The following is a 57,059-nucleotide window of genomic DNA, read 5'->3' as shown; positions in this document are numbered from 1 at the left end:
GCCGGGGCAGGTAGCCGCCCAGGGGAAGGCCCAGCCCGTGGGCCAGGGCGCGGGTGTCGGCACCTGCGGCCAGCTTGCCGGTGAACACCACCGACCAGCCGGCGCCGGCCGCGGCGGGGATGCCGCGGTTCACCGCGCACCGGGTGGGCATGACCAGCAGCCGCTCCCCGCAGGGTGCAAGCACGCCGGGCGGCACCGCGGGCAGCCGGCCGGCGTCGATGACGATGTGGTCGTAGATGCGCCGGGAGGCCGCCAGCACCGCCACCAGAAGCGCTTCGTCCGGCACGAAGCTGCCCGGTTGGCGCACCCAGGACAGCACCGCGCTGCCCTGCGAGAGCGGCAGGATCTCCGCCAGCTGCCCGGGTGCCAGCGCCCCGCGGCTGTGCTCCAGGTCCTCCCAGCCGATTCCGTCAGGTTCCCGGGAACGCAGCATCGGCCAGAGCCCCGTGGACGCACTGTCGGCGTCGATGAGCAGCGTCCGCTGCCCGGCCAGGGTGTGGGTTGCGGCAAGCAGCGCGGCGAGGGTGCTGGTGCCGGCTCCCCCGCAGCCGCCGGCCAGCAGCGTGATCCGGGCGGCCCCGCCGTTCAAGCCAAGTTCACCCAGGTACTCCCCGAGCCAGGCTGCCGCCCGCGGAAGCACGGCGACCCTGGCCCCGGGGTTGCGGGCCGCCGCCCGCCAGAGCACGTCCTGGTGTTCCTCGGCCCCGGTCAGCACCAGCCCGGCCCCGGGAAGGAGGCCCGCAGCCTCACCCACGCAGTCGTGCCCGACCAGGATGGTTTCCCGCGAGTGAGTGCGTGCCTGTTCCGCCGCACGGCACTGGAGAAGCTGCACCCCGGCGCCCAGGGCGATCAGCGCGATCGACTGTGCCAGCGCGGTGTCTCGGGTGAGCAGGATGCAGCGCGCCGCCTGCACCTCCCGGGACACCTGCCGCGGCTCCGGGATTTGGCCGTGCAGTTCTTCCGCCCAAGGTTCCGGGCGCGGTTCAGTCCGGTTTTCCTGCATGTCCGACGGATCCGCCGCTTGCAGCTGCTGCAACGCGGCGCGCAGCGCCGGGTATTCGGTCGTCCCGGAGCCACGCTGCGGTCTCCGGGGCAAACCGGCGACGAACCGTCTCTCCTCTTCCATGCACCCCAGTGTGGGGCGGGCACCGGTCCCGGAGACCGTTCCGCGCACACCCTGTGCACCCGCGCGCAACGCCGGGCGCCCTGTGCGGGGAAGTCGCGGCCGCGCCGCGCCCTCCCCCGTTTCTCCCGCGACGTCCCAAGCCGTGGCAGCCAACTGCGAGAATGTAGCGTGCAACAATTCGCGATCGTGGCAACCCACGCCATCTCCCAGCCGGACCAAGAGGCCGGTGCCGCCACGGCGCTGGTGCAGCTCGTCGACGCCGACGGCACCGCGCTGCTGCCCCCGGTGCAGGTCTACGGCGACGGCCTGGCCCGGGTTGTTGCGGAACTCGAATCACGCTCCCCGCGCTGGGTCTTCGACTCGGTGCATGCCTGGTACCCGGGGCTGCTGGCCGCCGGGGTCCGGGTCAACCGTGCCCACGACCTCACGTTGACCCGCAACATCCTGCGCAACGCCCCGCACGCGGTGCCGAGCGACTACGTGGCCGCGCTGCGCCGGGAACCGGACCCCTCCACGCTGGCCCCGGCCCACCTGCTGCCGCCGGCGCGCGTGGCCGAAAACCAGGGCGAGCTTTTCTCCGAGCCCAAGGACGATTCCGGCGCACTGGAAAACCTGCTTGCCGAGTTCCTGGCCCAGCGCGCCGCCATGGCCGATGACGAGCGCGGCAGGCGGCTGGGCCTGCTCATCGCCGCCGAGTCCGCGGGCGCGCTGATCGGCGCGGAAATGACCCACGCCGGGGTCCCCTGGGACGTCGCGGTGCACCACCAGCTGCTTGAGGAGGCCCTGGGCCCGCGCGTCCCGGCCGGGGTGCGCCCGCCGAACATGGAGCAGCTCGCGGTGCAGATCCGCGAGCTGCTCGGCGCCCCCGCCCTGAACCCAGATTCCCCGCAGGAACTGCTGCGCGCCATGAACCAGGCGGGAATCTCAGTGACCAACACCAGGGCCTGGGAACTGACCGAGCTCAAGCACCCGGTGATCGAACCGCTGCTCGCCTACAAGAAGATCGCTCGGCTGGCCAGCGCCAACGGCTACGCCTGGGTCGACCGCTGGGTCAGGGACGGGCGCTTCCGGCCCGAGTACGTGGTCGGCGGGGTCGTGACCGGCCGCTGGGCCTCGCACGGCGGCGGGGCGCTGCAGATCCCGCACCAGGTGCGCTCGGCCGTGCGGGCGGACCCGGGCATGGTCCTGGTCGTCGCCGATGCCGCCCAGCTGGAGCCGCGCATCCTGGCGGCGCTGTCCCGGGACACCGCGCTGGCGGCCGCGGCCCGCGGCAAGGACCTGTACCGGGGCATTGCCGACGCCGGCTTCGGCGGCGACCGCGCCCACGCCAAGGTCGCGATGCTCGGGGCGATGTACGGGGCCACCACCGGCGAGTCCGGGCGGCTGATGCCCAAGCTGAAGGCCACCTACCCGCGCGCCGTGGGCCTGGTCGAATGGGCAGCCCAGCAGGGCGAAGCCGGGGCGGACGTCTCGTCGTTCCTGGGCCGCGGCACTCCGCCGGCCTCCGAGGCTTGGCTGCGCGCACAGAAACGCGCGGATTCGGAGGAATCGGCACGCGCCGCGCTGTCCGAGGCCCGCAGCCGGGGCCGCTTCACCCGGAACTTCATCGTCCAGTCGACGGCCGCAGAATGGGCGCTGTGCTGGATGGGCGAGCTGCGCCGCCGGCTGCGCGCGGGGGCCGCCGCGGGCACCGACCTGGGCTCGCTCGTCTTTTTCCTGCACGACGAAATCATGCTCCACGTGCCTGCCGAACAGGCAGGGACGGTCGTCGGGCTGGTCCACGAATCGGCGAAGGCCGCCGCGGACCTGCTCTTCGGGCCGATCCCCGTGGACTTCCCGGTCACCGCCGTCGTCGTGGATTCCTACGACCAGGCCAAATAGCGGTTTCCCGCCGGGCCGGCACCGGGGCTAGGAGGACTTTCCCCGGACGGCCTCGACGAACACCTCGCGGGTACCGTCCCACGGCACCGTCCAGCCCAGGTCGTTGAACATGCGGTCCAGCACGATGGCCGTGAAACCCCAAATGAATCCGCCCTCCACGTCGAACGCCGGGGCGCTGAAGCGGGACCCGAAGCGCTCGACCACGGCGGTGACCCGGTTCGCAGGGTCAAGGAGGTCGGCCACCGGGGCGCGGAAGACAGTGGATGACTCGGCGGGGTCGACGGCAAAGACATCCGAGGGCGCGTGCCACCAGCCCACCACGGGGGTGACGATGAAATTCGAGACCGGCAGCTCGGCGTCGGGCAGCACGCCCAGGATCTCCACGCCGTCCGGGTCCAGCCCGGTTTCCTCCTCAGCCTCCCGCACGGCCGCGGCAATCGCGTCCGTGTCCTCGGGGTCGATCTTGCCGCCGGGGAAGGCCACCTGGCCCGCGTGCTTGCGCAGGGTGTCCGCCCGGGTCACGAAAAGCACGTCCAGGTCCTCGTGGACGGACGGGACCTGGCTGGTCGCCGGCACGTCGTCGAGACGGCCGAAGAGGATCAGCACCGCGGCCTGCTTCGCCCTGTCGGCGTCGATCTCCTTGAACACCCAGTTGTTGGGCATCTTGGTGGCGGCCCCGGCCACGGCATGCGCCGGGTTGGCCTTTCGCTCGATCAGCGCCAAAAGTTCTTCGCGTACGCTCATGCTTCCAATCCGTATCCCTGGGCCCGCAGCTCGCGGCGCGTGGCACCGGCGCGCATCTTCTCCAGCAGGACCTCGCGTCCCGGAGCCAGCTCGTACTTCAGCAGCTTCACGGCCTTGGCCTCATCGGTCTCGCCCTCCCCGTAGGACGGGCACAGCGTGGTCAACGGGCAGGCCCCGCAGGCCGGCTTGCGCGAGTGGCAGACCCGGCGCCCGTGGAACACCACCCGGTGGCTGAGCATCGTCCAGTCCTTGGGTTCGAAGAGCGCGCCGACCTCGTGTTCGATCTTCACCGGGTCGCTCTCCTCGGTCCAGCCGAAGCGGCGGGCCAGCCGCATGAAGTGCGTGTCGACGGTGATGCCGGGGACCCCGAAGGCGTTGCCGAGCACCACGTTGGCGGTCTTGCGTCCCACCCCGGCCAGCGTCACCAGGTCCTCGAGCCGGCCGGGCACCACCCCGTCGTACTCGTCGACGATCCGGGTGGACAAGGCCAGCAGCGAGTTCGCCTTGGCGCGGAAGAACCCGGTGGGGCGGATGAGCTCCTGGAGTTCCTCGGGCCGGGCCTGGCTCATCGCCAGCGCGTCCGGGTACCTGGCGAAGAGCGCCGGGGTGATCGCGTTGACCCGCACGTCGGTGGTTTGCGCGGAGAGCACCGTCGCGACGAGCATCTCGAACGCGTTGCCGAAGTCGAGTTCGGCGACCGCGTACGGGTAGGTTTCGGCGAGCACCCGGTTGATCTTCCGGGCCCGGCGCTTGAGGCCCAGGGCGCTCTCGTCACGCATCACAAGGCTACTTTTCCGGGAATTGCAGGTTGTCCAGCTCGCGCAGCACCGCCGGGCGGTCCCCGTCGAGGTTGACCAGGTAGTCCTGCCCGCGGTCCTCAAGGCAGAGGATCCAGACGCCGGGCTGCAGCGTGGTGATCCGTGCGCCGCTCGTCGGGTCGAAGACGGGACGCGGCTGGTTCAGCGCAAACCAGAAGCTGCTGGCTTCGGGCTCTTCGGCAACCGCGTCCGAGCGGGCTCCGAAGGGCTCGTCTTCGCGTGCCTTCTGGCTGGCGGCTGCCTTTTTCATCTGTGCGGCGAGCTCGTCGCGGGACAGTGCCGCAGTGGCGTTGTGCGCCGCCGGGGCAACGGGGTTTGCCGAGGTGGCAGGGGCGGCCAGATCGTCCGTCTTAGGGGCATCTTCCCGCGAGAGGTCCGGGGCCGCCGACGGGATCAAGCCCGTGGCTGCCGGCTCGGCTTCGGCGTCCTGCTGCACCAGGCTGACTTCCGGGAAGGCGGAATCCGCGGGCTCGTTGGTCTCCGGCGCAGCCACCTTGGAAGCGGCCGCCGGTTCATTCGCGGCCTTGTTCACCGCTTTGTTCACTGCCTTGTTCACGACGTCGTCAAACGCCGAGGATGCGGCCTCGTTCTTGGCCGCGGGCTGGTCGAAGGCATTGGCGGCGGCAGCTGGTTCGCCGGCTCCGCTGTTTTCCTGCTTCAGGTCCGACGCGACGGGGGCCTCGGCCGAGGAATCCCCGGGCACCTCGGATGCGCGCGACTCGGCTTCGGGTGCTTCGGCTTCGAGTTCCGCGGCGGACGGCTCGTCGATGACCGGCTTCTCCTGGGCCTCGGAGGTCGTTTCCGCCGGGGCCGCCGTTCCGGCCATGGGTGCCGCTGCGGCAGCGGCAGCGGCACCGACGGCAACGCCGGCGGACGCGGCCGGTGAGGCGGCGGCAGGTTCGTCGTTGGCCGGCTGCGTGTCAACGGACGATACCGGGTTCGAGGCGCGTGCCGTCATCGGAACAACCGGCTTGGACTGCTTCGACCCGGGATCGCTGCTGGCGCCGAATCCCTCGAAGGAGTCCTCGGATGCGGAGGTTGCCGCCGCGGCGGCGGAAGCGGCCTTCGATGCGGCCACGGCCACGGGGCGTATGTCGTTGGAGATCACTGCCTCGTCCCCGGGAACAAAATCCGTGCGGAACGCCCCGAAGTAGCGGGCCAGGGTGGTGCCGCAAAGCATGGCCAACGCACCGACAAAGCCCAGCAGGAAGGCAGGGGCCATCGTCGCAACGTAGGAGTTGAAGAAGTACGCGGCAGAAATCAACGAAATGATCGACCCGAACTGGTCAAGGCTCAGCGATCCAACACGCACCCTGGTGCGCTTGGTGAACCGGCGCCAGGCAAAGCCCGCGCCAACGCCCAACGGCAACAGCAGGGTGACGATCAGGTGGAACGGCAAGCCGGGGAAGATCCACATGTTCACCGAAATCGCCTTGGTCCAGGAAATCGGAAGCAGCGAGCCGGCCAGCACCAGCACCGCGCCGACGACAACGACGGTGTCACGCAGCGTTAACGGCCCAACCAGACCCTTCACCTTCGTCGTAGCACTGCCGTCTTGTGTTCCCAAGTGCACCTGTTCCATCTGAGGACCCCGCTTCTGTTCATCGTTGCTGCCAGTCAACCACCCCGACTCCGGGCCAAACACCAGAGTTGCAATTTGTTTCGGCCGCCGCCGGGTGGTCTTTCTACAGCCTATCCGCGCAGCCTGCGGTTCTTCCGCCGTTGGCCACCGCTCCGCCGGAGGTGTCGGAAAAAAGGCGGGTCCGCGCTCCCGGGCCGGGGCTTCGCCAACTGCGGGAACCCGGCAGCCACTTGGCGCGCAATGCTACCGCTTGGCGCACAAACGCCACCCCCGGCTGTCATAATTGTGACGGGCCACACCCGGCCCTCGTGGGTGGCTGTAACCTGACTCACAAGCAAACCCCTGTTGTTGGAAGGACTCTCCGGTGCCGGAAACCCATATCCCCACGCTCGATAACCTCTCTCACGAGACCCGCTCGTTCGCCCCAAGCGCAGAGTTCGTGGCGAATTCGATTGCCAAGCCGGAACAGTACGAGGCCGCCAAGGTCGACCGTCTGGGCTACTGGGCCGACCAGGCCCGCAACACCCTCACCTGGGACACCGACTTCACCGAAACCCTCGACTGGTCCGAGGCCCCCGTGGCCAAGTGGTTCGTCGGCGGCAAGGTCAACGCCGCCTACAACGCGCTGGACCGCCACGTGGAAAACGGCCTCGGCGACCGCGTGGCCATCCACTTCGAGGGCGAGCCGGGCGACACCCGCTCCTACACCTACGCGCAGCTCACGACGGCGGTCAAGCAGGCCGCCAACGCCTTCGAGTCCCTCGGCGTGGCCAAGGGCGACCGCGTGGCGGTCTACCTGCCGATGATCCCCGAGGCCGTCATCACCATGCTGGCCTGCGCCCGCATCGGCGCCATCCACTCGGTCGTCTTCGGCGGCTTCTCCGCCGACGCCCTGCGCTCCCGCGTCGACGACGCCGAGGCCAAGCTGGTCGTCACGGCCGACGGCACCTGGCGCCGAGGCAAGCCCTCGGCCCTGAAGCCGGCCGTCGACGAGGCGCTGGCCAAGGAGGGCCACACCGTGCAGAACGTCCTGGTGGTCAAGCGCAACGGCGAGGACGTCGCGTGGACTCCCCTGGACAAGTGGTGGCACGAAGTCGTCGAGACCGCACCGGTCGAACACACAGCGGTCGGCCACGACTCGGAGCACCCGCTGTTCGTGCTCTACACCTCCGGCACCACCGGCAAGCCCAAGGGCATCGTCCACACCACCGGCGGCTACCTCACCCAGGCCGCCGTCACCCACCGCGACACCTTCGACCTGCACCCCGAGTCCGACGTGTTCTGGTGCACCGCGGACATCGGCTGGGTCACCGGACACTCCTACGTCACCTACGCGCCGCTCATCAACGGCGCCACCCAGGTCATGTACGAGGGCACCCCGGATTCCCCGCACCAGGGCCGCTGGTGGGAGATCGTCGAGAAGTACGGCGTCACCATCCTCTACACCGCGCCGACCGCCATCCGCACGTTCATGAAGTGGGGCCGGAGCATCCCGGATTCCTTCGACCTGTCCTCGCTGCGCGTGCTCGGTTCGGTGGGCGAATCCATCAACCCCGAGGCCTGGATGTGGTACCGCGACGTCATCGGCACCAACAACGGCAAGAATGGCGAACGCAAGGAACACCCGGCCCCGATCGTCGACACCTGGTGGCAGACCGAGACCGGCGCGCACATGATCGCCCCGCTTCCGGGGATCACCGTGGCCAAGCCGGGCTCGGCCCAGGTCGCGGTCCCCGGCATCACCGTCGACGTGGTCGACGAAATGGGCCGGTCGGTCGCCAACGGCGAGGGCGGCTTCCTGGTCATCCGCGACCCGTGGCCCGCCATGCTGCGCGGCATCTGGGGCGACATGGACCGCTACAAGGAGACCTACTGGTCCCGCTTCGAGAACATGTACTTCGCCGGCGACGGCGCCAAGAAGGACGAGGACGGCGACATCTGGCTGCTGGGCCGCGTCGATGACGTCATGAACGTCTCGGGCCACCGACTCTCCACCACGGAGATCGAGTCCTCGCTCGTCGCCCACCCGTGGGTCGCCGAGGCGGCCGTGGTCGGCGCCAAGGACGAGACCACCGGCGAGGCCGTGGTCGCGTTCGTGATCCTGCAGGTCGAGCCGCCCGTGGGCGAGGACGTCGTGGCCACGCTGCGCAACCACGTCGGCAAGGACATCGGCCCGATCGCCAAGCCGCGCCACATCCTGGTGGTCCCGGAGCTGCCCAAGACCCGCTCGGGCAAGATCATGCGCCGCCTGCTCAAGGACGTCGCCGAGGGCCGCGAGGTCGGGGACGCCACCACGCTGGCGGACAACACCGTGATGACGCAGATCGCCGAGTCGATGCGCAAGTAGTCTGGCCAAGTGGTTCCGCGGCAGGGCGGGGTCGGGGCGGTTTTTCCGCCCCCGGCCCCGCCCTGCCGTTTAACGTCCCGTCATCAAGGCCGCGACGGGCGCCGAAATCGGGGCCCGCGCAGTGGTTGCTGGCTACAGTGGAACCATGAACGAATCCAGCAACCGCAGAATCCTTGTCCTCAACGGGCCCAACCTGAACCTCCTGGGCACCCGGGAACCGGAAGTCTACGGAAGCGAGACGCTGGAGGACGTGAGGGTCCTCTGCGAGAACACCGCCGCCGCCGCCGGGTACGACGTCGAGTTCCTGCAGTCCAACCACGAGGGCGTGCTCGTCGACGCCATCCATGCCGCGCGCGGCAACGTCGCAGGAATCGTCTTCAACCCCGGCGCCTACACCCACACCTCCATCGCGCTGGCCGATGCCATCGCCGGCGTCGAACTGCCCGTCATCGAGGTCCACATCTCCAACGTGCACAAGCGCGAGGCCTTCCGCCACCACTCCTACATTTCGCCCGTTGCTGCCGCCATCATCGTGGGGGCCGGGGTCAACGGCTACGCCCTGGGCGTGCAGCAGCTCATCCACCTCGCTTCCCGGTAGCCGGGCCACGGACCCCTGTGCGGGCGCCGGCCGGCTCGGTAGAGTGTGGCCATGAGCACCGAGGACGACGTCCGCAGGATATGTCTGGGCCTTCCCGGCGTCGCCGAGAGACTGAGCTGGCAACGCCCCGCCTGGTTCGCCAAGACGCTCATGGCCCGCATCTGGGAGGACGGCGTGCTCACCGTGAAGACCGGCGAGCGTGAAGCGCTCGCGGCCATGGAGCCGGAGACCTACTTCTGGACGCCGCACCACGATCGGTCCCCGTTGCTGCTGCTGGTCCGGCTCGAACGCGTCGACCCGGCGGAGCTCGGCGAGCTGCTGGCCGAGTCGCACCGGCTGGCCGGCGGCACCCGCTGATTCGCCCCCGGTGTCGGGGTTGCCCGGTCCGGGCCTGCACCCGGCGTGCCGGACCCTCCCCTTGTGCCGCGGGGTGGTCAGGGGCCAAGCTGGACGCGGATGCGGCAACGCAGACACCCCTTTGATCCGGCGACGTGAGGCAGGAACGTGAGCACCGAGGCAACGGAATCCACCGCATCCCTCTACCGTGACTATGCGCGCCGCTGGTTCCCCGGCCACAGCGAGCTCTACGTCCAGTGGGCAACGGGCGTGGCAGACAGCCCGGAACTGGTGGCCCTGGTTTCCGCATTGCCGGAGCCCAAGCGCCAGCCCAACCTGGTCTTTGCCGCCGCCCGCTACCTGGGCAGCGGGGACACGGACTTCGAGGGCGTCAGGGACTTCATGATCGCCCGATGGCCGGAGGTGGCTGAGATCGTCATGGACCACCGGACCCAGACCAACGAGGCCGGCCGCTGCGCCACGCTGCTGCCGTTGTTCTCCATGATCGCGGCCCAGGAGCGGCGCCCGTTGGCGCTCATCGAGGTCGGCCCCTCCGCGGGCCTGTGCCTGCTTCCGGACCTGTACTCGTACTCGTACGACGGTGCCCCACAGCTGGGGACCGGTTCGCCGCTCCTGCACTGCAGCACCACCGGCAATCCTCCGCTGCCCACCGCACTGCCGGAGATAGCCTGGCGTGCCGGGGTGGACCTGAATCCCCTCGACGGCACCGACCCGGAAACCGTCGAATGGTTGCGCGCACTGGTGTGGCCCGGCCAAACGGGACGGCTCAGGCAGCTCGATGAGGCGCTTGAAACACTCCACACGTTGAAATCCGGCGCCTACGGTTCCACCGCCGGAGCCCCGACCTTGGTGGAGGGCGACCTGAATGACCGCATCGGGGAATTGGTTGCCGCCGCGCCGGAGGGTTCCGTGCCCGTGGTTTTCCACTCGGCGGTCCTGATGTACCTCGACGAGGCCGACAGAAAACGGTTCGCCACGGAGGTTTCGGCCATGGACTGCAGGTGGGTGTCGAACGAGATATTCTTCGTGGATGCCGCCGGCGGTTCCCATGAAGCGGCTGACCAAAACTACTTCACGCTGGCGCTCGACGGGGTGGCGTTGGCACGCACCGGCCAGCACGGCGCCGAGCTCCATTGGCTGGAGAACGGATCCGGCGCGTAGCCGAAGGGGTCGCTAGTGGGACGAGCAGGCGCCGGTTGGCACCGGCTCGCGGAAGGTCTGGGCGTTGATGAAGGCCTTGTCGATTTCTTCCAGTGCCAGCGCATAGCCGACCTGGGCGCCGCCCTTGGCCTTGGCGAAGATCATGCCGACGACACGGCCCTTGGAATCAAGGAGCGGTCCGCCGGAATTCCCCTGCTCGACATCGCCCGCCAACTGGTAGATGCGCAGCGGCGCCGGCTCGGCACCGTAGATGTTCTGGATGGAAATGGTGCTCAACGATTCGACGACTGCACCCATGGCCTTGAAGGAGCCACCGCCGGGGAATCCGAGGAACGCCGCAGTTGCGCCGCGTTCCAGGTCTTGACCGCGTTCGAGGGGTTTCACGTCCAAACCGGGCACCGCCAGGATGGCGATGTCGGAGACCGAATCGAAGTACACGACGCGGGCCGAATGCACCTGGCCGTCCCCGGTTGTCACCGACGGTTCGGTGATTCCGGCGACCACGTGGGCGTTGGTCATGATGCGCTCGGGTGCCACGGCAAAACCGGAACCCGACTGGTTGACACCGCAGGCGTAGGCGGTGCCGATGATCTTGACGACGGAGCCAGCCGCGGCGTTGACCTCTGCGCTCAGCGACGTCTCCTCCGGGACCTCCACCGCAACCTGGGGTGCGAATGGTTCCAGGAGCTCGGGGATGGTTTGTCCCATGACCGCGGAGCGCGCGGTGGTGATGAGGTTGGTGACGGGTTGCGGGGTCAAGGCCTGGATGGTGCTGATGACCCTGGAATCGGCAACCTGCTGGGATACCCCCGGGATGCCCATGGTTGCCGCCGAAAATGCGATGGCGGAAATGACCAATGAGGCCATCACTGTGTTGGCCACGCCTCCCAGAATGCGGTCAAATGACTTCAATACCGGGAAGTTCAGCCATAAGCGGATTCTGGAGCCAATGGCGATTCCGATGCCCTGGCCGATCAAGATGAAGACCACGCCGGAGGCGACGACCCAGAAAATGCGCCACCCGGGGTTCGTCACCCACGTGGAGACCAATGGGATTCCGAAGAACGCGGCAGTGCCGCCGGCCAGGAAGCCAATGATGGCGCCAAGCGTGACAAAGAAGCCTTTACGCAGGCCAGAGGCCAAAAAGCCGATCAAGGAAATGATGAGTATCAGGTCCAACCACGTCATTCCCCACATTGCGTCCGGACTCCCACCCTCATACGTGCCGCATGCCTCGATCTCTTGGCATTCGGCAACTGTCTATCGTCCAGAGTTTAGCTGGCACGACTGACAGTTCCCCGCGATTCTAACCACATTTAGGCCTAAAATGCGTGTGGAAGCTGTCACATGGGCAAACCGTACGGCACAATTAGATGAGCGCTAACGACAGTTGACAGGAGATTTTATGGACATCGAGGTACTGCGCCGAGCACCACTCTTCGCATCATTGGGCGACGAGGTGTTCTCTGCATTGACTGAAGAACTAACTGAAGTGGATCTGTCCCGTGGTGCTTCGGTATTCCGCGAGGGAGATCAGGGCGACCAGCTCTACTTCATTGTTTCGGGCAAGATCAAGCTGGGTCGCACTTCTTCCGATGGTCGTGAAAACCTCATTGCGGTACTCGGCCCGGGCGAGTTGTTCGGCGAGATGGCACTGTTCGATCCGAGCCCACGCAACGCAACCGCAACGGCAGTCTCCGAGACTCGCCTCGCTGGCCTGCGTCACGAAAACCTGCGCAAGGTCATCATGACCAGCCCGGAGGTTTCGGTTCAGTTGCTTCAGGCCCTTGCCTCGCGCCTGCGCCGCACCAACGAGTCGCTTGCCGACCTGGTCTTCTCGGACGTTCCGGGCCGCGTTGCCAAGGCACTGCTGGATTTGGCCGACCGTTTCGGCCGCCCGGCAACCGATGGCATCTTGGTTGCCCACGAGCTGACCCAGGAAGAATTGGCACAGCTGGTTGGCGCCTCGCGCGAAACCGTGAACAAGGCCTTGGCCGAGTTCGTGCAGCGTGGATGGTTGCGTCTAGAGGCACGCGCCGTGGTGATCTTGGACATCCAGCGTTTGCGCCAGCGCTCACGCTAAGTCCCACAGCAGAATAATGAGGCGGTGTTTCCCCGGTTTCCGGGAAACACCGCCTCATTGCTTTAAGCGCTTCTCGCGTACCGGAACCTTGAGTTCTAGCGCCCGCGGCCGCCTCCGCCGCCTTCGGCTGCGGTGGTGGTGGTGACATCCAAGAAGAAATTATCGCCGACCTGCACCAGGTCGGGGTGGTAGCTCTTGAGCTCACGCCGCACCGAAAGATACGCGACGGTTCCCCGCGTTGAAGCGATCTTTTCCAGGATGACTTCAACCGCCGGCGTGGTGATCATGCTCAGTGGCAGCCCGACGGTATCAGGCGCCCCGGCGGTGTCCCCGAGGCTGCTTGAGTTTCGTGAGGCGAGCACGTCCGACGCAACCATCCATGCAGCCCAGCCCCCCTTGCCTTGAAGCAGCGACGGTTCCTGGCGCACCGGCAATGCGGCGGCGAAGTAGCGGGTGTCGAACCGGCGCAAGGCAAAGTTCGGGGAGATCCAGTGCGAGAGCGGACGCAGAAGGTCTGTCCGCAGGCCCAGCCCGCGCTTGGTCAACACGCTGACAAAGGACTTGTCTTGGCCCGCGACGGCCTCCCGGATTTGCATCCAGTCTTCGCTGACGCAGTTCTCGACCACTGACAGCTCATCCGTTCCGGCGAGCAGAACACCGGTTTCCTCGAAGAGCTCGCGGATGGCGCAAACGATTTGTGCCCGCACCAGCCTCTGGTCGAGGATTCCCAGGCGTTTGGACCATTCCGAAAGGCTGGGCCCGTACCAAGGAATCTCTTCCTCGTCGCCGGCTTCGAGGCTTCCACCCGGAAACGCGACACTCCCGAGCGGCGATCCTCCCGGGCGATATCCCAAATAGGTCTCCACGCCGTTTGGTGAGTCGCGAATCAACACCACTGACGAGGCCCTGCGGGTGGCGCGCGGAGTGCGGCTGCCATAGGAAACCCAGTTCGCGGCTGCGTCGTACTGCGTCGGCGGCAGTGGAAAAAGCCTACGCAAGAGCCCCGTGGACGGGACCTGGGATTTCACCACAGGTACACCGTTCACGGGGCCACTCGGATCGTGCGGATTATTCAAACTCAGCAATCAGTTCAACTTCGACCGGCGCGTCCAACGGCAGGGCGGCAACGCCCACTGCCGAACGGGCGTGCACGCCCTTGTCGCCCAGAACAGCACCGAGGAATTCGGAGGCGCCGTTGATGACGACCGGCTGGCCGGTGAAGGAAGGATCGGAAGAAACGAAGCCGACGACCTTGACGATGCGGGTGATGCGGTCAAGGTTGCCGATAACGGCCTTGATCGCAGCCAACGCGTTCAGCGCACAGACCTGGGCCTGTCCCGCTGCAACCTCGGCGGATACGGCTGCGCCGACTTTGCCGGTGGCTGTGAGTTCGCCGTTAATAAACGGCAGCTGGCCGGAGGTGTAAACCAGGTTTCCGGTGACCATGGACGGTACGTAGGCAGCAACGGGTGCGGCGACGGCCGGAAGCTCGTAGCCGAGCTCGGCCAGGCGTGCCTCTACTGCTGAAGTTGTCTGATCTTGCATGGGTTTTTTCTCGTTTCTGTACTTAGGCCTTGGGGCGCTTCAGATAAGCGACCGGTGCATTTCCATTGGGTCCGGGGACAACGGTAACAAGCTCCCAACCGTCTTCTCCCCACTGGTCCAGGATCTGCTTCGTGGCATGAATAATTAGCGGCAAAGTGGCGTACTCCCATTTGGTCATAACCGATACGTTAGCGCGTCCTTGTAAACTAGTGGGTATGGCAGCTAAAAAGTCTCCTTTTTTTGATACAGCTACCACCCTCGGCAAGATCGTTGCCTTCTTTGGGGTGAGCGCATTATGTGGCGTACTTGCGGCAGGACTCATGGTTCCTGTCGCTTCCTTTGCCGGCAGCGGCGCCAAGGCAGGTTCCGAGATTTTCGACGCCCTGCCCGCGAGCTTCAAAGAGGAGCCCATCGCAGAGCCTTCGAAGATTCTTGCAAAAGACGGTTCGGTCATCGCGACGTTCTACTCGGAGAACCGCGAGCCGGTGAAACTGGACGACATTTCTCCGATCATGCGCAAGGCGATCGTCTCGATCGAGGACGAGCGCTTCTACGAGCACAACGGAATCGATGTGCGCGGCATCGCGCGCGCCGCGGTGAACAACTTCACCAGTTCCTCGCAGCAGGGCGCCTCGACGCTGACCCAGCAGTACGTGAACAACCTGCTGATCAACTCCGACTCCATCAACGGCGTGGATCGGTCCGAGATGACGATCTCCGGCACCAAGAACATCGCCGACAAGGCCCGCGAAGCCAAGCTCGCCATTTCCATCGAAAAGGAAATGTCCAAGGACGAGATCCTCGAGGGCTACCTGAACCTCGTGCTGTTCTCCGGACGCAACTACGGCATCCAGGCAGCCGCCCAGCGCTTCTACTCCGTGGACGCCAAGGACCTGAACCTGCAGCAGTCCGCCATGCTCGCCGGCATGGTTCAGCTCCCCAACGCATACAACCCGGAGAGGTACCCCGAGCGCAGCGTCAAGCGCCGCAACACCGTGCTGGCTGCCATGCTGCGCACCGGTGCCATCGACCAGAAGGCCTACGACAAGGCAGTCAAGTCCGCTCTGGGACTGAAGCCAAGCGAAACCAAGTCCGGCTGCATCGCGGCCGAGTCGGCCAACTACTTCTGTGACTACGTCACCAAGCTGATCACCAGCGACGATACCTACGGCAAGACCAAGAAGGAACGCGAGAACCTTCTCTACCGCGGTGGCCTGACCATCAAGACGACGCTTGACCCGCGCCTGCAGAAGTCCGTTGAAAAGCAGACGAAGCTCATGATCCCGGCCAACGACAAGTCCAACATCGGCGCCGCAATCGTCACCGTTGAGCCCGGCACGGGCAACATCCTGGCCATGGGCCAGAACAAGAAGTACTCCCCCGAAAAGGGTCGTAAGTTCACCGAATACAACTTTGCCGTTGAATCGGCAATGGGCGGCGCCGGAGGCTTCCAGGGCGGCTCGACCATGAAGCCCTACACCACCATGGCCTGGCTCGAATCCGGCCGCGGCATGTATGAAACGATCAACGCACCGCGCAACAAGAATTACCCAGCGTCATTCCTTTGGAAGGCGTCCTGCCTGCCCGGTGGTTACACCACCGTCGGCGGGGGCTGGACACCAGGCAACGCTGTTGATGGTTGGGCCTCGTCCGGCACGGTTGACTACGGTCTGTTCAATTCAGTCAACTCCTTCACCGTGTCCGAGGCCTCCAGGCTTGACCTCTGCGACATCGCAGGCGCCACGGAACGACTCGGCCTGATCGACTACGACAACTACGTGGATCTGAAGAGCAACAAGAAGGTCGACAAAGCGCAGCCGATCTCCCCGGCAAACCCGTCGTTCGTCATCGGTTCGGCACGCATCACCCCTCTGGCACAGGCCACCGCGTTCGCGACCTGGGCCAACAACGGCGAGTTCTGCGAAAACCGCGCCTTGACCTCCGTGCGCGACTCGAGCGGAAACAAGTACAAGGTCAAGCCGGTGAAGTGTGAACAGGTCATGAGTCCTCAGGTTGCCGCGGACATGAACGGCACCCTGAAGAAGATCGCCTCGCAGAAGGTGGCCAAGGGCCGGATCGGTTACCAGATTGCCGGCAAGACCGGTACCAACAACGGCGCAAACTCCACCTGGTTCGTTGGCTACACCACCGGCATGGCCTCGGCCGCCTGGGTTGGACGATGGGACAAAGACCAGATGAAGCCCACGCAGGGTGCGGTTGTCAATGGCATCGCCCGCCGCTGGGTCGACTCGGGCACTTGGGCTGCACCGCTGTGGACCAACTACATGCTGGACATCGGACGCCTGTACCCGGCCGGTTCGCTCGGCAAGGCCACCCCGGCCCCGGCACCGAAGCCCGAACCGAAGAAGGCTGAGTCGAACTCCAACGACGATTCCTCCAACGGTGACTCGTCCAACGACGAGTCCTCCAACAACGATGAGTCCTCGAACGACGACTCATCGTCGGATGAAAAACCGGCAAAGGAAAAGCCAGCCAAGGAAAATCCTGGCACGGAAGATCAGTCGGGCAACGATGACTAATCACGTGGCGGACACCCATCGCCTGGCCTCGGCGGTCTCACGCACTGTGCGTGGGGCCGCTTTGGCGGTTGGTGCGGCAGCTGCCGGCGCGGGCGTCCTCGTCGGCTATGGCATGAGCGAGACCACCCGTTTCGGAGTCCGCGAGGAGACGCTGCCCCTCTTGGCACCGGGCGCGACGCCGATCAGGATCCTGCACCTGTCGGACATCCACATGGTGCCGAACCAGGAACTCAAGCGCCGCTGGCTCCACTCGCTGGCCGACTTGAAACCGGACCTGGTCATCAACACGGGCGACAACCTGGGCCACACCGACGGCCTTGATTCCCTGCTTGATGCCCTTGGCCCGCTGATGGCGTTCCCCGGGGCATTCGTTCCGGGATCCAATTGCTACTTTGCCCCGCGCCCAAAGAACCCGTTGCGCTACCTTCAGAAGCGAACCGATGCCCCGCGCAACTCCCCCAAGTTCCAGTTGCCGTGGCAGGCGATGCACAGCGCCTTCGGCGCCGCAGGGTGGGTCAACCTGACCAACCGCAGCTATTCGATGCCAGTGAACGGAACGCGGCTGGATTTCACGGGTGTCGACGACCCGCACCTTGAGCTGGACCGCTTTGCCGGTTGGCCGGCCGGTTCTTCCACCTCCAACCAGGCGCCGCACCTTCAAATTGCACTTGCCCATGCGCCGTACCAACGCGTGCTGGACAAGTTCACAGCGGCCGGAGCCGATCTGATTTTCGCCGGCCACACCCACGGCGGACAGGTCTGCATCCCGGGCTATGGCGCCCTGGTCACCAACTGCGACCTGCCAACCTGGCGCGCCAGCGGCCTGACCTACTGGGAATACATGGGACGCAGCACGCCGATGAACATCTCGGCAGGCATTGGAACCTCGCGCTTCACGCCCGTCCGCATTGCGTGCCCTCCAGAGGCCATTTTGTTCACGCTCACGGCCCGGGCGTAACCACTCCGTTTCCGATTGAACATTCCCAACCGATCACTGTAACGTATTCAGTGGTCAGTGACGCGTAAGGTGGAATGGGGTCGGAAAAGTGGCAGTACCACAAGGGCATGCACCGCATTCGGGGGTGCCCACGCTGCGCCAGACGTTCTCCCGGTTGGCGCCGTTCGTCAAGCCGATCCTGCCCCGGCTGAGTCTGGGCTTCCTCTGCGCCCTGGGCGCTGGACTCATTGCGCTGACCATCCCGCAGGTCCTTGCGTGGCTTGTCAACAACGTTTTGCACCCGGCCGGCGAGGGCGGCAACGTCTGGCTGGCCGTGGCGCTGGTCGGCGGTCTTGGCGTCCTTGAAGCGGTGCTGGTCTTCCTGCGCCGCCAGTTTGTCATCACCCCCGCGGCACGCCTCGAGACCCAGATGCGGGTGCGTTTCTACGAGCACCTGCAGCAGCTGCCCGTGGCGTTCCACGACCGCTGGGGATCGGGCCAATTGCTCTCGCGCTCCATGTCCGACCTCAACCTGCTGCGGCGCTGGCTCGCCTTCGGCGCCTTGATGCTCGTGGTGGCCACCGTCACCGTCACCACCGGTGTCATCCTGATGTTTTCCAGCAGCTGGATCCTTGGAACCATCTACCTGGCAGGCGCCATCCCCATTGCCATCCGGGCCTTCCACTTCCGCAACAGGTTCCGTGCCGCCAGCCGGCTCAGCCAGGACCAGGCCGGCGACCTTGCCACGGCCGTCGAGGAATCCGTGCACGGCATCCGCGTGATCAAGGCCTTCGGCCGCGGCAAACACATGTACGACGGTTTCCAAGACCGCGCCAAGCAGCTGCGCGACACCGAAATCGTCAAGGCCAGGACGCTTGGCAGTTTCCTGTTCCTTGTGGTGTCGATCCCCGAAATCACCCTCGCCGCGGGTCTGGTCGCCGGACTCTGGCTCACCGCCGAGGGACAGCTCAGCGTCGGCGCGCTCGTTGCGTACTTCGCCACGGCCGCGGTGCTGGCCGGACCCGTCGAAGGCATGGGCATGCTTCTGGGCATGACGCTGACAACCAAAACGGCCCTGGACCGCCACTTCGAGGTCATGGACACGCCGAACACCATCGCTTCCCCCGCGAATCCGCTGCTCCCCGACAACCCCCGCGGCCACCTTGAGCTGCGCCAGGTCCAGTTCCGCTTCCCCGACGCCACCGACGACAGCACGCCCATCCTGCAAAGGGTGGACCTCGACGTCGAGCCCGGCGAAACCATGGCACTGGTGGGCATGACGGGCAGCGGAAAATCCACGCTCCTGCACCTGGTCCCGCGCCTCTACGAGGTGACCGGGGGCTCGGTGCTCATCGACGGGATCGACGTGCGCCAGTGGGACCTCACCGCGTTGCGCCGCGAGGTTGCCGTCGCGTTCGAGGACACCATCCTCTTCTCGGCCTCGATCCGCGACAACGTCCTGCTCGGCGCACCGGAGCTCCCGGCCGAGGAGACGGAGGCGCTGCTCAACGAGGCCCTCGACACGGCCCAGGCGGGATTCGCCCGCGCGCTTCCCGAGGGCCTGGACACCGTCATCGGCGAGGAAGGGCTCTCCCTTTCAGGCGGGCAGCGCCAGCGCATCGCCCTGGCCCGCGCCATTGCCGCGAAGCCCCGGGTACTGATCCTCGATGACCCGCTCTCGGCGCTGGACGTGCGCACCGAGGAAGCGGTGACCGAACGCCTGCGCCGCACCCTCGCCGGAACCACCACGCTGATCGTGGCCCACCGCCCCTCCACCGTGGCACTGGCGGACCGCGTGGCGCTGCTGCGCGACGGCGCCATCGACGACGTGGGAACCCACTCCGAATTGCTTGAACGCAACGACCACTACCGATTCGTGATCGCCAGCCTCGAGGAAGAAACCGCCGACAACCTGAACCAGGAAGCGTAAGGGACATGAGCCAAAACACGGGTGTGTCCAACGAAGACGCCATCACCCTTTCGAAGTCCGAGCGGGCACGGGTCCGCGCCAGGTCGTGGAGGCTGCTGGCGGTGCTGGCCGGCAAGCAGAAGCCGATGCTCGCCCTGACCGTCCTGCTGGTCATCGTGTCCAATGCGGCCAGCGCCTCCTTCCCGCTGATCATCGCCTGGGCCATCGACTGGGGCCTGCCGCAGGTCCGAAGCGGAAACCTGGCCGCCCTGGGCATCACCGGCGGCGTCTACCTGCTCAGCGCCATCCTGGCCGGAAGCCTGCTCGGCTGGTACGTCCTGTGCACCGCGAAGATCTCCCAGGCGATGCTCCTTGACCTGCGCCTGCGCGTGTTCCGACATACCCAGCGGCTGAGCCTGGAATTCCACGAAAGCTACACCTCGGGCCGCATCATTTCCCGGCAGACCTCCGACCTGGAAACCCTGCGCGAGCTGCTCGACCAGGGCATCTCCGAGCTCGTCTCCTCCAGCGTGTTCGTGATCTTCACGCTGGTCTCCATCTTCCTGCTGGACTGGCGCAGCGGCCTGGTGGTCGTTGCCGCAATGGTTCCGATCAGCCTGCTCTTCCGCTGGTACCAGCGCCGCTCGGAAACCGTCTACCGCGAATCCCGGGTCGTCTCGGCCAGGCTCATCGGAACCTTCGTGGAAACCATGACGGGCATCCGCGCCGTCAAGGCCTTCCGCAAGGAAGCCTCGAACGACGAAAACTACGCGAACGTCGCGGGCGAATACCGCGACAACTCGATCCGCTCCATCAACCTCTTCGGGGTGCTGCAGCCGGGCCTGGTGCTCGTCGGCGGCCTCAGCATGGCCGCGGTGCTGGCCTGGGGCGGCTTCCGCGTCATCGACGGCACGCTGGCCGTCGGCGTGCTGGTTGCCCTCCTGCTGGCCACCAAGCGCGTCTTCCAGCCGGTCGAGAACATCGCGATGTTCTATTCCTCCCTGCAGGCCGCAACGGCGGCGTTGGAAAAGGTCTCGGGTCTGCTTGAGGAGGAACCGACGGTCGTCGAGCCGACAAAGCCCCGGCCGCTGGGCCGGGTCACCGGCCACTTGGAGTTCAAGGACGCGGTCTTCGGCTACGGCGACGGCCCCGTCGTCATGGACAGGTTCGACCTGGACATCCCGGCCGGGCAGACGATTGCGGTGGTAGGCCAGACCGGTGCCGGCAAGTCGACGCTGGCCAAGCTGATCGCCAGGTTCTACGACCTGCGCTCCGGGTCCCTGACACTGGACGGGGTCCGCATCGACCAGATCGCCAACGACGACCTGCGCCGCCACGTGGTCATGGTGACCCAGGAATCCTTCCTGTTCTCCGGAACCGTCGCCGAAAACATCGCCCTGGGCAAGCCGGGCGCCAGCCGCGCGGAAATCATCCTGGCCGCCCGCGCCGTCGGCGCCCACGAGTTCATCACCGCGCTGCCCGACGGGTACGAGACCGACGTGAACAAGCGCGGCGGCCGCGTCTCGGCCGGCCAGCGCCAGCTGATTTCCTTCGCTCGCGCCTTCCTGGCCGACCCTGCCGTGCTGATCCTCGACGAGGCCACCAGCTCGCTGGACATCCCGAGCGAGCGCGCGGTCCAGCGCGGCCTGCAGACGCTGCTGGGAAACCGCACCGCGCTGATCATCGCGCACCGACTCTCCACGGTCCAGATCGCCGACCGGGTGCTGGTGGTGCACGACGGCATGGTCGTGGAGGACGGCTCCCCCGCCGGGCTGATCAGCGAGGACGGCCGGTTCGCGGCCCTGCACCGGGCCTGGCGCGACTCGATGGTCTAACCGGATCGCTTCCGTGCAGTGTTGCCCGGAACAGCAAACGAAGAGGTCAGGCAATGAAACGTTCGGCGATTCCGGCGGTGGAGATCTTGCTGGGCACCGCCTTGCTGTTGGGTGGCTGTTCCGGGCATACGGGGATCAAGGCGTTTGACCGTGCCGCGACCCCGGATGACACACTGCCTGCCCAGGTTTCCCTCCCCGAGGACGTTGACGCCGGAAGCGTGCGATTGCTGGCCGTCGGCGACGGAACCAAGTACTTCGGCGCAACCGACGCGGACAAGTCCATGGGCTGTGTCGTGGCCTACCATCCGGGCAATGCCGACGATTGGGTTGCGGGCTGCGGAGGAATGGGCGTGCACCGGAAATCGTCGAGGCTTCGGGGGCGAACCCCAAGAGTGCCGTGATTCTGGTCAGGGACGATGCCGACACCCGCGAGCGGGAATCCAACGGGTGGACCAGGCTCGCCGACAACATCCTGGTTCCCGCCTCGTAGAGCCCCGGGAACGACTTTCGAAGACGGAGCACGGAAATCAAGCAACACTACGCGATCGCTTCCAGGGCCGAGGTACGTCCCTGGGTCGTTGCCTGCGTCAATGTGCTGCTGGGAATCCCCGGGACCGTTCCGCTATCCATGGCGTGGTACCTCGCCGCCGCTTGGCCGCTGGATGCACTCGGCCTGACGCAACGCGACCCCACGGAGAACGACGGGATCTTTCCCGTACTGGTTGTGTTCGGACCCGTGATCGCAGCCTCGGCTCTCGCCTGGTGGCTCGTGAACGGCTGGATGAGCCGGCGGGCCGTCACATCAGGCAAGGCGCTTTGGGCCACGGGCGTCATTGCGAACCTGCTGCCATGCTTCGTTCTGGCCGTCGCGTCGTACATCTCCTGAGGGCGCCGGGCCAGCAACGGCTCAACGACGAAGGGGCCCCGGGACCGCATTTGAACTGCGGTCCCGGAGCCCCTCGCGTGCAAGCTTCTAGGCGCTGAAGGTCATGCCCGTCAGGCGCTCGTACGCCTCGATGTAGCGTTCGCGGGTGCGCCCGACGACCTCTGCCGGCAGTGCCGGAGGCTCCTCGCCCGAGTTCTTGTCCCAGCCCGATTCCGCGCCGGTCAGCCAGTCGCGGACGTACTGCTTGTCGAACGACGGCTGGGCCTGGCCCGGCGCGTAGGTTTCGGCGTCCCAGAAACGCGAGGAATCCGGGGTCAGCACCTCGTCGCCCAGGGTGATCTGGCCGTTGGACGGATCGATGCCGAACTCGACCTTGGTGTCGGCCAGGATGATGCCGCGGCCGCGGGCGATCTCCTCGGCGCGGGTGTACAGGGCAAGCGTGGCGTCGCGGAGGTCGGCGGCCTGCTGGCCGCCGATGCGTGCCGCGGTTTCCTCGAACGTGATGTTCTCGTCGTGCTCTCCGACCTCGGCCTTGGCCGAGGGGGTGAAGATCGCCGGGTCCAGCTTGGAGCCGTCGACCATGCCGCCGGGAAGCGGCAGCGCGCACACGGTCTGGCTGACCTCGTATTCGGCCAGGCCGGAACCGGTCAGGTAGCCGCGGGCGATGCACTCGATCGGGAACATGTCCAGCTTCTTGCAGACCATGGCCCGGCCGGCAACGGCCTCGGGGACCTCGGTGGAAATCACGTGGTTCGGGATTTCGCTCAGCTGGTCGAACCACCACAGGCTCAGCTGCGTGAGCACCTTGCCCTTGTCCGGGATCTCGGAGGTGAGCACGTAGTCGAAGGCGCTGATGCGGTCCGAGGCGACAACCAGCACGCGGTCGGTTTCCGCAAAGGAGGATCCGGCCGGAACGTACAGGTCGCGGACCTTGCCCGAATAGAAGTGCGTCCAGCCCGGGAGATCCAGGGTTTCGGTTTGCAGGCCTGACATTTAGTTCGTTCCTTCCGAGACACTGATCTGGCCGTTGGCGGCCTTCAGTGCGATGTCGGTGCGGTGCTGGGCACCGTCCCAAGAGATGGCGGCGACGCCGGCGTAGGCCTTGTCGCGTGCTGCGTGCAGGTCGGCGCCCAGGCCGACGACTGCCAGCACGCGGCCGCCGGAGACGATGACGTCCCCCGCCTCGTTGCTGGTGGTACCCGCGTGCAGCACCGAGACGTTCTCGATGGCCTCGGCGTCGGCCAGGCCGCTGATTGCCGCACCCTTGACCGGGGCATCCGGGTAGTTGGCCGCGGCCATGACCACGCCGACGGCGGTCTCGGGGCGCCAGTGCAGCTGCTCGGCGTCGTCGAGCTCGCCCTTGGCGGCCGCCAGCAGCAGCCCGCCGAGCGGGGTCTTCAGGCGCGCGAGCACGGCCTGGGTTTCCGGGTCGCCGAAGCGTGCGTTGAACTCGATGACGCGGATGCCGCGGGAGGTGATGGCAAGACCGCAGTAGAGCACGCCGGTGAAGGGGGTGCCGCGGGATTCCATGTCGCGCAGCGTCGGGTAGGCGACGCGTTCCATGACCTCGTCGACGAAGCCTGCGGGCAGCCACGGCAGCGGCGAGTAGGCGCCCATGCCGCCGGTGTTCGGGCCTTCGTCGTTGTCGAAGATGCGCTTGAAGTCCTGGGCCGGTGCCAGCGGGACGGCGTGGGTGCCGTCGCAGATGACGAAGAGGGAGACCTCGGGGCCGTCGAGGAACTCCTCGATGACGACGGTTCCGCCCGCCTCGAAGCAGGTCTCGGCGTGGGCCAGGGCCTCGGCGCGGTCGGAGGTGACCACGACGCCCTTGCCGGCGGCAAGTCCGTCGTCCTTGACCACGTAGGGGGCACCGAAGGCGTCGAGCGCGTCGGCGGCTTCCCCGGTGTTGGTGGCGACCCGTGCCATGGCCGTGGGAACGCCGGCCTCTGCCATGACGTTCTTGGCGAAGGCCTTGGAGGCCTCAAGCTGGGCAGCCGCCTTGGTGGGGCCAAAGACCGGGATGCCAGCCGCGATCAACGCGTCGGACACACCTGCGGCCAGTGGTGCTTCGGGGCCGACAACGACCAGATCCGAGCCAAGCTCGCGGGCCAGTGCCACCACTGCCGCGGGGTCCTGGGCGTCGATCTCATGGGTCGAGACATCGCGCGAAATTCCGGCATTACCCGGTGCGCAATGCAGGTCGGTGACGTAGGGATCCGCAGCCAGTGCGCGGATCAGTGCATGTTCGCGGCCGCCGGGGCCAATAACCAGTACCTTCACGAGGCTTAAGCCTACCGGTTCCGGCAGCGCTGTGGCTTCCGGAAGTCTTTGGGCCGACGCATTGGGGGCAGCGGCGTTCTTTTCCCTCCCCGGCATATGCTCGTTGGCATGAGTGAGGAAACCCTGTGGGAAAAGCAGTCGCGCACCAACCCGAGCCAGGCCCGGGACTACATAGAGCGCTTCGCGCAGCTGCGGGCGAACGGTGCCGACCTGCACGGCGAGGCCAGGTTCGTCGACGCGCTCCTGCCTCGCGGGGCCCGCGTCCTTGACGCCGGCTGCGGCACCGGACGCGTCGGCGGCGAGCTTGCCGCACGCTCCCACACGGTCACGGGCGTCGACCTGGACGGCGAACTGCTGGCCCAGGCGCGCAAGGACTTCCCCGGCTCCCGCTGGGAACTCGGCGACCTGGCAACACTGGAGCTGCGCGATGCCGACGGCAGCCCGGAGCTGTTCGACGTGGTCGCCGCCGCGGGCAACGTGCTGGCGTTCGTGTCCCCCGGCAGCACCGGCGCGGTGCTGCGGTCCCTCGCGAACCACCTGGCAGTGAACGGCCGGCTGGTGGTCGGGTTCTCGCTTCTCAAGGGCTATGCACTGGCGGATTTCGAGGCGGATGCGGCTGCCGCCGGACTGGCGTTCACGGCCCGCTTTTCGGGGTGGGACATGCACCGTTTCGACGCGGACTCGGACTTCATCGTTGCGCTGTTACATGGGGTCCGACCCGTAAACTGATCAAATGCCCGAAACCTTACTTTCTTCCCAGGCCGTGGACCTCATCGTCGTCGAACGCAACGGATTCATCGAGTCGCGCCACCGCGGCGCAGCGGTGGTCGTCGATGCCGCCGGGGACATCGTTTCCTCGCTCGGGGATCCACAGGGGCTGATCTACCCGCGCTCGTCGCTCAAGCCTTTCCAGGCCCTGGCCTCGATGCAGAGCGGCGTCCCGCTACGCGGCGCCGAGGTGGCCCTGGCCTGTGCCAGCCACATCGGCAGTGCCGAGCACATGGAGCTGGCCAAGGTCATGCTCCACAAGGCGGGCCTGACGGAAGAAGACCTGGGTTGCCCCCCGTCGTGGCCGGCGCACGAGGGAACCCGGATCGACATGGTGCTCGACGGCGAGGGCAAGTCGAAGGTCGCGTTCAACTGCTCGGGCAAGCACGCAGCGTTCCTGTGGGCCTGCACCGAAAACGGCTGGGACACCAAGACCTACCTCTCCCCCGAACACCCGGTTCAGCAGCGGGTCGTCGAGGTCGTCGAGCAGTACTCCGGGGAAAAGATCTCCCACCTGGGCGTCGACGGCTGCGGCGCACCCGTTCCGGCGATCTCCCTGGCCGGGCTGGCACGCGCGGCCTCAAAGCTCGCCCAGGCGCCCGGCGACAAGCACTCGGAGGCCCGTGCGGCAACGATTGCCACGGCAATGCTCGACTACCCGTGGGCCGTGCAGGGCCACGGCCTGCCCAACACCGTTGTGATGGAAGAGCTGGGTGTCCTTGCAAAGCTGGGCGCCGAGGGCGTGCTGGTGCTTGCTGCCCCCAACGGCACCGCCGTCGCGGTGAAGATGCTCGACGGTTCGGGACGGGGCACCGACATGCTGGGGCTGACCATGCTCGCACGGGCCGGGGCGATCACCGACGAACAGCTGGCCAGCATCCTCCCCAAGATCTCCCGCCCGATCCTCGGCGGGCCAGTGCCCGTGGGATCGGTGCGGCTGGCGGACGGCGTCATGGAATTGCTGGGCTGATCCCCCATGGCCATCAAACGACGCATCGACCCGGCCGAGGGGCGTGCCGCCCTGCAGCGCTGGATCACCGCGAGCGCCGAGGGCGGCGAGGCCGCACTGCCGCGACCGCTCATTGCCATGGCCGTGCGCTACTCCCTGGAGGAACTGGCCAGCCGGGCCGAGGGCAACTCCGTGGAGGTGCGGGTTCCGCCCTTCGGCGTCACCCAGTGCATCCCCGGCCCGCGGCACACCCGCGGCACTCCCCCGAACGTCATCGAGATGCCGGCCGACATGTGGCTGGCACTGGTGAGCGGGCGGATCTCCTGGGAAGCGGCATTGGCGACCGGAAAGGTCACGGCCTCGGGCCTGCGGGCGGATCTGGCCGCCGAGTTGCCGCTGGTTTAGTACCCTTGAGGGTATGGAACCGACGCAGCAACCCGCAGAACCAACGCCCGAACCAACGCCTTCGGCAAACATCGAGGTAGTCGTTCATTCGGCCCCCAAGTTCTGGCCCTTCATGGGTGTCGGCGCAGCGGTCGGCATCATCATCGCCTTCATCTCCGCATACAGCGGTCCCGAGAACCCAGACTTCTCGCGCGGCTCCGTTGCCGGCTTCCTGATGGTGGGTTTCGCCATCGCGGGCGTCCTACTGGCCGGTATTGTTTTTTTGATTGTGGATCGCGTCACACTCAAGCGCGGCCGTCGCGCCACCGCAGTGCCCACTGGTGAGCCAGAACACCGCTAGAAGCGCTTGCCGTGCGACTTTTCTCGCAAACCAAGGCTCCCGGGTCGTGAGAGAATAATTTCTATGGCGCGTGGTGACGGAAACCTAAATCATGATCTTTTGCCCGACGAGAAGGGCCCGCAGGATGAATGCGGTGTCTTCGGTGTTTGGGCTCCCGGCGAAGAAGTAGCGAAGCTGACCTATTACGGTCTCTATGCGCTGCAGCATCGCGGGCAGGAATCGGCCGGCTTGGCCACGAGTGACGGACAGCGAATCAATGTCTACAAGGACATGGGGCTGGTCTCTCAGGTGTTCGACGAGAACACCCTGAACTCGATGCAGGGGCACTTGGCCATCGGCCATTGCCGATACTCGACCACCGGCGCAAGCCACTGGGCAAACGCCCAGCCGACCCTTGGCCCGACCAACTCGGGCACCGTGGCACTGGCCCACAACGGCAACCTGACCAACTCGGCCGAACTCATGGACATGGTCAACGCCCGGCTCGCCGAGTCCGGCGAAAAGGTCCGCGGCGAAATCGCCCAGGGCAACACCACCGACACCGCACTGGTGACGGCGCTGCTCTCCGGCGGCGAAGGCCAGACCCTTGAGGAAACGGCACTTGACCTGTTGCCGAAGCTTGAGGGCGCTTTCTGCTTCGTCTTCATGAACGAAAACACCCTGTACGCGGCACGCGACACCTTTGGCGTGCGCCCGTTGGTGCTCGGCCGTCTGGACCGCGGATGGGTCGTGGCCTCCGAACAGGCCGCACTGGCCACCGTCGGTGCCAGCTTCATCCGTGAGATCGAACCCGGCGAATTCATCGCCATCGACGAGGACGGCATCCGCTCGCAGCGCTTCGGCGAGGCAACCCCGGCCGGCTGCGTCTTCGAATACGTGTACCTGGCCCGCCCGGATGCGTCCATCAACGGCCGCTCGGTCTACGAATCCCGCGTGGAGATGGGCCGCCAGCTGGCCCGCGAAAACGCCGCCGAGGCAGACATCGTCATTCCGGTCCCGGAATCGGGCACCCCGGCAGCCATCGGCTACGCCGAGGAATCGGGCATCCCGTTCGCGCACGGCTTCGTCAAGAACGCCTACGTGGGACGCACCTTCATCCAGCCGTCGCAGACCCTGCGCCAGCTGGGCATCAAGCTCAAGCTCAACGCCCTGGAGCCCGTCATCAAGGGCAAGCGCGTCGTCGTTGTCGATGACTCGATCGTCCGCGGCAACACCCAGCGCGCCGTGGTGCGCATGCTGCGCGAGGCCGGCGCCGCCGAGGTCCACGTGAAGATCTCCTCCCCTCCGGTCAAGTGGCCCTGCTTCTACGGCATCGACTTCGCCACCCGCGCGGAACTGATCGCCAACGGTGCGGCCGTCGAGGAAATCGGCAAGTCCATCGGCGCCGATTCCCTGGCCTACATCTCCGAGGACGGCATGATCGGTGCCACCAAGCAGCCGCGTGAGCGCCTGTGCACCGCCTGCTTCACCGGCGACTACCCGATCGCGTTGCCCGGCTCCAACCTCCGGGGCAAGAACTTGCTGGAACGTAGCAACCAGGCGGGATGTGAACCGGGCCCGGATGCGGAGTTCGAGTCCACGCTCACCGCCGAAGACAAAACACCGCGCAACTAAGTAAAGGACACATCAGAGATGACAAGCGCCACCCCTGAGAATTCCGGAATCACCTACGCTTCGGCCGGTGTCGATGTCGAGGCCGGAGACCGTGCCGTCGAACTCATGAAGGGTGCCATCAAGGCCACCCACAACTCCAACGTCATCGGCGGTGTGGGCGGATTCGCCGGCCTCTACGATGCCTCGAAGTTCCTGACCTACAAGAAGCCGCTGCTGGCCACCTCCACCGACGGCGTCGGCACCAAGGTAGCCATCGCGCAGGCCATGGACATCCACCACACCATCGGCCACGACCTGGTCGGCATGGTCGTCGATGACATCGTTGTCGTCGGCGCCGAGCCGCTGTTCATGACCGACTACATTGCCTGCGGCAAGGTCGTCCCGGAGCGCATCGCGGACATCGTCCGCGGCATCGCCGAGGGCTGCCAGATCGCCGGCACCGCGCTGGTCGGCGGCGAAACCGCCGAGCACCCGGGCCTGCTGGGCGAGCACGAGTACGACGTCGCGGGTGCCGCAACCGGCATCGTCGAGGCCGACGGCCTGCTGGGCCCGGACCGCGTGAAGGACGGCGACGTCATCATCGGCATGTCCGCCTCCGGCATCCACTCCAACGGCTACTCGCTGGTGCGCAGCGTTGTTGCACACGCCGGCTGGGCCCTGGACCGCCAAGTTCCGGAATTCGGCCGCACCCTGGGCGAGGAACTGCTGGAACCGACCCGCATCTACACCATGGACTGCTTGGACCTGATCCGTGCGTTCAACGTGGACGGCACCATCAAGGTGCACGGCTTCAGCCACGTCACCGGCGGCGGCCTCGCGGCCAACCTGGCCCGCGTGCTGCCACAGGGCCTGATGGCCACCGTGGAGCGCAACAGCTGGGAACTGCCGGCCGTCTTCAAGGTCATCGCCGAGCTCGGTTCCGTGCCGCAGCCGGACCTGGAGCGCACGCTGAACCTGGGCGTGGGCATGGTTGCCATCGTGGATGCCTCCATCGCCGATGCAGCCCTCTCCCGCCTGAACGCCCGCGGCATGAACTCGTGGGTCATGGGCACCGTCGGTGCCGTCACCGAGGAAGCAAAGACCTCTGGCCTGGACTACGTCCAGGGCGCCAAGGGCGTTGACGGCGGCGCTGTGCTGATGCGCGGCAACTTCGCCGGCTAACTGCCGCAAGCCTTAAGCAGTGAAGGACCGCATCCCCAGGGGGTGCGGTCCTTCACTGCTTAAGGCCGCCGGTTCGCGACGCCTGCATCCCGGTCGGGGAAGAACAACGCTACAGCGGCCGGCGGCGTTGCTCAGTGGCCGGATCCGCCGGTGCGGGCAGCTCGAGCAGGTCCAAGGCCTCCGCGATGTTGGCGCGCCACCTGAAGTCGGCCTTGGCGTCACCGCGTGTGGGCCCGCCGTTGATCAATCCCACGCGCTTGCCTGCGGCGAGGGCGTCGAGCAGCAGCTTGTAGCCGCTCATCACGGCCAGCGAGGAACCGATGACCAGCAGCGCACTGGAATCGGCCTCGAGCTCCTTGAGCCGCGCCTTGCGTTCGGCTGGCACGTTTTCGCCGAAGTAGACGACGTTGGGTTTCAGCGCCTCGGATCCGCAGACCAGGCAACCGACCATCGTGAATGCCTCGACGTGCTTCTGGTCCAGACTCACGTCCCCGTCCGGGTTTACCAGGCTGGGGTCCAGGTCGATGCTTTCGAGGTAGCCGGGGTTTGCCTCATGCAAACGCACGTCCAGCGACCGGCGGTCCTCGAAGGCGCCGCAGTTCAGGCAGGCGATCCGTTCGAGGTCGCCGTGCAGGGCAATCACGTTTCGCGAGCCGGCAGCAACATGCAGCCCATCGACATTTTGCGTAACGATGCCGCTGATTTTCTCCGTTGTCTCCCACGCAGCCAGGCGATGGTGGATCGGGTTGGGCGATGCCTTGTCCATGTGCCGCCAGCCCACGAAGCTGCGCGCCCAATACCGGTGCCGGGCCGCCGGTTCATGCAGGAATTCCTGGTAGGTCATCGGGCGGTGCCGCAACAGGGAACCGCGGGGTCCGCGATAGTCGGGGATCCCGGAATCGGTGGAAACGCCGGCACCGGTGAGCACCAGTACCCTGCCCTTGTCCAGCATCGTGCGAATGCCCATGCTGGCCACCACCGGATCCTGGAGCGGGGCGTTCTCCCCCACCACGCGCTCGATGGAACGGATGGCGGCCCGGTGGGCCATTTCGATGCCGAGCTTGCCCTCGTGGATCATCGCTGTTCCCTCCTTGCGGGCACGACAAAGACCGCGGTCACCGACACAGATTCTGTGTGGTGGCCACGGTCTTCATGCTCACGTACTGGAAAAACCACGACCGCTGATGCATCAGGGGTCACTTCAGGGAGTCGGCGCATCAACTGATGCGCCGTTGGTCGTCCTCATCGTCGTCGTCTGCGTACGTATCTTCGTAGTCCGAATAATCGGGCTCGTAAGGTACTTCAACAGGGCTTGGTGTCGCGGTGCTAGGACCACGCGTCTTCCCAAGCTCGCGTTCCAAGGCTGACAAATCAGTGGCCGGGGAGAAATACTTAATATCCCTGGCCTGTCGTGTCGCTTTTGCCTTCTGACGGCCGCGCCCCATGGCGTGACCCCCTTTTTTCAGTAGATCTGGAGGTGGTCCTACCGTGTTAGGCGGAGGCCCCAGAATATGTGACTAATTCTTTCGTGTTTCAAGGTTAACATGATTCGGCGACGAGTGCCTGCCCGCAACCCCGGTTCTGCCGGTAGAGTATTAATTTGTCCACCAAGTCGACTACGACCGCCCAGGGAGCTTGCTTGTCCGTACCGCCTCCCGCCGAGGGAAAAGCCGCCCTGCCTGCGCGCAGAGCGAGACCGCAAAAACGCTTGTGGTGGCGCTCGCCTTCGTTGTGGGCGCTGGTCGGAACGCTTGGCATCCTGCTGATTTTTGTCTACGGCACGCAAAAAATTCTCGGCACCGATCCCGCGAAGGGCTCGGCCGCCGTAGTGACGAGAAACCCATCACCGGGCCTCGACGGCATCATCGCCCTTCAGGTTCCTCCGGATCAACTGTCAGTGGGCGACTGCCTCCAGGGATTCAAGAGCGCACTGGAACCTGTCACGATTGTTACGTGCGTGACGGCGCACAATGCCCAGATGATTGGTTCGTTCGAAATCACGGAGGACGTTTTCCCCGGCCCCGAGCAGATGCTCAGCCGCTCGGAAAGCCTGTGCAAATCCATCACCCTCGACCCGGGAAGCTCGCTGGATTCAACCTGGTCCTATCATTTCTCGCGCCCCTCGCTCGGAACGTGGAAAACGGGTGACCGCAAGGTGGCATGCTTCCTCGCCCTGAACGAGGGCACCGTCCAGGATTCGCTGTTGCCCAGCGACGCGGCGGGCATCAGCTCCTAGGAACCAACCCCAGGACCGTGTTCCGGCGCCCTGCCGGGCATGCGAAGGTGCCGGGCTCCGATCGGGGAAATCCCCGCCGGAGCCCGGCGCCAACTTGTCACTGCATGCGTCCCCTACCGGGTGCGGCTTGAGCTGAGGACCAATCCGTCCTTGGACTCGTTGACGCCCACCACCACGGTGTCGCCGTCCTGGACGTTGCCGGCCAACAACTCGCGGGCCAGCCTGTCGCCGATCTCCCGCTGGATCAGGCGACGCAGCGGGCGGGCACCGAAGGCCGGGTCGAACCCGGTGAACGCCAGCCAGTCGCGGGCCTCCGCGTCGACCACCAATTGCAGTCGGCGCGACGCCAAACGCCCGGCCAGGGTATCGACCTGCAGCGAGACGATCGAGCCCAGCTCCTCAAGGGACAGCGGATCGAACATGATCACGTCATCGAGCCGGTTCAGGAACTCGGGCTTGAAGGATGCGTTGACGATGTTCATCACCGCGTCCCTCTTCGTCTGGGAATCCAGCGTCTGGTCTACCAGGAACTGCGAACCGAGGTTCGAGGTCATGATCAGGATGACGTTGCGGAAGTCCACGGTGCGGCCCTGGCCGTCCGTGAGGCGCCCGTCGTCGAGCACCTGGAGCAGGATGTCGAAGACCTCCGGGTGGGCCTTCTCCACCTCGTCCAGCAGCACCACGGAGTAGGGGCGGCGGCGCACCGCCTCGGTGAGCTGCCCGCCTTCCTCGTAGCCGACGTATCCCGGAGGGGCGCCGACCAACCGGGCCACCGCGTGCTTCTCCGAGTACTCGCTCATGTCGATGCGGACCATGGCCCGCTCATCGTCGAACAGGAAGTCGGCAAGCGCCTTGGCCAGCTCGGTCTTGCCCACGCCGGTGGGGCCCAGGAACAGGAAGGAACCCGTGGGGCGGTCGGGGTCCGAGATTCCGGCCCGGGCCCGGCGCACGGCATCGGAAACCGTCGCAACGGCCTTCTGCTGGCCGATCAGCCGGTGTCCCAGGAACGATTCCATCTCCAGCAGCTTCTGGCTCTCGGCCTGCAGCATGCGTCCGGCCGGGATGCCGGTCCACGCGGAAATGACCTCGGCGATGTCGTCGGCGGTGACTTCCTCGGCGACCATCAGGTCCTTGGTTTCGGCCGAGGCCTCGGCCTGGGCGGCGTCGGCTATTTCCTTTTCCAAGGCGGGGATCTCCCCGTAGAGCAGGCGCGAGGCACGCTCCAGGTCGCCCTCGCGTTGCAGCTTCTCAGCCTGCGAGCGAAGTTCGTCAAGGCGCACCTTGAGGTCGCCGACCCGGTTCAGGCCTTCCTTCTCCGCTTCCCAACGCGCGTTGAGCGCGCCGAGAGCTTCCTTTTTGTCGGCCATGTCCGAGCGCAGCGCTTCCAGGCGTTCGATGGACCCCGGATCGGTTTCCTTCTCCAGCGCCAGTTCCTCCATGGTCAGGCGGTCCACGGCGCGGCGCAGCTGGTCGATCTCCTCGGGGGCCGAGTCGATCTCCATGCGCAGGCGGCTGGCAGCCTCGTCCATGAGGTCGATCGCCTTGTCAGGGAGCTGGCGGCCGCTGATGTAGCGGTCGGACAGGGCCGCGGCCGCCACGAGTGCGGAGTCGGCAATCCTGACCTTGTGGTGCGCCTCGTAACGCTCCTTGAGGCCGCGCAGGATGGCGATCGTATCCTCGACGCTCGGCTCCCCCACGTAGACCTGGGCGAAGCGGCGCTCGAGGGCGGGATCCTTCTCGATGTTTTCGCGGTATTCGTCCAGCGTGGTGGCACCGATCAGGCGCAGTTCCCCGCGGGCCAGCATGGGCTTGAGCATGTTGCCGGCGTCCATGGCACCCTCGGAGGCACCCGCGCCCACGACCGTGTGGATCTCGTCGATGAACGTGACGATCTGCCCGTCGGAGGCCTTGATCTCCTCGAGGACGGCTTTCAGGCGTTCCTCGAACTCGCCGCGGTACTTGGCGCCGGCGATCATGGACCCCAGGTCCAGAGAGATCAGGGTCTTGCCGCGCAGGGATTCGGGGACGTCCCCGGCCACCATGCGCTGGGCCAGTCCCTCGACAACGGCCGTCTTGCCGACGCCGGGCTCGCCGATGAGCACCGGGTTGTTCTTGGTGCGGCGCGAGAGCACCTGGACCAGGCGGCGGATTTCGCCGTCGCGGCCGATGACCGGATCAAGCTTGCCCGAGCGGGCAATGGCCGTCATGTCGGTGCCGAACTTCTCCAGGGCCTGGAAGGTGTTTTCCGGATCCGGGTTGTTGACCTTGCGGTCCCCGCGGATTCCGGGGAGCGCAGCCTCGAGGGCCTGGCGGGTGGCATTGAGCCCACGCAGGATGTTGCCCGCGGCACCGGTGTCGTCACTGAGCCCCAGCAGCAGGTGCTCGGTCGAAACGTAGCCGTCGCCGAGCGTCTCGGCCGCTTGCTGTGCGGAGTTGATGGTCTGGAGTATTCCACGGGAGTACTGGGCCTGGGCCACCGAGCTTCCCGAGGAAGACGGCAGTGCCTTGATCGCGGCACTGGCCTGAACGGAGACCTGGTCGGGGTCGACCCCCGCGGCCTTGAGCAGCGCCACGGCCACCGATTCACGCTGGTCGACAAGGGCCTTGAGTAGGTGGACGGGCTCCACCTGAGGATTCCCGGCGGTGGAGGCATTCATGCCCGAACCCGAGAGTGCTTCCTGGCTTTTGGTCGTAAATTTCGTGTCCACGCTATTCCTTTCGTTGTTAGCTATTCACTCAAACTTGAGTCTATCTAACTCAACTTTGGTTTGCATGAACATATTCCCGGCATCCCGGATTTTTCGGTGGCCCCCGCCCCGGGTCAGGAAGCGGCCGCGCGCTCAAGCACCGCAATGTCCAGCTTCCGCATTGGCATGAAGGCTTCCACCACCCTGCGCGCCACCTCGGGATCGCTCTGGCCAAGCATCTCGGGCAGTCTCGTCGGGACCACCTGCCATGAGATCCCGAAACGGTCCTTGAGCCAGCCGCACTGGCTTTCCTCGCCACCCGCGGTCAACGCATCCCAGTAGTAGTCGATCTCAGCCTGGTCCTTGCACATGATCTGGAAGGAGACCGCCTCGCTGAACGAAAACATCGGCCCACCATTCAGCGCCACGAACGGGTTGCCGTTGAGGCTGAATTCAACAGTCATGGGCACACTTGAGGGTTCCCCGTTTTCGTCGATATCGACGTGGGTCCCAATCTCCGAATTGGGGAAGATCGAGGTGTAGAACCGGGCGGCGTCCATACCTTGCTGGTCAAACCACAGGCAGGTAACGATATTGTTCACGGGTGATCCCCCTCGGGACTCGATTGGGTGTTCGGCACATCCACAGACTATGAAGCGCATGAACCACTTTCAAGGGCGAAGCCCAAAGTGGTCCCGGAACACGCGCCGCACATCGGGAACATGGGCCGACGCGAAAATACCGCCTCGGGCCACGGTGGCCGGAGGCGGTATTTCGGGGGTGCAGTGTCGGGCATCGGCGGCTCCGCGGTTTAGCGGGCCCCTGGCATGTACTGGTTCGAGGGAACGATTTCCTTGCCCAGCGGCATGAGGGAAATCGGGATCATCTTGAGGTTTGCAATGCCCAGAGGGATGCCGATGATGCTCACAAACATGGGAATGGCCGTCACCACGTGGCCGATGGCGATCCAGATGCCCGCCACCAGGATCCAGATGACATTTCCAATGGTCGACATTGCTCCCACATGTCCCCGGTCAACCACCGTGCGGCCAAAGGGCCACAGGGCGTAGAGCGCAATGCGGAATGACGCAATGCCAAAGGGAATCGTCACGATGAGCAGGCAACAGATGATGCCGGCCAAGGCATATCCGGCTGCCAGCCATATGCCTCCGAAAACCAGCCAAATGACGTTTAGGACTGCCGAAAGTGAATTGCGCATACCCCTAGCATTGCCCACTCGGAGTACTTCTGCCATGGGGTATGACCCTGATTCACCCCCGAAGCCCCTATAACGCTTTCTAACGATTCGCCCCGCTCCCCCCGCTCAATTCGATTAGTTCCACCTAAAACGGCAAGCTTGATGAATGCGGTTCGTCAACGGTCAAAAATCATCCAAGTTCATTACAGGACTCATCGCCCTCACACTTCTCACCGGATGCGCACCGCTGCCAGGCTCGCCCACGACACCCACAGCAGCTTCCCCCACGTCAGCGGATGGTTCATCACAAAGCGGAGTTAACCAGGCCGATTCCCTGCCGCTGATCCTCGTCCCCGACCTGAACACAATCGACCAATCCGACGAACACCGCCACATCTTCAGCCGGCACTTCGAGGTTCCTTCGGTCCCTTCGGTCGGCGAAGCGCAACGCAGCATCGTCGAGGAGCGCATGGAAGCGTTCAACCGGAACAACATCCCCGATGTCTATGCTGGATCCGCGGCAACGGGGGAACTCAACCTACGGAGCTACCTCACCGCGGTTTCGCAGCACGTTATCGGCATCAGAAGCGCCGCCTACGAATTCGCAGGCGCCTCGGGCGGCACCAGCTTCGTGACACAGTGGTTCGACACGCGCACACCCGGCCTGCTGGACAGCCGCGACCTGTTTGGCAGCGACGAGGACTGGGCGGAATTCCGCGAGTTCGTGGCCCAGGCCGCGACCAACAACCCCGAAGTCATCCCCGAGACCGTGACGGAGCTGGAGGATTCGTGGCTGGATTCGGTCAACTTCGATGCCCAGGGCAACGCCACCATCGAATTCGACGACTACACGATTGCCCCCGGATCGGCCGGATCCATTGTCGTCACGGTTCCGTCAACAAACATCATTCCGCTGCTCTCGCCCTTTGGCCTGATGGCACGAACCGCGGGCATGAACCCCGCGCCGAGGATCCCCCCGGGCTTCCTGGGATCCGCAAGCCCCGGGGATCCGGCCCAAACGCCCGAGGGACCGGGCGCCGAGACTCCGCAGCCGCGAAACATCGACTGCAGGAAAACCAAGTGCGTGGCGCTGACCTTCGACGACGGCCCCGGCCCCAAGACCGGCAAGCTGCTCGACGAACTCAAGAAGAAGGACGCCGCGGCAACCTTTTTTGTAGTCGGCCCCAACGCCAAGACCCGCCCCGAACTCGTCGAACGCATGATCACCGAGGGCCACGAGGTGGGCAACCACACCTGGAGCCACCGTTCGCTGCCGGCATTGTCCCCGGCCCAGGTTCGAAGTGAGATTGACCGCACCAACGACGCCATTTCCGCAGCCATAGACCAGCCGGCCACGCTCCTGCGTCCCCCCTACGGAGCGCGCAACCCAAAGACCGACCGGCTGGCGCAGGCGCCGGTGATCCTGTGGGATGTTGACACCCTGGATTGGAAGTACCGGAACACCGAGAGGGTTGTCGACGCCGCGGTTTCGCAGACCAAACCGGGTTCCATCGTTCTCATGCATGACATCCACAGCAGCACCGTGGCGGCAGTGCCGGAGATCCTTTCGCGGCTCAAGGCCAAGGGCTACACCTTTGTCACCGTCACGGAGTTGCTGGGCAAGAACAAGTTGAAGTCGGGGGAAACCTATTCCCGTGCCCCGCTGCCGGCCCCCGTCCGTTCGAAGGCGGGCGAGAAAAAGTAGTCGGCGAGTTCGATAACCTTAAGTACATGAGCATTCCCACAGATCGCAAGATGCCGTCCTCCGGCCGCGCCGTCGAAGACCTCAGCTTCTACCGAGCCGAACCGGTGTCCTTTGTCCGCCGTGGCAGCCGCCTCCATGGCCGCCGTGCGGACGCCTGGGAGCGCATCGCGGACAAGTACGTCATCGAGCCCGAGCGCGAACGTACCGACACCTCGGTGGCCGAGGGCTTCGTCCTGGACCTGGAGACCGTCTACGGCCGCAAGGCACCGCTGATCGTCGAGATCGGTTCGGGCCTCGGCGAGGCCATGGCCCACGCCGCCGGCGAGAACCCTGACAAGGACTTCCTCGCCGTGGAGGTCTACCGTCCCGGAGTTGCCGCGCTCATGGTGCGGGTCGAGAACCGCGAGCTCACCAATGTGCGCGCCGTCCAGGCCAATGCCCCGGAAGCGCTCGACATCATGCTTCCCGAGGGCTCGGCCCAGGAAGTCTGGATCTTCTTCTCCGATCCGTGGCACAAGATCCGCCACCACAAGCGCCGCCTGATCAAGGAATCGTTCCTTCCCAAGATCGAGCGTGTATTGGTTCCCGGCGGCATCCTCCGCCTTGCCACAGACTGGTCGAACTACGCTGAACAGATGCGCGAAATCTTCGATGCGTCCGAAAGCTTCGAGAACCTGCATCCCGGCAACTTGGTCGGCGAGGACAGCAACCTGACGAAGGTCCGCCGGTTGGGACTTGAGGGTGAGGAGCAGGACGCGGCGTTCACCGACGAGCTTGGAGGCTGGGCCCCTCGCTTCGAGGGCCGCACGCTCACCAGTTTCGAGGGCAAGGCGCTGAAGGCCGGTCGCTTGGTCTTCGACCTGGCCTACCGCAAGAACTAACCATGCACGAAATTCCCCCTGCGGCGCCAATGCGCCACAGGGGGAATTTCCGTTTTCGGGGAAAGCGCGTTCGCACTATCCCAGCGGTTTTTGGCCGGTGGTGATCAATGCCAGGTTGCGCAGGGACGTGGTGCCCGGGTCTCTGTATCCGCGGGGTGCACCGGGGTTCCCCGGGGTCATTTGCGAGGTGTTGTGCCCGCTCACCCCCAGCAAGCCGAGATCGGTCCTGCCGGCAACGCTGAAGGTGCGGCCGGCAATGAGTTTCCGGCCCGAAAGCAGCCGTCCCCACCAGGCGAGGCGGTCACGGTCGGCGATCGCCTCAAAGATGTGGTCCTCAGGGATGTTGAGACGGCCGGGGTCGCGGGACAGTTGCTTCGGGATTCCCGCCGAGCCGATGGTCGCGAGGGCATGGACAAGCGCCGTGGATCCGGACCGCGAGTCGAGCGCCTGCGCGGCGAGGGTTGCCGCGTAGGAATGCGCTTCGAGTGCCAGGTGCGGTTCCCCGTGGCGCAGTGCGGCAAAGATTTCAAGGTCACGTTCGAGGATCTCCACGCCGCGGCGTGCCGAACGGTTCAAGAGTGCGCTGGCCATGTTGGGGCTGCGGTATCCCAGCCAGGCGACAACCGCCGGCGCCTCGATTCCCACCTTGCGCTGTTCGAGGTACAGCTGACCGGCTTCGCGCACGCTCCCCCACAGTGCGTTGCGGGCCCTGATTCCGGTGCCTGAAAGCTGCCAGGTGACATGCGTTGCCGAGTCCAGGTCGCCCACGGCGATGGCTGCCAGCGGTTCGCGCGCCGAAAGGTCGAGATAGAGCAGGTGGCGTGCGGGGATGGCGGGGTCCATGGAGCCTGCGCGCAGGGCGTGTGCGGTTCCGTCGAGTGCTTGGCGGTGGGTTCCGCGCAATCTGCCCCGGACTGCGCACAGGGCCTCAAAGCGGGCTTCGGCGACGGCACTGAGTCGGGAGTATCCCCCGTGGTTCGACATTCGATTCCCCCATCCCCTTGGCAGGCCACGACCATACTCTTCTATTTGGTGCGCGGTTTCCAGATCACCAGGGCCTGGCTGCGGCCTCGGGGACGCTGGCCCCGTGTCAGGGACACTACATCGCCGCTGCTGCCGGCGGCAAAGACGCGGCCCAAGCCGGCGCTCTGGCTGGCGCTTCGCAGGGCGAAGACCTCGTTGCTCAGTTCGCTGATCCGTGATTGGAGCGCTGCAACTTGGTTCTCCAGTGCGAGCACCCGCTTGATGCCCTCGAGGGAGACGCCGTCCTTGGACAGGCGCTGGATTTCGCGCAGCAACTCCACGTCGTGTTCGGAATATCGGCGTTGCTTGCCGCCCTGTCGGGAAGGAGACACCAGGCCCATGCGGTCATACTGGCGCAAGGTTTGTGGGTGCATCTCCGCCAATTCGGCTGCAACGGAAATGACAAAAACCGGTCGCAGTCTGTCATTGTTCACGATTCTGTCCCTCCATGCATTTCCGTATGTGGCAACCGACAACGAGCCGATCGAATGATCCGTTTTGGGTTGCCTTCCGCGCATTCGCGGAAGGCAACCATGTCGTACCTAGAGTACTGCGTGGGCCAACAGGCCGTGACGCGGATCCTCGCCCTTGGTGGCCTCCGCAAACGCCTCGACCGCGGCCTTGGCTTCCTTGGACAGGTTTTGCGGAACCAGGACATCCAGCGTGACAAGCATGTCGCCGGTGGCCTTGGCGGTATGCACGCCGCGGCCCTTCAGGCGCAGCGTTCGGCCCGACGAGGAGCCGGCCGGAACCTTCATCTTGACGGTGTCCCCGGTGATCGTGGGTACCTCGATTTGTCCGCCGAGTGCGGCCTCGGCGAAGGTGACGGGAACATGGATGCGGATGTTGTTCTCTTCGCGGGTAAACACGGCGTGGGGTTTGACGCTGACCTTGACGATCAGGTCCCCGGGACCGGCCGTGCCCGGCGAACCCTTGCCGCGCACGCGCACGGATTGCCCGTCCTTGATGCCCGCGGGAATGCGCACGTCGATGATCTCGCCGCTGTCTTCACGCAGCCCGATGGTGGTTCCCTTGATGGAGCCTGCGAAGGAAATGCTGGTGCTTGCCGTGCGGTCCGCGCCCTTGCGCGGCGCCTGCTGACCGAAGCCGCCGAACCCGCCTCCGCCGCCAAAGAGGTCGGAGAAATCGGGTGGCACCTGGCTGCCGCGATGTCCGCCACCTCCGCCGCCAAAGAGGTTGGAGAAGACGTCCTCGAAGCCGTCGTTGCTGGGCCCGCCGTGGCCGCCGCCGGCGCTGAAACGTGCGCCGGAACCCATGGCCCGGATCGCGTCGTATTGCTGGCGGTCGTCGGGGTCGGAGAGCACCGAGTGCGCCTCGGTGATGTCCTTGAATCGCCGCTCGGCGGCTGCATCGCCGGAGTTGGTGTCCGGGTGGTACTTGCGGGCCATCTTCCGGTAGGCCTTCTTGATGTCCGCTTCGCTGGCGTCCTTGGAGACGCCCAATATGGCGTAGAAATCCTTTTCGACCCAATCCTGACTTGCCATCAGGCGCCTCCTTTTCCTGTAGTGCTTCGGTGCCCGGGAACGCGTGGAAATCGGTTCCGGGCCAAAATTCTGGGGTGGAAGTCCACCGGCCTGCGGCGGGTCCCCCGGTCCTTTCCAGGAACCCGGATGACCCGCCGCAGGTGGTGGAGTTACTTCACGGTTTTACTACTGTGTTGCGTTGCTTGGCAATTATTCCCCGAGGGAAACGATCACCTGGGCAGCACGCATGATGCGATCACCCTTCTTGAAACCGGCCCGCAGGACCATGGCGACATGGTCTGCCGGGATTTCCGGGTTCGGCTGCTGCAGCAGTGCCTCGTGCACGGCCGGGTCGAATGCCACGCCGGCTTCGTTGATGCGCTCAAGGCCGAGGCCTTCGAGCACCGCATCGAGCTTGTTGGCAATCGAAGCGAACGGCCCGTCGGTCAAGTCGCCGTGGGCACGGGCTGCATCGATGTCGTCGAGAACCGGCAACAGGTTGTTCAGGACCGACTGCACGGCAAGCTCGCGCACTGCCTCGCGGTCACGCTCAACGCGCTTGCGGTAGTTGACGTACTCGGCCTGCAACCGCTGCAGGTCCTCGCGCAACTCGGCTTCCTTGTCGGGAACCGTTCCCTGCGCCGCGGCCTCGTTGAGGATGGCCTCGGCCTGGCTCAACGCGTCGCCCGAGTCGTGGGCTTCGTCAACGGGAGTGACCTCTTCGTTGGAGGCGCCCTCGTTGTGAATTTCCTCAGACATGGTTGATGCGCCCCTTACTTCTTTTCGTCTTCGTCGATGACCTCGGCGTCGACGATGTCCTCTTCGGCGTTCGGGGCCTCGGCGCCGTCTTCACCGTTGGAGGAAGCCTGGGTGTTGGCGTAGATGGCCTCGCCCAGCTTGCCCTGCGAAGCCTGCAGCTTCTCGAACGCGGTCTTGACCTCGTCGTCGTTGTTCTGCGACTCAAGTGCCTTCTTCAGCGCGTCGACGTCGGCCTGGACCTCGGTCTTGACCTCTTCCGGCAGCTTGTCGGCGTTGTCCTTGATGAGCTTGTCCACCGAGTAGGCGGTCTGCTCGGCGGCGTTGCGGGTCTCGGCTGCCTCGCGGCGGGCCTTGTCCTCGGAGGCGTGCTCCTCGGCTTCACGGACCATGCGGTCGATGTCGTCCTTGGACAGCGAGGAACCACCGGTGATGGTCATCGACTGCTCGACGCCGGTGCCCTTGTCCTTTGCGGACACGTGGACGATGCCGTTGGCGTCGATGTCGAAGGTGACCTCGACCTGCGGGACGCCGCGCGGAGCCGGCGCGATGCCGGTCAGCTCGAAGGTGCCCAAGGCCTTGTTGTCGCGGGTGAACTCGCGCTCGCCCTGGAAGACCTGGATCGATACCGAAGGCTGGTTGTCCTCGGCGGTGGTGAAGGTCTCCGAACGCTTGGTCGGGATCGCGGTGTTGCGCTCGATCAGCTTGGTCATCACACCACCCTTGGTTTCGATGCCCAGGGACAGCGGGGTGACGTCGATGAGCAGAACGTCCTTGCGCTCGCCCTTCAGCACGCCGGCCTGGAGTGCTGCGCCAACGGCAACGACCTCATCCGGGTTGACGCCCTTGTTGGCTTCCTTGCCGGCCATTTCCTTGACCAGTTCGGCAACCGCAGGCATGCGGGTGGAACCGCCGACGAGGATCACGTGTGCGATCTCGGAGACCTTCACGCCGGCTTCGGCGATGACGTCCTTGAACGGCTTCTTGGTGCGCTCGAGCAGGTCGGCGGTCAGTTCCTGGAACTTAGCACGGGAAAGGTGCTCGTCCAGGTGAACCGGGCCGTCTGCGGTGACCGAGAGGTACTGCAGGGAGATGTTGGTGCTGGTGGCCGAGGAGAGTTCCTTCTTGGCCTGCTCAGCGGCTTCTTTCAGGCGCTGCAGGGCGATCTTGTCCTTGGACAGGTCGGCGCCCTTCTGCTTTGCCTGGGCCAGCAGCCAGTCAACGACACGCTGGTCCCAGTCGTCGCCGCCGAGGCGGTTGTCGCCCGCGGTGGAGCGAACCTGGATGGTGGAGAAGCCGTCGTCGTCCTTGCCAACTTCAAGCAGGGAGACGTCGAAGGTTCCGCCGCCGAGGTCGAAGACTAGGATGAGCTCGTCTTCCTTGCCCTTGTCCAAGCCGTAGGCCAGTGCAGCCGCGGTCGGCTCGTTGACGATGCGCAGGACGTTGAGGCCCGCGATTTCGCCGGCTTCCTTGGTGGCCTGGCGCTCGGCGTCGTTGAAGTAAGCCGGAACGGTGACCACTGCGTCGGTGACCTTTTCGCCCAGGTATGCTTCGGCGTCGTTCTTGAGCTTCATCAGGATACGAGCGGAGATTTCCTGCGCGGTGTACTTCTTGTCGTCAATGGCAACCGACCAGTCGGTGCCCATGTGGCGCTTGACCGAAGCAATGGTGCGGTCGATGTTGTTGACGGCCTGGCGCTTGGCGATGTCGCCAACCAGGACTTCGCCGCTCTTGGCGAAGGCGACGACAGACGGGGTGGTGCGGTTGCCTTCGGCGTTGGCGATAACGGTGGGCTCGCCACCTTCGAGGACGGATACAACAGAGTTGGTGGTTCCGAGGTCAATACCTACGGCACGTGACATGGGTGAGCTCCTTCTTGCCTTGGGGAAAACGAACCAACGTTCCAACCAGATGATCCGGTTGAGCGTTCTGTACTCAAGTTTACTCGGCCGCCAGTCCTTGTCAATTCAAACTTGAGCGCAACTGGCTCAAGTTTGGGTTTTAGGGCAAAAAACAACCGGATTCCGTGACGTAAAACCGCGGAAATCCGGCATTCTTTGAAGTTGCTGGGAGACGTGTTCGCTGTGAGAGATTGGGTGGCAAGTACCCCGATCTGCTGCCAAGCCAAGTTGCGGACTCCCCGTAAATGGATGCCCCTCCGGCAAGTTGGCACATAGGAGGCACTCGCGGATGAAGTCACCCGGGTACGCAAACCGCCCGCCTTGTCTGCGCCCTTTCGGCCAGCCCACCTGAAGACGGAAGCGTCAGCGACCCAGCATCAGGTCCACGCCCAGGAAAGCGAGCGTACCGAAGACCGCGCCCCACAGAATGATCGAAATTATCTGCCAGAAGATGACCTTCTCCTTGGCAGCGCCGAAGGAAACCAGCGCGGCAGAGGTGATCTGGCTCGGCAAGATGGTCTGCCCCAAGAGGCTGACGCCAGCTACCCCGTACTTGTCGAAGGCCATGCGCAGCTTCTTGCGCTTCTCGGTCGGAGCTTCCTTTTCCTTGGCCACCTTGCTGCGAACAAAATGCGCACCATTGACCAACAGGAGCATCGAGGCGACGTTGCCGAGGACAGCCGCCAGAATGGCAGCCACCGGGTTCAGACCGATTACGACTCCGAGCGCGGACCCGAAATAGGATTCAACGAAGGGGATCGCCGCGGCCAGGATCACGGCGATCCATTGCAATGCGGGCGGGAACGAGGATGCGAATTCCTGCAGGGTTTCAATCACGGCACTTCTCCGTTGCTATCAAGTAGGTGTTTGGCTGCCGGATCGAACCGGGTGCGATTGCAACCACCCGTAGTTGTTTACTTCCTCCAGATTATTTGTATCCGCACACCGGCTGGCCGCTCCTAAGGATGATTTGTCCCTGCCTTCAGCGGGCGCGATTCATCCGAACGGATGAGACTTTCAAAACCATGGAGCATCCTTAAACGACTGGTGGGCCCTGCTTTGCAAGAAATCTTGCAAAGCAGGGCCCACCAGGGAGCGTCAAGCCTTCGGCCGCCTGAGGGGCGGTCGACCGGGCTTAGTAGCTGCGGTTGTTCGAGGCCGGCGAGGAAGCGCGGCGCGGACCGCGCGTGCGTCCCCCGCGGCTGGCGCCGTTGGCTGCTTCAACCTTGGAAGCACCCAGGGCTTCGCCGATGGTGTTTCCACCGCGCGGGCGGGAACCCGAAGTGGCACCCTGGCGCTGGCCGGAGTTGTTGCGAGCCGAGGCGGAACCGCGACCTGCACCGGCGCCGGCGCTGCGGCGGGCTACGTCGCGGTCGTCGCCACGTGAATCCTGGCGCAAGTCTGCACGGCGATCTGCACGGTTGTCGGTGCGGACGTCGTTGCGACGCTCGCCGCCGCGACCTGCGGCCGCGCCGTTGCCACGGCGTTCGCCGCTGCGGGCGCCCGGAGCTGCATAGCCACGGCCCTCGCCGCGGTTTTCACTGCGACGCTCGCCACCGCTGTTGCGGGTCGAGGAAGCCGCGCTGCCACGGTTCTCGGTTCGACGCTCGCCACGATTCTCATCGCGGTTGCGCTGGCCTTCGCCACCGTTGCTCTTGGCCGGAACGGCAGCCTTTGCGGTGCCGCGTCCACCGCGACGGCGGCCACGGCCACCCGCGGCGTCCGAGTCGGTTAGGGTGTCCTTGCGGACCACTGCCTGGGTGCGCAGCTGCGGGGCAGCGTAGGCAACGGGCTCGGCGCGTTCGCCGACAACGTCGGAAACAACCTGGGCGTTCGGGGTGACCTTGACCATCGGCACCTTCAGGCCTGCGGCCTTCAGCAGCGACTTGACGTCACTCTGCTGGTCCGGGGTCGCGATCGTGACAACGGTTCCATCCGAACCTGCACGGGCGGTACGGCCCGAGCGGTGCAGGTAGGCCTTGTGCTCTGCCGGCGGGTCGATGTGGACAACCAGCTCGACACCGTCGACGTGGACGCCGCGGGCTGCGACGTCGGTGGCTACCAGTACGCGGGCGTCGCCGGCTGCGAAGGCCGCGAGGTTGCGGTCACGGGCGTTCTGGCTCAGGTTGCCGTGCAGGTCGACGGTCGGGATGCCGCACTTGGTCAGCCAGACTGCCATCTTCTTGGCGTGGTGCTTGGTGCGCATGAACATGATGCGGCGACCGGAGCCCGAGGCCAGGGTGCGGATCAGTTCCTTCTTGTCATCGTTGGACACCAGGAACACGTGGTGTTCCATGGTGTTCACGGCCGCCTGCGGGGCATCGACCGAGTGGACGGTCGGGTTCTCGAGGTAGCGCTGGACCAGCTTGTCCACGCCGTTGTCCAGGGTGGCGGAGAAGAGCATGTGCTGGATGCCGCGCGGGGCCTGGTCAAGGATGCGCTTGACGACCGGCAGGAAGCCGAGGTCGGCCATGTGGTCGGCCTCGTCCAAGACGGAAACCTCAACGCGGGAAAGGTCTGCAACGCGCTGCTTGAGCAAGTCTTCGAGGCGGCCCGGGCAGGCAATGAGGATGTCAACGCCGGCGTTGAGGTCCTTCTCCTGGCGCAGCTGGGAAACGCCGCCGAAAACAACCGCGGTGCGCAGGTCGAAGGCCTCGGCCAACGGCTCAACAACCCTGGCGATCTGGGTTGCCAGTTCGCGGGTCGGAGCCATGATCAGGGCACGCGGGAAGCGTGCCTTGCGTGGCTTCGGGTTGGCCGCAAGGCGGGCAACCACCGGAAGGGAGAATGCCAGGGTTTTGCCGGAACCGGTCTGACCGCGACCCAGCACGTCGCCACCCTTGAGGGTGGTGGGCAGGGTTGCTTCCTGGATGGGGAATGCCGATTCGATTCCTTGGGCCGCGAGGACCTCTGCAAGGATTGCGGGCACGCCAAGGGAAGTGAATGAAGGACTCACGTGGTACTTTCTCTCAAAGCTTCGCACGACGGTTTCGACGCGCGTGGTCGCCGAAGAAAGAGAGAGCCTAGAATGGCGCAAAGCGCTCATGATGCTCACCGCGTTCCATCACATGAAGGATGTGGAACTAGCGGCGGATCGGGAAATCTAATCTGTCGACGCATGGATCTTCGGACCCCAAAGCTGATCTTCGGGACTTACTGATCCACAAGTTTCAATCTTAGCAGTACCCTGCGCGGAACCATACGAGAGATCCGTTACCTTCCCCGGCCCAACTTGCTGGGCCACCACACGCGCCTGCCGATGTCGTGCACGAGGGCCGGCACCAGGAGCGAGCGCACCACGAGGGTGTCCAGCAGGACGCCGAAGGCCACAATGAATCCGAGCTGAACCAGGAACATAATCGGAATGATGCCCAGTGCGGCAAAGGTTGCGGCAAGCACCACGCCGGCAGAGGTGATGACGCCGCCGGTCACCGACAGTCCGCGCAGGACGCCCGCACGGGTGCCGTGCACCAACGATTCTTCGCGAACGCGCGTCATCAGGAAGATGTTGTAATCGACCCCCAACGCCACGAGAAAGACGAATCCGAAGAGCGGAACCGACGGATCGGCGCCGGGGAATTTGAAGATTCCATTGAACACCCATGCCGATACGCCCATCGCGGTTCCGTAGGACAGCACCGTGGTGGCTACAAGCAACAGCGGGGCGACGATCGAGCGCAGCAAGAACATCAGGATGACCAGAATGGCAACCAGGATCAACGGGATGATCTTGGCCAGGTCAGCCTCGGCAGTCGTGGCGGTGTCGCTGAGCGTTGCGGTGGTGCCGCCGACCAGGGAATCCGGATCCATGGCGTGGACGGTGTTTCGCAGCCCGACGAGCGTTGCCTTGGCGGCATCGGAGTCGGCGGCGTCATCCAGCGTGATCGAGATCAGCGACCGACCCTCAACGACCTGCGCTTCACGTCCGGCTGCGGCCACGGCCGGACCGCCGTCCGGAGCCTGGAGGTAGGCCGAGGCCACGCCGTCCAGGCCCTCGATCCCGGCGAGCGCGTCTTCGGCCTTCGCGCTGTCGATGACGGCGAATGCGGGGCTTCCGGTGCCGCCCGGGAAATGCTCCCCCAGGACAACCTGTCCGTCGCGGGAATCGGTCTGCCCCAGGACAAGCTCGCTCTGCGGGACGCCCGACGCCTTGAACTGGGTCGCGCCCAGCGCGCCAACGACCAGGACAATGGCCGTGATGATCCAGATGGGGCGGGGGCGGCGGCCAACGAACTTCGCGACGTTGCCCCACAGTCCGTCCGGGAGTTCTTCCGGCCCCAGCGGACGGGCCGGTTTAGGCATGAACGGCCAGTAGGCCGAACGCCCGAGCAGACCCAGCGCCGCCGGAAGGAATGTCAGCGCCGCAATGACGGAGAAGACGATGCCGCTGGCGCCGATCGGGCCCAGCGCCTTGTTCGAGTTCAGGTCTGAGAAGAGCAGGCAGAGCAGGCCGACCGTCACGGTGCCGCCGGAGGCAAGGATCGGTTCGACCGAACGCTTCCATGCGGTGGTTGTGGCCTCCCAGCGGTCGGCCCCGTGGGCCAATGCCTCGCGGTGCCGCGCCACATACAGCAGTGAGTAGTCGGTCGCGGCTCCAATGACCAGGATGGAGAGGATTCCCTGGCTTTGCCCGTCCAGCCGGATCCATCCCTCCCTGGCCATGTAGTACACGGCGACGATGGCCGCGCACAGCGCCGCAACGGAAGTGAACAGGACAATTAACGGCAGCAGGAACGAACGGTAGACCAGCAGCAAGATCAGCAGCACGGCCACGAGCGCAACGCCAAGCAGCACGCCGTCGATTCCGCCGAATGCCTCCACGAGGTCGGCGTTGAAGCCTGCCGGTCCCGTCACATAGGCCCGCGTGCCAGCGGGGACGCGCTCCGAAAGCTCCTGACGCAGCGTGTCAACGGCATCCTTGGTTTCACCCGCGGTGCTCAGCGGCACCAGCAGCTGGGCAGCCAGTCCGTCCTCCGAAGGGAAGGGCCCGACGATGTCGCCGTCGAGCGACTGCAGGTCCTTGAGCGAGGCCGTCATCTCGGCGATGGCCACCTGATCCAGTTTCGTGTCGCCTGCGATGACAACGACCGCGGGAATCGCGTCGGAGTTGCGGAATTTCGCCTGCCATTCAAGGGCGCGGGTCGCCTCGGCCGACGCAGGAAGAAAGGAAGCCTGATCGGTGGTCTGCACGTCACCCAATTTGCCGAAGGTGGGTCCGCCGACCCCGGAGACACCCAGCCAGGCAAGAACCAGGACCGCTGCAACCAGCGCGCGCACCTTGCCGTTGACCGGCCGTTTCCTCCTGCCCGATGAAACGGTCTTTTCTGCAAGGTCCGTAGAACCAGCAACACGCTTTTCCACAATTTTCCCATCGTCGTGCCGGTCGGCTTCCAACAGCGAAACCCAAGTCTCTCGCCTATATAGTATTTCCATCATGGAACTACTGCAAGCCTGAACGTATGATTGTTGCCATGGATCCCCACTCGGCTCGTGAACTTGTGCTGCTGCTCCAGCAGTTTGCCCAGGCATCCGATCGCTATGTGGAATCCGCGGGAACCCGCCACAAGACCCACCGAACCGACATGAATGCACTGGCAGCCATCATGCGCTTTGAGCTGGCCGGCAATCCGCCGACCCCCGGGGAACTGGCCCGCGAGCTCAGCCTCAGCGCCCCCGCAACCAGTGCACTGCTCGATCGACTCGAGCGCAGCGGCCACATCGAACGCCTGCGCGTCGACAAGGACCGCAGGGTGGTGCGCATCCGCATGACGGAGAAGGCCAAGGTGGATGGGCGAACCATGTTCGGGCCGCTGGCGGCCGGCATGATGGAGGTCATCTCCTCCTACGAGGACAGCGAGATCGCCTTGATCTCCAAGTTCTTGGTCGATGCCATCGCCGGCATCGATCAGGCAAGCCGCCGGGGCGCAGCCTCCTAAGTCATGCTGGTTCCCGGGCTGCTTTGCGCGGTGCGTGCGCGGGCATTCGCTTCGCCACCGCACCCGCATGCAACGACAGGCACCCGCATTCAAAGCTGCCGTTCCAGCTCACATAAGCTTGTCTGGTGACTCTCTCCCTCTGGCTTTCCCTTCTCGGCGCCTCCGCGCTCATCAGCTTCACCCCGGGCGCCGGGGCCATCAACACCATGACCAACTCGCTGAACTCGGGGTTCAAGCGCTCCATGTGGGGAATCCTCGGGCAGCAGGCTGCACTGCTGATCCACGTGATCGTCGTTGCTGCGGGCGTGGGCCTGCTGGTTTCACGCTCCCCGATGTTCTTCACCGGCATCCGCTATGCCGGCGCCGCGTACCTCATCTACCTCGGCGTGCGGCTCATCCTGGCCAAGCCCCAGAGCCCCGACGAGATCGACATGCGCGGGCAGGAATCGGCGGGCTCGATGTTCAGGCGCGGGCTGTGGGTCAACCTGCTCAATCCCAAGGCCATCGTCTTCTTCCTGGCCTTCACCCCGCAGTTCATCCGGCTGGACCAGCCGCCGCTTGGGCAGTACCTGGTGTTCATCACGACCATAGTGATTGTCGACATCCTGGTCATGTGGTTCTTCTTCGCCGCCGCAGCCAAGAGCTTCAGCCGCTTTACCGCTACCGAACGCGGGCAAAAAATACTGAACATGACGTTTGGCACGCTGTTCATTTTCGTGGCAGCATTGCTGGCATTTATCCACTAGGTCAACCCCGCGTTGGATTCCTGCGGGAACCCATAGGACCTCTTACTTGGGTCTTCCGGGAACGCTGCGGGCCGGAGCCTCAGGGCACAATCCGATAACCTTCTGCACTCGGCGCGTTTGAGCCTGTCACTAGGGGCGTCAGCGTCCTAGACTAAAACCATGTTTCGGATAATGACAGTGTGCACAGGCAACATTTGCCGCTCCCCCATGGCGGAGTACATGCTGCGCACGGCACTCGACGACGCGGGGATCACCGATGTTACGGTTTCGTCCGCCGGCACCAGCAATGGGGAAACTGGGGCCTCCATAGATCCGCGGGCAGCATCCATTCTGCAGTCCCACGGGATCAATCCCGAGGCGCACCGGGCCGCAACCATAGAGCCGGCCCAGCTCGCGGAGATCGACCTGCTGCTGGCCATGGACGAAGACCACTACACCACCCTGGAAGGGTTGCTGCAGGCGGTTGCACCGGAGCAACGTCCCGCACTTCGCATGATGCGTTCCTTCGACACGTCATTCGCCACGTCTCCCCACGGCGAACAAGGCATCTACGACCCGTGGTTCGGGGACTCGGCCGATTTCCGCCTTTGCTGGCAAATGATCCACGCTGCCATTCCGGGAGTGCTCGACTACGTGCGCGCCCACACCATGCCTTCACGTGGCAACTAGCCCGGCGCTCATCCTTGGCATTGACGGTCGTTCCGGTGCAGGGAAGAGCACGCTTGCGGCCGAATTGGCCACCGAACTACGACGCCACCGCGAGGTAACCGTCTTCCACCTCGAAGACATCTACCCGGGGTGGGACGGGCTCGCCGCCGGGATGGACTCCTACGTCTCCGACGTGCTTGGCCCGTTGCGCCGGGGCAAAAATGCCATCTGGAACACCTGGGACTGGGCCGCGGGAACCCCCGGGGCGCCAAGCACCCTCTCCCCCGCGCCTGTGGTCATCATCGAGGGCGTCGGGGCAGGCTGCGCCGCGGCACGGGACCTGCTCGATGCGCTGGTATGGGTCGAGGTCGCCGACGAAACCAGGAAGACACGGGCGCTGAGCCGCGACGGGGAAACCTTTGCCGCACACTGGGACCGCTGGGCCGACCAGGAAGAAACCTACCTGCGCGCCGACCCCGTCCCCGGGCACGCCCAGGTGGTGCTGGAGAACAGGGCCGACGGGAGCGCACCCGGACACACGCTGCGGGCGCTCAAGGCCCTGCCCAAGTTCTACACCCTGCTGGCACCCGAACGTGCCGAGGCCGCGGCCAGGCAGCCCGTCCAGCTCAGCCTCCCGGGCACCCCTGACACCGCGGCGCTTTTCGCCGCACTGTACGCCGACGAGCGGCACACCGTGCTGCTCGAATCCAGCAACCTTTCCTTCGCCGACCCCCGGAAACGCAACCGCTTCAGCATCATGGCAGCGGCCGACACCGACGCGAGCGCCGTCCTGGAACACCGCCGGGGCACCGGGACCCTGCTGGAGGGCACCGCCACGGCCCGGATCGACGGCGGCTTCTTCGAATTCCTGGCGCAGCAATGGGACACCGGTTCCTTCCTCCCTGCCTCGGCGGAACTGCCCTTCGTGCCCGGGTGGCTGGGCTACCTGGGGTATGAGCTCAAACGCGAAACCGGCGGCAGCGATCTCCACCCGGATCCGTCCGAACCCGGCAGCATCGCCGACGCGGCTCTGATCCGCCCCTCGCAGGTTGTCATCCTGGACCACGGAAGCGACACCGTGCACCTGTTGTGCGCGGCGGGTTCCGATCACGGGGCCTTTGCCGACCGCGTCCGGGCCGCGTTGGCGGCCCTCCCCGCGACAGCTCCCATTCCCCCGGCGTTGGCGCCGGCCCCGCTGTTCGGGGTCCGCGACGACAGGCACGGCTACCTGGCCAAGGTCCGTGCCGCCCAGGAACAGATCCGCCAGGGAAACAGCTACGAGGTCTGCCTCACCACGTCCCTGCACTCGGCCAAGGTTGCCTGCGACCCGTGGGAGAACTACCTGCGGCTGCGTGCCGCCAACCCGGCGCCGTTCGCCCACTACCTGCGCTTCGGCGACATGGCCGCGGCCAGCACCTCCCCCGAGCGCTTCATGTCAATCGGCGCGGACGGCTGGATGCGCGCCGAACCCATCAAGGGCACCCGTCCGCGCGGCGCCACGCCGGAGGCCGACCAGGCCCTGAAGGAGGAGCTGGCGTCCTCGCCGAAGGACCGCGCGGAGAACATCATGATCGTCGACCTGCTGCGCAACGACCTCTCGCACTTCGCGGACCCGGCGACGCTTTCGGTCCCCCGGTTGTGTGCCATCGAAACCTATGCCACCGTGCACCAGATGGTTTCGACGATCGACGCCAAGTTGCTCCCCGGCGCCTCGCGCGCCGAGGCCATCGCCGCGGCGTTCCCCGCCGGTTCGATGACCGGTGCACCGAAGATCTCGACCATGGAGATCCTCGACGTGCTCGAGGACGGCGCGGCCCGCGGGCTCTACTCGGGTGCGGTCGGCTACTTTTCGGCCACCGGGGCCACCGACTTGTCGGTGGTCATCCGCACGCTCGTGATGGTCCGCGAACCGGAGACTGACCTGTGGAACCTCAGCCTCGGCGTGGGCGGTGCCATCACCGCCGACTCGTCGCCGCAGGAGGAATGGGAGGAGGTCCGCACCAAGGCCTTCGGCGTGTTGTCTGCCCTGGGCTCGGTGTTCCCCGAGACCGCGGACTGAAGCGCCACCGCAACGCCGTTCCGGCGTGCGGAGTCCGGCTGGCGGCTGGCGGCTATTGCAGGGTGGCCGACAGCCGCGCAACATTGTCGATCCAGCGGCTGAGCGGCTTGCGGCTCTTCCATTCGCGCAGGGTCAGCTCCACCGATTCGGCGCGGTAGCTGTCCTGCACGCGCATGAGTTCGGCCACCATGTCAGGGCCCAGCAGCATCAGCGTGATCTCCAGGTTCAGCGAGAACGACCGCATGTCCATGTTGGACGAGCCCAGCACCGCGACCTCGTCGTCCACCACGAAGCACTTGGAGTGGAGCACCATCGGCGCGCGATAGCGGTAGATCCGCACTCCGGCCTTGAGCAACACCTCGTAGTAGGACTGCTGTGCCCGGTGTACCAGGAACTGGTCCCCCTTTTCGCAGACGAACAGTTCCACCGCCACCCCTCGCTGGGCGGCCGTGGTGATGGCGTACAGCAGCGAGTCGTCGGGAACAAAGTAGGGGCTGGTGATGGAGAGCCGTTCGGTGGCCGAATAGATCAGCGTGTTGAACAGCCGGAGGTTGTTTTCCGCCTCGAAGCCGGGCCCGCTGGGAACCAGCTGGCCGATCGCCTCGCCCGCGTTCGGGCTCTCGCCGATGGATGTCTCCACGTCTGCAATGTCCTGCAACAGGTTTTCGTCGCTCTCCTGGGACCAGTCGGTGGCAAAAACCACGTCGAGGCTGGAGACCAGCGGACCGTGGAGCTTGACCATCAGTTCGACCCATTCGCGGCCGGTGCTGTGCGAGGAACCCCTCTTGTACCCGGGCTCGATCAGGTTCTGGCTGCCGGTGAAGGCCACATGCCCGTCGACCACCACGATCTTGCGGTGGTTGCGCAGGTCGGGGCGCCTCCACTGGCGTTGGAACGGGGCCAACGGCAGCATCCGGCGCCATTCGATGCCGGCCCCCGTCATCCGGCGGGTCAGCGCGAAATAGCCCTTGACGCGAATCGTCCCCAGGTGGTCGAAGAGCACGCGCACCTTGACCCCGCGGGCCACAGCACGTTCCAGTGCCTCAAGGATCGGGCCGACATAGATTTCGTCGTCGCCCATGATGTAGAACTGCACGTGGACGTAGCGCCGGGCCCTGTCGATTTCACGGCGCATCTGGTCCAGGGAGTCGCCGTAACCGGTGATGAACTCGACGGCATTCCCCTCCTGCAGCGGAAGCGCCCCGAGCGCCTTGTTGAGCGCCACCGCGGAGAGCACCCAGTCCGGGGCATCGGGCACGACCTGGTCGCCGATCATGTGCTGGGTTGTTTCAAGGATCGATTCGTTGACCCGCTTTTGCCGCTCGATCCGCCGGCGGGAGAGCCTGGTGTTTGCGAAAAGCAGGTACAGTGCCAAGCCCACCACCGGGATGAAGAAGATCGCCAGCAGCCATGCCATGGCCGTGGTCGGGCGGCGGTTGCCCGGAACGATGCCGATCATGGTGATCCGGATCATGATCTCCACGGTGACGGCAACCGACCACAGGGCTGCACCGACGTTTAGCCCATCGATGCCAAAATCCATGAATTCCTCCTTGCCAGCACCGCCTTACGGTGTACCCATCAGACTACCTTCAACGCCTGCGGCGACCGAGAATTCCCTCCCCCGCCGGTGCCGATTCCCGCTCCGGGGGCTTCGCCGGCGGTAATCTGTAACCATGACTGCACTTGTGTTCCTTGACCCTGCCTTCCCCGCCGGCCGCATCGCCGACGCAACAACGCCGCAGCTCTCGGTGCTCGACCAGGGCGTCACCCGCGGTGACGGGGTTTTCGAGTCAGCGCTCTACACCGGCTCGGTGGTCCGCAAGATCGATGCGCATCTGGCCCGCCTGCGGGTGTCGGCCGAGACCTGCGACCTGTCGGTCCCCGAAGAGGAAGCCTGGCGTGCAGCCGTCGCCACCGCGGTTGAAGCGTTCGACGCAAGCACCCCGTGCGACGAGGCCGTGGTGAAGCTGATCGCGACGCGCGGCACCGAGGGAACCGGCCACGGAACCTGCTGGGTCACGGTCTCCGCCGCCCCCGAACTCGGACGTGCCCAGCGCGAAAGCGGGATCAGCGTGATCCTGCTGGACCGCGGCTACGACTCGACGGTCGCCGAGCGTTCACCCTGGCTGCTGATGGGCGCCAAGACCCTCTCCTACGCCGTGAACATGGCCGCCCTGCGTCACGCCAAGAAGAACGGCGCCGACGACGTCATCTTCACCTCCAGCGACGGAATCGTCCTGGAGGGTCCGACCTCCACGGTGCTGCTGGCCCACCGCGACGGCGACATCAAGCGCCTGATCACCCCGACCCTGGAAACCGGCATCCTTCCCGGAACCACCCAGGGCGCGATCTTCGATGCGGCCAAGGCCGCCGGCTGGGAACTGGGCTACGGCCCGCTGACCCCCGAAAACCTGATGGATGCCGAAGGCGTATGGCTGGTCTCCAGCGTGCGCCTGCTGACGCCGGTGAATTCCATCGACGGCGTCGCCATCGCCCGGGACGCCGAGCTTCACGCGGAGCTCACCGCCATGGTCAACTCGATCGGCTAGGGGACGGCATGAGCGGGGGATTCGCGGTGGTTCCCGCCGCTTACGTGCTGCTGCTTCGCGGCGACCGGGTGCTGCTGCAATTGCGGCAAAACACCGGCTTCATGGATGGGCATTGGGCCTGCGCCGCAGCCGGTCATGTGGAGGCCGGGGAATCGGTCGTCCAGGCCGCGGTGCGCGAGGCCATGGAAGAAATCGGCGTTTCCATCGCCCCGGAGGCACTCACCCCGCTGAGCACCCTGCACCGGACCAATGGCGGGAACCGACAGCTGGACCAGCGCGTCGACTTCTTCTTCTCCTGCGACCTGTGGGAGGGCGAGCCCGGCATCCTGGAGCCGGAGAAATGTGCGGACCTGCAGTGGTTTTCCCTGGCCGACCTGCCGGATCCGATGCCGCCCCATGAGCGTTACGTGCTCGAGGGTTTGCGCAAGGGAACCCTCGCACCGATCGCATCGCTCGGGTTCAACGGCTAGCTTCCCGCTGCGCGGCCGGCGGGAACCGAACGACCCAGCAAACGGGGGCCTTGGCCCGGGACACCATGCCCGGGCCAAGGCCCCCGTTGCCGGAATCGCCTGCGCGATTTACGTCCAGACGAGATTCCAGGTGCCCGTGAGCACCGCACCGAGAATAGCCGCGGTGCCGAGCAGGATCCCGAAGAGCACGATCCAGAGATCCCGCGCGGTGAAGACCGAATCGCGCACCCAGGTCCGTGCCGAGGTTCCGAATCCCTTGGCTTCCATGGTCACGGCAAGGCGCGAGGCGCGCCGGATCGCCTGGACCAGAAGCCCGAAGACCTGTCCCAGGTTCGCCCGAACTCGCTGGCCGAGCGATCCGCGGCTTCCCACGCCCCGGGCCCTCCGGGCCATGCCCAGGGTTGTCCATTCCTCGATCAGTAAACCCAGCAAACGCATGCCGGCCAGTGCCCCGAGGACAAAGCGGTGCGGCAGTTTCGCCTTTTGCGCAAGGGCGTTGGCAAGGTCGGTCGGGTCGGTGGTGAACAGCACCAGCACGGCCGGCACGGCGACGGCGAAGGCACGCAGGCCGGTGGCGGCACCCGCGGCGGCCGAACCCTCGGTGATGGTGAAGATCCCCAGATTCAGCAGCACATCCCCGGAATCGTTGCCCACCAAGGCCGTGCCCCAGGCGGCAAAGATCGCGGCCAGCAGCAGCGGCCATGCCCTGGTGAAGAACTTCCCCAGCGAAAGCCCCGCCAGCGGCAGGAGCAACACCGTCACCACGACAACCAACCCGCTGCTGACCCAGTCCATGCTGGCCACCAGCGGGATGGTCGCCAGGCCCACGGCCAGCAACTTGGACAGCGGGTTTGCCTTGCCCAGGAAACTGGCACCGCCGCGCGCGTCGGATTCAAGCAGTCCGGTGCGTT

At 65.5% G+C, this 57,059-nt stretch carries 51 protein-coding genes (2 of these 51 running past the window's edge); 27 read left to right on the top strand and 24 right to left on the bottom strand.

What is annotated here, in order from left to right:
- Positions 1 to 1,126: the 5' portion of a hypothetical protein gene (locus tag ACIQLF_RS15540; RefSeq protein ID WP_400300213.1), read on the bottom strand. 125 nt of this gene lie to the left of the window's left edge; the window shows 1,126 of its 1,251 coding nt (coding positions 1-1,126); the start codon lies at positions 1,124 to 1,126; the stop codon falls past the left edge of the window.
- Between the two features lie 186 nt (positions 1,127 to 1,312).
- Here ACIQLF_RS15540 and ACIQLF_RS15535 point away from each other — a divergent pair, with 186 nt between their 5' ends.
- Positions 1,313 to 3,007, top strand: a complete 1,695-nt coding sequence (locus ACIQLF_RS15535; RefSeq protein WP_400300210.1) for a bifunctional 3'-5' exonuclease/DNA polymerase — start codon at positions 1,313 to 1,315, stop codon at positions 3,005 to 3,007.
- Between the two features lie 27 nt (positions 3,008 to 3,034).
- Here the strand turns inward: ACIQLF_RS15535 and ACIQLF_RS15530 are convergent, their stop codons facing one another.
- The 3 genes from ACIQLF_RS15530 to ACIQLF_RS15520 are packed head-to-tail and all read right to left on the bottom strand — an operon-like array spanning position 3,035 to position 6,136.
- On the bottom strand, positions 3,035 to 3,751 hold the full coding sequence (locus ACIQLF_RS15530) for an NUDIX hydrolase (protein WP_400300208.1): 717 nt from the start codon (positions 3,749 to 3,751) through the stop codon (positions 3,035 to 3,037).
- A complete protein-coding gene (nth, locus tag ACIQLF_RS15525; RefSeq protein WP_400300205.1) occupies positions 3,748 to 4,530 on the bottom strand; it encodes an endonuclease III in 783 nt (260 codons plus the stop codon). The genes ACIQLF_RS15530 and nth overlap by 4 nt, the downstream gene beginning before the upstream one ends.
- A 7-nt stretch (positions 4,531 to 4,537) precedes the next feature.
- Positions 4,538 to 6,136 carry a hypothetical protein gene (locus ACIQLF_RS15520; protein WP_400300202.1) on the bottom strand — a complete coding sequence of 533 codons (1,599 nt, stop codon included), beginning with the start codon at positions 6,134 to 6,136 and terminating at the stop codon, positions 4,538 to 4,540.
- Positions 6,137 to 6,515: 379 nt separating this feature from the next.
- Between ACIQLF_RS15520 and acs the strand changes: the two genes are divergently transcribed.
- The 4 genes from acs (at position 6,516) to ACIQLF_RS15500 (ending at position 10,614) form a co-directional block, all read left to right on the top strand.
- On the top strand, positions 6,516 to 8,498 hold the full coding sequence (gene acs, locus ACIQLF_RS15515) for an acetate--CoA ligase (RefSeq protein WP_400300200.1): 1,983 nt from the start codon (positions 6,516 to 6,518) through the stop codon (positions 8,496 to 8,498).
- A gap of 145 nt (positions 8,499 to 8,643) precedes the next feature.
- Positions 8,644 to 9,096 (top strand): type II 3-dehydroquinate dehydratase, encoded by a 453-nt coding sequence (gene aroQ / locus ACIQLF_RS15510; protein WP_400300198.1) that lies wholly within the window; start codon positions 8,644 to 8,646, stop codon positions 9,094 to 9,096.
- A gap of 51 nt (positions 9,097 to 9,147) precedes the next feature.
- Positions 9,148 to 9,453 (top strand): MmcQ/YjbR family DNA-binding protein, encoded by a 306-nt coding sequence (locus ACIQLF_RS15505; RefSeq protein ID WP_400300196.1) that lies wholly within the window; start codon positions 9,148 to 9,150, stop codon positions 9,451 to 9,453.
- A gap of 147 nt (positions 9,454 to 9,600) precedes the next feature.
- Positions 9,601 to 10,614, top strand: a complete 1,014-nt coding sequence (locus tag ACIQLF_RS15500; protein ID WP_400300194.1) for a DUF2332 domain-containing protein — start codon at positions 9,601 to 9,603, stop codon at positions 10,612 to 10,614.
- A 12-nt stretch (positions 10,615 to 10,626) separates the two neighbouring features.
- On the opposite strand, the gene ACIQLF_RS15495 is transcribed toward ACIQLF_RS15500, so the two are convergent.
- Positions 10,627 to 11,802, bottom strand: a complete 1,176-nt coding sequence (locus tag ACIQLF_RS15495) for a MarP family serine protease (RefSeq protein WP_400300191.1) — start codon at positions 11,800 to 11,802, stop codon at positions 10,627 to 10,629.
- A 217-nt stretch (positions 11,803 to 12,019) separates the two neighbouring features.
- On the opposite strand from ACIQLF_RS15495, the gene ACIQLF_RS15490 reads away from it, so the two are divergent.
- Entirely contained in the window at positions 12,020 to 12,697 is a 678-nt protein-coding gene (locus ACIQLF_RS15490; RefSeq protein ID WP_209999193.1) for a Crp/Fnr family transcriptional regulator, read from the top strand.
- Between the two features lie 95 nt (positions 12,698 to 12,792).
- Here ACIQLF_RS15490 and ACIQLF_RS15485 read toward each other — a convergent pair whose 3' ends face one another.
- On the bottom strand, positions 12,793 to 13,743 hold the full coding sequence (locus tag ACIQLF_RS15485) for an NUDIX hydrolase (RefSeq protein WP_400300188.1): 951 nt from the start codon (positions 13,741 to 13,743) through the stop codon (positions 12,793 to 12,795).
- Between the two features lie 22 nt (positions 13,744 to 13,765).
- Positions 13,766 to 14,242: a RidA family protein gene (locus tag ACIQLF_RS15480; protein WP_400300185.1), complete on the bottom strand. Its 477-nt coding sequence runs from the start codon at positions 14,240 to 14,242 to the stop codon at positions 13,766 to 13,768.
- Between the two features lie 215 nt (positions 14,243 to 14,457).
- On the opposite strand from ACIQLF_RS15480, the gene ACIQLF_RS15475 reads away from it, so the two are divergent.
- The 6 genes from ACIQLF_RS15475 (at position 14,458) to ACIQLF_RS15450 (ending at position 22,349) form a co-directional block, all read left to right on the top strand.
- Positions 14,458 to 16,782, top strand: coding sequence for a transglycosylase domain-containing protein (locus tag ACIQLF_RS15475; protein WP_400300183.1), 2,325 nt, complete (start codon positions 14,458 to 14,460; stop codon positions 16,780 to 16,782).
- Positions 16,775 to 17,740 carry a metallophosphoesterase gene (locus ACIQLF_RS15470; protein ID WP_400300180.1) on the top strand — a complete coding sequence of 322 codons (966 nt, stop codon included), beginning with the start codon at positions 16,775 to 16,777 and terminating at the stop codon, positions 17,738 to 17,740. The genes ACIQLF_RS15475 and ACIQLF_RS15470 overlap by 8 nt, the downstream gene beginning before the upstream one ends.
- A gap of 88 nt (positions 17,741 to 17,828) precedes the next feature.
- The gene (locus tag ACIQLF_RS15465; protein WP_400300177.1) at positions 17,829 to 19,649 is read left to right on the top strand and encodes an ABC transporter ATP-binding protein; all 1,821 of its coding nucleotides are present in this window, start codon (positions 17,829 to 17,831) and stop codon (positions 19,647 to 19,649) included.
- Between the two features lie 5 nt (positions 19,650 to 19,654).
- Positions 19,655 to 21,463: an ABC transporter ATP-binding protein gene (locus ACIQLF_RS15460; protein ID WP_400300174.1), complete on the top strand. Its 1,809-nt coding sequence runs from the start codon at positions 19,655 to 19,657 to the stop codon at positions 21,461 to 21,463.
- 53 nt (positions 21,464 to 21,516) lie between these two features.
- Positions 21,517 to 21,864, top strand: a complete 348-nt coding sequence (locus ACIQLF_RS15455; protein WP_400300171.1) for a hypothetical protein — start codon at positions 21,517 to 21,519, stop codon at positions 21,862 to 21,864.
- Positions 21,865 to 22,091: 227 nt separating this feature from the next.
- Positions 22,092 to 22,349, top strand: a complete 258-nt coding sequence (locus ACIQLF_RS15450) for a hypothetical protein (protein WP_400300168.1) — start codon at positions 22,092 to 22,094, stop codon at positions 22,347 to 22,349.
- Positions 22,350 to 22,436: 87 nt separating this feature from the next.
- Here the strand turns inward: ACIQLF_RS15450 and ACIQLF_RS15445 are convergent, their stop codons facing one another.
- The gene (locus tag ACIQLF_RS15445) at positions 22,437 to 23,342 is read right to left on the bottom strand and encodes a phosphoribosylaminoimidazolesuccinocarboxamide synthase (protein ID WP_400300165.1); all 906 of its coding nucleotides are present in this window, start codon (positions 23,340 to 23,342) and stop codon (positions 22,437 to 22,439) included.
- Positions 23,343 to 24,629 carry a phosphoribosylamine--glycine ligase gene (gene purD / locus ACIQLF_RS15440; protein ID WP_400300163.1) on the bottom strand — a complete coding sequence of 429 codons (1,287 nt, stop codon included), beginning with the start codon at positions 24,627 to 24,629 and terminating at the stop codon, positions 23,343 to 23,345.
- Positions 24,630 to 24,737: 108 nt separating this feature from the next.
- Here purD and ACIQLF_RS15435 point away from each other — a divergent pair, with 108 nt between their 5' ends.
- The 6 genes from ACIQLF_RS15435 to purM all read left to right on the top strand — a co-directional run bounded on the left by ACIQLF_RS15435 (position 24,738) and on the right by purM (position 29,866).
- Positions 24,738 to 25,358, top strand: a complete 621-nt coding sequence (locus ACIQLF_RS15435; protein ID WP_400300160.1) for a class I SAM-dependent methyltransferase — start codon at positions 24,738 to 24,740, stop codon at positions 25,356 to 25,358.
- A 4-nt stretch (positions 25,359 to 25,362) separates the two neighbouring features.
- On the top strand, positions 25,363 to 26,367 hold the full coding sequence (locus tag ACIQLF_RS15430) for an asparaginase (protein ID WP_400300157.1): 1,005 nt from the start codon (positions 25,363 to 25,365) through the stop codon (positions 26,365 to 26,367).
- Positions 26,368 to 26,373: 6 nt separating this feature from the next.
- Positions 26,374 to 26,751: a sterol carrier family protein gene (locus tag ACIQLF_RS15425; protein ID WP_400300154.1), complete on the top strand. Its 378-nt coding sequence runs from the start codon at positions 26,374 to 26,376 to the stop codon at positions 26,749 to 26,751.
- 13 nt (positions 26,752 to 26,764) lie between these two features.
- The gene (locus tag ACIQLF_RS15420) at positions 26,765 to 27,091 is read left to right on the top strand and encodes a hypothetical protein (protein WP_400300152.1); all 327 of its coding nucleotides are present in this window, start codon (positions 26,765 to 26,767) and stop codon (positions 27,089 to 27,091) included.
- A gap of 63 nt (positions 27,092 to 27,154) precedes the next feature.
- Positions 27,155 to 28,705 (top strand): amidophosphoribosyltransferase, encoded by a 1,551-nt coding sequence (gene purF, locus ACIQLF_RS15415; protein ID WP_400300149.1) that lies wholly within the window; start codon positions 27,155 to 27,157, stop codon positions 28,703 to 28,705.
- Positions 28,706 to 28,723: 18 nt separating this feature from the next.
- Positions 28,724 to 29,866, top strand: coding sequence for a phosphoribosylformylglycinamidine cyclo-ligase (gene purM / locus ACIQLF_RS15410; protein WP_400300147.1), 1,143 nt, complete (start codon positions 28,724 to 28,726; stop codon positions 29,864 to 29,866).
- Positions 29,867 to 29,975: 109 nt separating this feature from the next.
- Here purM and ACIQLF_RS15405 read toward each other — a convergent pair whose 3' ends face one another.
- Positions 29,976 to 30,944 (bottom strand): Sir2 family NAD-dependent protein deacetylase, encoded by a 969-nt coding sequence (locus ACIQLF_RS15405; RefSeq protein ID WP_400300144.1) that lies wholly within the window; start codon positions 30,942 to 30,944, stop codon positions 29,976 to 29,978.
- A gap of 139 nt (positions 30,945 to 31,083) precedes the next feature.
- Complete coding sequence (locus ACIQLF_RS15400; RefSeq protein WP_387527099.1) at positions 31,084 to 31,311, bottom strand: DUF3073 domain-containing protein; 228 nt, start codon at positions 31,309 to 31,311, stop codon at positions 31,084 to 31,086.
- A 155-nt stretch (positions 31,312 to 31,466) separates the two neighbouring features.
- Between ACIQLF_RS15400 and ACIQLF_RS15395 the strand changes: the two genes are divergently transcribed.
- Positions 31,467 to 32,102 carry a hypothetical protein gene (locus ACIQLF_RS15395; RefSeq protein WP_400300142.1) on the top strand — a complete coding sequence of 212 codons (636 nt, stop codon included), beginning with the start codon at positions 31,467 to 31,469 and terminating at the stop codon, positions 32,100 to 32,102.
- 113 nt (positions 32,103 to 32,215) lie between these two features.
- On the opposite strand, the gene clpB is transcribed toward ACIQLF_RS15395, so the two are convergent.
- The 3 genes from clpB to ACIQLF_RS15380 form a co-directional block, all read right to left on the bottom strand.
- Entirely contained in the window at positions 32,216 to 34,810 is a 2,595-nt protein-coding gene (gene clpB, locus ACIQLF_RS15390) for an ATP-dependent chaperone ClpB (protein WP_400300139.1), read from the bottom strand.
- A 113-nt stretch (positions 34,811 to 34,923) separates the two neighbouring features.
- On the bottom strand, positions 34,924 to 35,391 hold the full coding sequence (locus ACIQLF_RS15385; RefSeq protein WP_400300137.1) for a VOC family protein: 468 nt from the start codon (positions 35,389 to 35,391) through the stop codon (positions 34,924 to 34,926).
- A 209-nt stretch (positions 35,392 to 35,600) separates the two neighbouring features.
- On the bottom strand, positions 35,601 to 36,008 hold the full coding sequence (locus ACIQLF_RS15380) for a YccF domain-containing protein (protein WP_400300134.1): 408 nt from the start codon (positions 36,006 to 36,008) through the stop codon (positions 35,601 to 35,603).
- A 145-nt stretch (positions 36,009 to 36,153) separates the two neighbouring features.
- Here ACIQLF_RS15380 and ACIQLF_RS15375 point away from each other — a divergent pair, with 145 nt between their 5' ends.
- Positions 36,154 to 37,692 carry a polysaccharide deacetylase family protein gene (locus ACIQLF_RS15375; protein ID WP_400300132.1) on the top strand — a complete coding sequence of 513 codons (1,539 nt, stop codon included), beginning with the start codon at positions 36,154 to 36,156 and terminating at the stop codon, positions 37,690 to 37,692.
- Positions 37,693 to 37,718: 26 nt separating this feature from the next.
- Positions 37,719 to 38,573 carry a tRNA (guanosine(46)-N7)-methyltransferase TrmB gene (gene trmB, locus ACIQLF_RS15370; RefSeq protein ID WP_400300130.1) on the top strand — a complete coding sequence of 285 codons (855 nt, stop codon included), beginning with the start codon at positions 37,719 to 37,721 and terminating at the stop codon, positions 38,571 to 38,573.
- Between the two features lie 75 nt (positions 38,574 to 38,648).
- Here trmB and ACIQLF_RS15365 read toward each other — a convergent pair whose 3' ends face one another.
- The 8 genes from ACIQLF_RS15365 to ACIQLF_RS15330 all read right to left on the bottom strand — a co-directional run bounded on the left by ACIQLF_RS15365 (position 38,649) and on the right by ACIQLF_RS15330 (position 49,173).
- Positions 38,649 to 39,557 (bottom strand): alpha/beta hydrolase, encoded by a 909-nt coding sequence (locus ACIQLF_RS15365; protein ID WP_400300127.1) that lies wholly within the window; start codon positions 39,555 to 39,557, stop codon positions 38,649 to 38,651.
- A gap of 41 nt (positions 39,558 to 39,598) precedes the next feature.
- Positions 39,599 to 39,970 carry a heat shock protein transcriptional repressor HspR gene (locus ACIQLF_RS15360; protein WP_400300320.1) on the bottom strand — a complete coding sequence of 124 codons (372 nt, stop codon included), beginning with the start codon at positions 39,968 to 39,970 and terminating at the stop codon, positions 39,599 to 39,601.
- A gap of 168 nt (positions 39,971 to 40,138) precedes the next feature.
- Positions 40,139 to 41,101, bottom strand: coding sequence for a DnaJ C-terminal domain-containing protein (locus ACIQLF_RS15355; RefSeq protein ID WP_400300125.1), 963 nt, complete (start codon positions 41,099 to 41,101; stop codon positions 40,139 to 40,141).
- 189 nt (positions 41,102 to 41,290) lie between these two features.
- Positions 41,291 to 41,839, bottom strand: a complete 549-nt coding sequence (locus ACIQLF_RS15350) for a nucleotide exchange factor GrpE (protein WP_400300123.1) — start codon at positions 41,837 to 41,839, stop codon at positions 41,291 to 41,293.
- A 14-nt stretch (positions 41,840 to 41,853) separates the two neighbouring features.
- Positions 41,854 to 43,698, bottom strand: coding sequence for a molecular chaperone DnaK (gene dnaK / locus ACIQLF_RS15345; protein ID WP_400300120.1), 1,845 nt, complete (start codon positions 43,696 to 43,698; stop codon positions 41,854 to 41,856).
- 402 nt (positions 43,699 to 44,100) lie between these two features.
- Positions 44,101 to 44,574 (bottom strand): hypothetical protein, encoded by a 474-nt coding sequence (locus ACIQLF_RS15340; RefSeq protein WP_400300118.1) that lies wholly within the window; start codon positions 44,572 to 44,574, stop codon positions 44,101 to 44,103.
- Positions 44,575 to 44,872: 298 nt separating this feature from the next.
- Positions 44,873 to 46,693, bottom strand: coding sequence for a DEAD/DEAH box helicase (locus ACIQLF_RS15335; RefSeq protein WP_400300115.1), 1,821 nt, complete (start codon positions 46,691 to 46,693; stop codon positions 44,873 to 44,875).
- Between the two features lie 257 nt (positions 46,694 to 46,950).
- A complete protein-coding gene (locus ACIQLF_RS15330) occupies positions 46,951 to 49,173 on the bottom strand; it encodes an MMPL family transporter (RefSeq protein WP_400300112.1) in 2,223 nt (740 codons plus the stop codon).
- Positions 49,174 to 49,208: 35 nt separating this feature from the next.
- On the opposite strand from ACIQLF_RS15330, the gene ACIQLF_RS15325 reads away from it, so the two are divergent.
- The 4 genes from ACIQLF_RS15325 to ACIQLF_RS15310 all read left to right on the top strand — a co-directional run bounded on the left by ACIQLF_RS15325 (position 49,209) and on the right by ACIQLF_RS15310 (position 53,126).
- A complete protein-coding gene (locus tag ACIQLF_RS15325) occupies positions 49,209 to 49,673 on the top strand; it encodes a MarR family winged helix-turn-helix transcriptional regulator (protein ID WP_400300109.1) in 465 nt (154 codons plus the stop codon).
- 125 nt (positions 49,674 to 49,798) lie between these two features.
- Positions 49,799 to 50,419 (top strand): LysE family transporter, encoded by a 621-nt coding sequence (locus ACIQLF_RS15320; protein ID WP_400300106.1) that lies wholly within the window; start codon positions 49,799 to 49,801, stop codon positions 50,417 to 50,419.
- A gap of 159 nt (positions 50,420 to 50,578) precedes the next feature.
- Positions 50,579 to 51,088 carry a low molecular weight protein-tyrosine-phosphatase gene (locus ACIQLF_RS15315; RefSeq protein ID WP_400300103.1) on the top strand — a complete coding sequence of 170 codons (510 nt, stop codon included), beginning with the start codon at positions 50,579 to 50,581 and terminating at the stop codon, positions 51,086 to 51,088.
- Positions 51,078 to 53,126: a chorismate-binding protein gene (locus ACIQLF_RS15310; RefSeq protein ID WP_400300100.1), complete on the top strand. Its 2,049-nt coding sequence runs from the start codon at positions 51,078 to 51,080 to the stop codon at positions 53,124 to 53,126. Before ACIQLF_RS15315 ends, ACIQLF_RS15310 begins: the two co-directional genes overlap by 11 nt.
- Positions 53,127 to 53,178: 52 nt before the next feature.
- Here the strand turns inward: ACIQLF_RS15310 and cls are convergent, their stop codons facing one another.
- Positions 53,179 to 54,669: a cardiolipin synthase gene (gene cls / locus ACIQLF_RS15305; protein WP_400300097.1), complete on the bottom strand. Its 1,491-nt coding sequence runs from the start codon at positions 54,667 to 54,669 to the stop codon at positions 53,179 to 53,181.
- Between the two features lie 133 nt (positions 54,670 to 54,802).
- Between cls and ACIQLF_RS15300 the strand changes: the two genes are divergently transcribed.
- Complete coding sequence (locus tag ACIQLF_RS15300) at positions 54,803 to 55,678, top strand: aminodeoxychorismate lyase (RefSeq protein WP_400300094.1); 876 nt, start codon at positions 54,803 to 54,805, stop codon at positions 55,676 to 55,678.
- 8 nt (positions 55,679 to 55,686) lie between these two features.
- A complete protein-coding gene (locus tag ACIQLF_RS15295) occupies positions 55,687 to 56,148 on the top strand; it encodes an NUDIX domain-containing protein (protein ID WP_400300091.1) in 462 nt (153 codons plus the stop codon).
- A 108-nt stretch (positions 56,149 to 56,256) separates the two neighbouring features.
- On the opposite strand, the gene ACIQLF_RS15290 is transcribed toward ACIQLF_RS15295, so the two are convergent.
- On the bottom strand, positions 56,257 to 57,059 hold the 3' end of the coding sequence (locus ACIQLF_RS15290; protein WP_400300088.1) for an ATP-binding cassette domain-containing protein. It continues 1,558 nt past the right edge of the window; only the last 803 of its 2,361 coding nucleotides appear in the window; its start codon lies beyond the right edge, outside the window; the stop codon is at positions 56,257 to 56,259.

Source organism: Paeniglutamicibacter sp. NPDC091659 (genome assembly GCF_044756805.1).
In the GTDB taxonomy this organism is placed as follows: Bacteria; Actinomycetota; Actinomycetes; order Actinomycetales; family Micrococcaceae; genus Paeniglutamicibacter.
The sequence above is the reverse complement of the archived record's forward strand: the minus strand, read 5'-3'. Positions and strand labels throughout refer to the sequence as shown.

Excerpts from the sequence above, each read along its gene's own strand:
- purM (WP_400300147.1), top strand. The coding sequence starts at position 28,724 with ATGACAAGCGCCACCCCTGAGAATTCCGGAATCACCTACGCTTCGGCC.
- purF (WP_400300149.1), top strand. The coding sequence starts at position 27,155 with ATGGCGCGTGGTGACGGAAACCTAAATCATGATCTTTTGCCCGACGAG.
- ACIQLF_RS15365 (WP_400300127.1), bottom strand. The coding sequence starts at position 39,557 with ATGTCGAACCACGGGGGATACTCCCGACTCAGTGCCGTCGCCGAAGCC.
- ACIQLF_RS15300 (WP_400300094.1), top strand. The coding sequence starts at position 54,803 with ATGACTGCACTTGTGTTCCTTGACCCTGCCTTCCCCGCCGGCCGCATC.
- dnaK (WP_400300120.1), bottom strand. The coding sequence starts at position 43,698 with ATGTCACGTGCCGTAGGTATTGACCTCGGAACCACCAACTCTGTTGTA.
- ACIQLF_RS15460 (WP_400300174.1), top strand. The coding sequence starts at position 19,655 with ATGAGCCAAAACACGGGTGTGTCCAACGAAGACGCCATCACCCTTTCG.
- cls (WP_400300097.1), bottom strand. The coding sequence starts at position 54,669 with ATGGATTTTGGCATCGATGGGCTAAACGTCGGTGCAGCCCTGTGGTCG.
- nth (WP_400300205.1), bottom strand. The coding sequence starts at position 4,530 with ATGCGTGACGAGAGCGCCCTGGGCCTCAAGCGCCGGGCCCGGAAGATC.
- aroQ (WP_400300198.1), top strand. The coding sequence starts at position 8,644 with ATGAACGAATCCAGCAACCGCAGAATCCTTGTCCTCAACGGGCCCAAC.
- ACIQLF_RS15350 (WP_400300123.1), bottom strand. The coding sequence starts at position 41,839 with ATGTCTGAGGAAATTCACAACGAGGGCGCCTCCAACGAAGAGGTCACT.
- ACIQLF_RS15400 (WP_387527099.1), bottom strand. The coding sequence starts at position 31,311 with ATGGGGCGCGGCCGTCAGAAGGCAAAAGCGACACGACAGGCCAGGGAT.
- ACIQLF_RS15330 (WP_400300112.1), bottom strand. The coding sequence starts at position 49,173 with ATGATGGAAATACTATATAGGCGAGAGACTTGGGTTTCGCTGTTGGAA.
- ACIQLF_RS15495 (WP_400300191.1), bottom strand. The coding sequence starts at position 11,802 with ATGACGTGGTTGGACCTGATACTCATCATTTCCTTGATCGGCTTTTTG.
- ACIQLF_RS15480 (WP_400300185.1), bottom strand. The coding sequence starts at position 14,242 with ATGCAAGATCAGACAACTTCAGCAGTAGAGGCACGCCTGGCCGAGCTC.
- ACIQLF_RS15505 (WP_400300196.1), top strand. The coding sequence starts at position 9,148 with ATGAGCACCGAGGACGACGTCCGCAGGATATGTCTGGGCCTTCCCGGC.
- ACIQLF_RS15450 (WP_400300168.1), top strand. The coding sequence starts at position 22,092 with ATGGCGTGGTACCTCGCCGCCGCTTGGCCGCTGGATGCACTCGGCCTG.
- ACIQLF_RS15355 (WP_400300125.1), bottom strand. The coding sequence starts at position 41,101 with ATGGCAAGTCAGGATTGGGTCGAAAAGGATTTCTACGCCATATTGGGC.
- ACIQLF_RS15490 (WP_209999193.1), top strand. The coding sequence starts at position 12,020 with ATGGACATCGAGGTACTGCGCCGAGCACCACTCTTCGCATCATTGGGC.
- trmB (WP_400300130.1), top strand. The coding sequence starts at position 37,719 with ATGAGCATTCCCACAGATCGCAAGATGCCGTCCTCCGGCCGCGCCGTC.
- ACIQLF_RS15455 (WP_400300171.1), top strand. The coding sequence starts at position 21,517 with ATGAAACGTTCGGCGATTCCGGCGGTGGAGATCTTGCTGGGCACCGCC.
- ACIQLF_RS15470 (WP_400300180.1), top strand. The coding sequence starts at position 16,775 with ATGACTAATCACGTGGCGGACACCCATCGCCTGGCCTCGGCGGTCTCA.
- ACIQLF_RS15530 (WP_400300208.1), bottom strand. The coding sequence starts at position 3,751 with ATGAGCGTACGCGAAGAACTTTTGGCGCTGATCGAGCGAAAGGCCAAC.
- ACIQLF_RS15360 (WP_400300320.1), bottom strand. The coding sequence starts at position 39,970 with ATGCACCCACAAACCTTGCGCCAGTATGACCGCATGGGCCTGGTGTCT.
- ACIQLF_RS15435 (WP_400300160.1), top strand. The coding sequence starts at position 24,738 with ATGAGTGAGGAAACCCTGTGGGAAAAGCAGTCGCGCACCAACCCGAGC.
- ACIQLF_RS15325 (WP_400300109.1), top strand. The coding sequence starts at position 49,209 with ATGGATCCCCACTCGGCTCGTGAACTTGTGCTGCTGCTCCAGCAGTTT.
- ACIQLF_RS15380 (WP_400300134.1), bottom strand. The coding sequence starts at position 36,008 with ATGCGCAATTCACTTTCGGCAGTCCTAAACGTCATTTGGCTGGTTTTC.
- ACIQLF_RS15445 (WP_400300165.1), bottom strand. The coding sequence starts at position 23,342 with ATGTCAGGCCTGCAAACCGAAACCCTGGATCTCCCGGGCTGGACGCAC.
- ACIQLF_RS15375 (WP_400300132.1), top strand. The coding sequence starts at position 36,154 with ATGCGGTTCGTCAACGGTCAAAAATCATCCAAGTTCATTACAGGACTC.
- ACIQLF_RS15475 (WP_400300183.1), top strand. The coding sequence starts at position 14,458 with ATGGCAGCTAAAAAGTCTCCTTTTTTTGATACAGCTACCACCCTCGGC.
- ACIQLF_RS15405 (WP_400300144.1), bottom strand. The coding sequence starts at position 30,944 with ATGATCCACGAGGGCAAGCTCGGCATCGAAATGGCCCACCGGGCCGCC.
- ACIQLF_RS15425 (WP_400300154.1), top strand. The coding sequence starts at position 26,374 with ATGGCCATCAAACGACGCATCGACCCGGCCGAGGGGCGTGCCGCCCTG.
- ACIQLF_RS15430 (WP_400300157.1), top strand. The coding sequence starts at position 25,363 with ATGCCCGAAACCTTACTTTCTTCCCAGGCCGTGGACCTCATCGTCGTC.
- ACIQLF_RS15295 (WP_400300091.1), top strand. The coding sequence starts at position 55,687 with ATGAGCGGGGGATTCGCGGTGGTTCCCGCCGCTTACGTGCTGCTGCTT.
- ACIQLF_RS15315 (WP_400300103.1), top strand. The coding sequence starts at position 50,579 with ATGTTTCGGATAATGACAGTGTGCACAGGCAACATTTGCCGCTCCCCC.
- ACIQLF_RS15420 (WP_400300152.1), top strand. The coding sequence starts at position 26,765 with ATGGAACCGACGCAGCAACCCGCAGAACCAACGCCCGAACCAACGCCT.